A 57,671-nucleotide genomic window follows, 5' to 3' on the forward strand; every position below is an offset into this window, starting at 1 on the left:
CCGCCTAAGGCGAGAAGTATAAGGATAACGGGTTAACCAAACAGAATGAGGACTCGATAACAGCTTGATGAATAGGTAATAAAAATATTAGCTCGTTCGCTAAGGGCGGGTCATGTCTGCATAAAAGTCTCTTTGAAAATAAGACCTTCGCCAGTACACATTCTCAATCCGCTATTTGCATAATAAAGTGTCAACAACCAGCATCGGGCTTGTTCAACACTTGGGATAAGGTCGCGGCTACGCGCGGCCTATCCTTATTTGTTATACCTAATTTCTATTTACAACCTGCAAAGCGTCAGGCCATGTGGTGTTCTCCACGATATAATCTCTAATTAAAACCCTATTTGATGCAATAATTCCCGGCCAGCGCTGATTCCAAGAGTTATAAGCGTGCCATGAATAACCAATGTAAAGCTCTTTACGCATAGAGTTCATAGATCTGAGAGTAGCGTCTAAGAACACCTTTTCTATTGATGTTCCTCTGATCTCCAATATGCTCGCAATATATATTAACCATCGCGCCATATGTTCATACTGCTCCCACGCATTATACCCATTCGTCAAATCCGTTTTGAATTCAATAATTTGACCAAGTGCTTTAACCACTTTTTTATCATTTATACTTACGCCGACAGCCGCAATCGAAGATACGATTTCGTAAAATGCATTTTCAATACTTAAAAAACCTTTCGTGAATTGATGATTATTAAAAACCACTTTTTTAATATTTGCTACTGATGATTCTGCACACTTTTCTGCATTCGGGATTTCCGAATTTAGCTTTTTAAAAAAATCATGGCACTCTGTTTCATCAATCACTCGAATACCGTAACAGTGCGCATAGTAATCCTTAACCGGTTGATCGACTTTTGATCGCGACACCAAAAATATATTCGAGCCTATAACGTGGTTTTTAGAAAACCCTTTATAATCACTGATTATTGATTTTAGATTTGCATCTCCAAGAGAGTAGCCCAAGATAACCACGGTATTTTCATGTAACACCGTGCTTAGTTTCCTCGAAAAATACGATTCGCTATGAATAAACTTAAAGTAGTCATCTGACGTAACAACCATATTTTCTGGAGAGTCTATCGACCCATGAACATGATAGACTTTGACCCTGGCTGACGATCTAGGAATCGGCAGGCCAGGCGTCAAGGAGTGACATGCTTCAAATCCTACTAGCTCTTCGACAAGCTTGTCATAGTTGGTTGTAACAACACGACAAGAGCATTTTGATAGAAAATCTTCTATTGATGCATTGTTCCCCATCAACTTTATGGAACTGATTTCCTTTGCAATTTCTTCGTGGATGCTCTTACCTACTTTTTGCAGTTCAATAGAAATAACCTGAGCCGCCTCCTCTAATCCGAGTGTATTTTTACCGTCTTTTGGAAATAGGCTGGCCTTTAAATCATTTCCATTTGCAAGAAGTTCACACAGTGACTCCAAAAGTCCTTGCCAGCTAGGGGCTTGGTTATCTGATACAGATTTCGAAAATCCCGTTCCAGTGAATAAGCACAATCTACTTGATGTCGCTGCATACGCGATTTCGAAATACTCGCTCAACCTTCACCCCTTATTGGTATAACATTACTGCACATGGTTAACTGATTGTATTGCAGCGAAGTTATCGGCTTTGCTTCAAATACACCACCTAGAAAAACGCACATGCGCGTTTTTAAAACATATTATCTATGAACTGGTAAGTATAAGCGATTAATTTTAAAGATATTTATTTAAAAATTAGAAAGCACGCACAAATGCAGGATGAAAATCGTTCACAATCCTTATAATTTGAATACAACGGTATACTTATCCCGTTTTTTGATGGTTAGTAGTGAATTACATCACACGGGATATAACGATGAATATTACTAGGCCAGAAAGTCGTTCATTATTGTTCCACCGAAAACTTGTTAACTCGTTTTGGGGCAAAAGCTTTTCGCCAGATGAACAGTTGTTATCTTGTTTTAACGATTCAATGCAATGGCGGCTATTTTGGATTAGCCGCCATTATCTTATAAACCGATGAGTTTTGGCGTGAAATCAGCGCCTTTCACCCTATGTTGTATTTTACCCATCGCTTTAATTAATCAAGCCCATTAAAAAGCACACTATTTTGCGGCGGTTAACTCAATAAAAGCGGCGGTGTACATTTTCAGATTCAGCATAAACTGTTTATGGGTAATAAATTCTTTCTCGGTGTGGCCAGTGTATTCCACGCCCGGCATGGCGGGGCCAAAACTTAAAGCGTTGGGGAATAATTTACTGTTGGTTGAGCCGCCAATGGCCACGGGTTTGGGTGATGCTATGCCAGTAAAGTGAGCAAATACATCGAGTAAAGTCTGCTGATGCGGTGCATCCTTCATCACCATAGGCTCGCCCCAATAACTTTCCACGTCGATGAGTGTCACTTGATGCTCAGCTTGCCATTTGTTCAGCGCGTCCTTGGCTTGGGCTGAGAGTAACTCAGGCGTTTTGCCCACTGGGCGACGTAAATTAATGGTGACTTCCGTCCCTTTACTCGTTTGCGCAACAACAGTGGGGGCCAGCGTTAAAGCGCCCATAAAATCATCTTTATAGGCCAGTTCGCCAAACTGCTCGGCATAAATCCCCACCCCTACTAACTCATTCATGGCGGCGACCGTCAAAGCCGCAGTGGTTTTAGGCCAAGTGTATGGCTGAAGTAGCGAGGCCAAATGCGTCACGGCATTCACCCCATCTTCTGGTGTTGAGGAATGGGCCGCCTTACCGTCGGCAAAAATATGCAAGTCGCACACGGCCTGCTCGCAAGTACGCTCGAATCGATACTTCATCCCCTGCTGCTTTGCGGCGCTCGCCTGTAATTGTTCAAACAAGCTTGGGGTGATGGCATGAATTTGCGCCTCGGCTTGCTGTGGCACTTGGCTAGCAAAATAGCCGCCGGAAAATGCAGTTAGGCTCGGAACATTCGTTGCCGCGCCCTGCTCCTGCGTTGACTCGATATTCGGCACAGTAAAGCCAATCTTACTCCAACCCTTTTCGGCGGTGACGACTGGATACTCGGCATCTATAGTGATATTTATCTGCGCTAGGGTGTAATGGGCTAAAAAGGCTTTTAGTGGATCCCAATCGGACTCTTCGGCTAAATACACCAACAGCTCAATGCGTTTTTCCCGTTCGAGTTGTTTATCTTTGATGGCCTTCATCGCATACATGGCGGTGACAATCGCGCCTTTATCATCTTCAGTGCCGCGACCTATCAGCTTGCCAGGTTCAGACTCGGTATCCAGCACATAGGGGCTCTTGGCCCAGAGCGCGGGATTGGCGGGTTGCACATCGCCGTGGGTAACGATTCCTAATTTCTCAACCTGTGAGCGTTGGGCATCGACAACATTGGCATCGAGGCCAATCAATACAACATAACCGTGGTCGGCATAATCGAGCCCGAGTTCTTGGCTCAAGCTTTTTAAACTCGACTTAAAACCAATAAAAGCGGGGTTGGTATCGGGTGTTTGCCCCTCAACCGCTTGGGTATTAAAACTGATTAAATGCGCCAGACTCTTAACCATCTGCGTGTCATAGGTGGTCACCGCATAATCGGCCACCTTAAGCGCATCTTGGCTAAGGCTAGTGGATGACGCTGCTGCTTGCGATGTCCACAGCGCAGCGACTAATAGGGAATAAGAAAAACGACGACAGAGACTCGTACAGTTAAACCGAAGCAATTCCATAGAGGTCCTATTTATTATTTGTATGATGAGGGACTTACATAAAAACGCACCCAAGCAATGGCTTTATCCTTTGCCGAATATTGCTTTAGTGCGCGGCTCAGTTTGCCATAGTTCTTCCGTTAAAAACCGCAGGCTAACCATTTGTTACAAACAAAACACAAAATCGATGGAACCCTTAGGCGAATACATGCTAAACAGTCAGCTTAAAATAAGCTTAATGGTTGTTAACACCATTAATCCGACAGAATAATAATCACCTAACGGGGAATTGACATGAAGGGACTAAGCCTAAAATCACAGGCCCTTAACGCGCGAACACTCAAACCACACGCAATCACACTGACCTTTAGCGCTATCACGCTCGCCCTAGCCTTAAGCGGTTGCAGTGCGCAGCATAGCGATACTGCGGCGCAGGCGGCAGTCGCACCGAATGCCATGTCGGCACAGATCATCAGCCAAAATGCCAGCAACCCATTCTTTAAACCCTATGATACTTTTATGGAAATTCCGGCCTTCGATAAGATTAAGCCCGAGCACTTCCTCCCAGCATTTAAGGCGGGTATCGCTCAACAACACGAAGAAATCCAAGCGATTGTCGATAATAAAGACAAGCCGACCTTCGCCAACACCATTGAAGCGATGGAGTTTTCGGGCGGTCTCGTGACCCGCGTATCCAACGTCTTCTTTAACTTAACTGGCGCGGATACCACTCCAGAGCTGCAAGCGATTTCCAAAGAAGTCTCGCCAATGTTATCGTCGGCCGAAGACGATATCTTATTGAACGATAAGCTGTTTCAACGCGTTAAAGCCGTTTATAACAGCAAAGACAGCCTAAAGCTCAACACGGCTCAGGCCAAATTACTGGAAGACACCTATAAATCATTTACCCGTGGCGGTGCTAACCTCAGCGAGCAGGATAAAACCAAGCTGCGCGCCCTGAATGAAGAAATCGGCAAACTTAACTTAGCCTTTGGTGACAATCTGTTAGCCGAAACCAATGCCTTCGAGCTAGTGATTGATAAGCAAGCTGACTTATCAGGTTTACCGGCCGATGTGGTTGCCACCGCCGCCGAAACCGCGAAAAAACGTGGCCATGAAGGCAAATGGGTATTTACCACGTCACGCCCGTCTATCACGCCATTTTTAACTTATGCCGATAATCGCGAACTACGCGAAAAACTCTATAAGGGTTATATCGAGCGTGGTAATAACAATAATGCCAATGATAACAAAGTCATTCTGGCAAAAATTGCCGCACTGCGCGCCGAACGTGCGCAGCTCATGGGCTATAAAACCCATGCGGATTTTGTGTTAGAAGATCGCACCGCCAAGACGCCTGAAAATGTCTACGGCTTACTCAATAAAGTTTGGCCAGCAGCCCTTGCCCAAGCCAAGGCTGAGGTTGCAGATATGCAGGCCTTAATCGACAGCCAAGGCGGCAAGTTTAAGCTGCAAGCTTGGGATTGGGATTACTATGCCGACAAAATCCGTGTTGCGAAGTACAGCTTTAACGAGCAGCAAACTCGTCCTTACTTCTCCCTCGACAGCACCCTAAAAGGCGTGTTCTACACGGCCAATCGCCTCTATGGTTTAACCTTTAAAGAACGTACCGACTTACCCAAATACAACCCCGAAGTGCGTACCTGGGAAGTGTATGATAAAGACGGTAAGCTTATGGCCATCTTTATGGGTGACTATTTTACCCGTGATAGCAAACGCGGTGGCGCCTGGATGAACTCGTTCCGCAAGCAATACCATATGAATGGTGTCGATTCTAAACCCATTATAGTCAACGTGTTGAACTACCCTCGCCCAGCGGGTAATGAACCTGCGTTGCTCACCTTCGATGAAGCCAGCACCCTGTTCCATGAGTTTGGCCATGCGCTGCACGGCATGTTATCCAATGTTGAATATCGCTCACAGGGCGGAACGGCAGTACCTCGCGACTATGTGGAGTTCCCTTCACAGGTCAACGAAAACTGGATGACTCAGCCCGAAGTGCTCGCGCAATTTGCTAAGCACTACAAAACCGGTGAAGTGATCCCGCAGGAACTGGTGAAAAAAATCCAAGCCGCCAGCAAATTCAACCAAGGCTTTGCGACCGTTGAATATATGGCCGCCACAAAGCTCGATTTAGATTGGCACACCCTAACCGATACCTCGCCTAAGGATGCCGCCAAGTTTGAGGCCGACTCCTTAACTGCCATGGGATTGATTAATGAGATCAGCCCACGTTACCGCAGCACTTACTTCTCGCATATCTTCGCGGGCGGTTATTCAGCCGGTTACTACAGCTACCTCTGGTCGGATATTTTAGGTGCCGATGCCTTCGAAGCCTTTAAAGAAAATGGCATTTTCGATAAAGCAACCGCAGATGCCTTCCGTAACAACATCTTGTCTAAGGGTGGCAGTGACGACCCTATGTTGATGTATAAAAAATTTCGTGGAAAAGAGGCAGGAATCGAACCGTTGTTGCGTAGCCGCGGTTTACTTGCTGAGTAATCAACCACCCGCACAGTGAAAACAATGCGGGTATTGTATTTATGAACAAAAATAAGGTGCCATCGGCACCTTATTTTTTAGTTCTTATTTAACCACGATGGGAATATTAAGCACCTCAGATGCCGTCCCTACGAGTCCAACATCACTTAAGCCTGGCGTTGTAACTGTGACAATTAAATTACCAGAGTCGGGCTGATCGCCACCTTTTAAGCTTACAACAAACTGTCTACCACCATTATAATTTGTACTTGGCCAAGTATAACTACCTGAACTCGTGACAGTAGCGCCTGTAGCTTTAAAGTTAACCACTGTTCCAGCAGGCATTTGCTGATTATTAATATCAGCTATAGTAAACACAACAGATGCGCTACCTTTTAGTCCGATATCAATTTGGTTGTTACCTGCAACATTATCAGTAATCACAACATTTCCAAGACTGGTTGCGTAAGCCTCACTGCTTGACATTACAAGAACAAGCGAGCGCCGAACCGAAATTGAAGCTTGTGGGCTACATTTTACCCCTGGAACTGAAGCGTCACATAACACACCGCTGTACTCTCCATCCGCTAAGTTAAACTCACCTTGTCCTGTTGGATTCACGGGATCAATAAAGTCAGTGAAGGTTTCGCGAGCACCGGAGGTATCCGTAGTACTTGCTGTCATATACTTCGGCGTATAAATACCATCTTCGTTATGATCAACGTAGGCTTCGGTCAAGTCATAACAGTCTCCGCTGTTATCACGGCCACAATTTGTTGAGGTACCGACAAATAAATTAAATTCATTCGCGGTATCGAGAATATTGTTGCTATTTAGATCAGGGAAAGACTCTTCACCAATTGCTGTAGCAGTAATAGTGACTCGTCCACCATAGGGTTGGCCATAATAGTTCCCAAAATAGCTTCGACCAGCGAGATTGACCTCTTGCTTTAATAAAGCAGTAGGATCTTTAACGCGATTACCAATGCTATCGAAAAAAGGCCCATTAGCGGCAACACCAACTGGACGAGGTTGTTGACTAGTCCAAACTACAGAACACACTCCTTTTTTTGTTTGGCATGAACTCTCAATTGAACCACCTTCCGCAGTGAACACTACAGCAGTACCATCTGGCACAGGGTTGTTAAAAGCGTCAGCTAAACGGGCTGTTACAGTCACTTTAGCGCCATCATAATCCCAGCCTTCAACGTTTAAAACTGACGCGGAAAGTGAAAAGCTGTCTTGATCAGGCTTACCCGTTGAAACGACTAATACATTAGATTGGCTTGAAATGATTGCCCCATTGGACCCTTGAGTCGTTGCAGTCACACGCACCGTGGTTGCGACAGTACCAGAATTCACTACTGTTTGTACGTAGCCTTGATTATTCGATGTCACAGTTGCAGGTGTTAAGCTTAATCCAGCAGAATCATTGTTAAGCTTAAAATCGACCGATTTATTCGCTACAGCATTGCCATTTGTATCCAACACTCTAAAACGCAAAGTGGCAGATTCTGCAGTGCCTGTGCCTTTGATACCAATATTCTGAGGTGTTGCATCAACGAAAACGATACTACCTACACTTGCTGACAACACTTTAATAATACCTGTAGCGGAAAGGTTTTTACCCCCTACATCTGCAGTAACAGTAATATTATCATCACCGACACATCCTTTTGCGAGATAGGTACTCGTTGCTTGGCCGCCGACAGCGGTAACAGGAGTACTTAACACTGCTTCTGGTGTCGCCTTATTTGAACAAGTTGAAGCAAATTTAACATCCACAGGCTCGGTAAATGGATTACCGTTACTATCCTGAAGGAGGACAGAAATCGTTGCAGTTCCTCCTGCTGATAATGTGGTAGCACTTACATCTGCTTTGCCTGACACGAAGGGCGAGCCACTTCCCATTAATACATTGGTAGCGCCCACTACAAAGACTTGCTCACCAAACTCACCCGTGTTCAACGATGCTTTTGCAGTACCCGCACCAGGAAGACTTCCCGCATATAAATTAACGCTAGCTTTGCCATTGATATCTGTAATAGCAGTTTTTACTGGTAGATCGCCAATTGTTGTATCAAAAGTAACAATGGCTGCTTTTGATAATCCAGTTACTGTTGCAGTTAAAATGCCAGGTGTCGTAGATGTAATACTGTCAATTGCATTACCTGCCGTATTAGTGAGTTTTAAGGTAACTTGAGCCCCTCCCCCAACATTTCCCCCATCACCAGCCATGACAAAACCAATTTTACCGGACTCCCCAGTATCAATCTTTCCGGTAACAGTCCCTGCACCAGCAATCGTTGCCGTATTTAAAATAATAGAGGCAATCCCATCACTATTTGTTAATGCAGTGGCCGAAGTCGGGAAAAAAGATCCCATACTTGAATTGCTTAGGTTGAAAGTGACCAATTCCCCCGCTAAGGCACCCACTTTTGAATCCACTACCTTCGCGGTAACAGTAGCAGGAGTATTTGCTGAAATGTTGGTATTGGAGATCCCCATCGTAACGGTAATAACACCGGGAGTGGGAGGAGTGCCAGAGCCATCATCGGAGATACTGCCTCCGCCTCCACATGCAACCAAAAAAAGTGAACATAGTCCTGCGAGAAAAACCTTATACGCTGACTTCATTGTCAGGCTCCCTGTTATTCTAATGATAATACTAAGATTGACGCTTATAACTTATAGGCTAACATTACACAATTTTCACGTAACTTTTCCATTACTCTCTTATTTTATTTTGCATATTTTGAACTTAGTTTAACATTAGAACTCATTTAAACTTCTGCATTTTCTTGCTAGTCTTGTCGTCGCCAATATTAGAACGTATAAAAAACACACAGGAACCCCCATGGCAACCTCATCACAACATAAACTCGGCCTTACCAGTAAAATTTTAATCGGCATGGTTACGGGTATTGCAATTGGACTATTTCTACGTAATTACTTTCCGGATAGTGCATTTATTAAGGACTATATTACCAACGGCTTTTTACATGTTATCGGTACGATTTTCATCTCAAGTTTAAAAATGTTAGTCGTTCCACTTGTATTTATTTCCTTAGTCTGTGGGACATGTTCCTTAAGTGAACCCTCAAAATTAGGGCGATTAGGCGGCAAAACATTAGCCTTTTATTTATTCACAACCGCTATAGCCTTAGTACTAGCTATTATCAGTGCAGTGATAGTCCACCCGGGTAATGCTTCACTCGCGTCAGAGAAAATGCATTACGTTGCAAAAGAAGCGCCGAGTCTCGCTGATGTATTAATCAGCATAGTGCCGACCAATCCAATGCAAGCCATGAGCGAAGGCAATATGCTGCAAATCATTATTTTTGCAGTGATTTTTGGGTTTGCTATCGCTCATATTGGCGAGCGTGGTAAACGTATTGCTGTATTGTTTGAAGATTTAAACGAAGTGATTATGCGCGTAGTGACCCTGATTATGCAGCTTGCGCCTTACGGTGTTTTTGCTCTAATGGGTAAACTTGCATTAACTCTCGGCGTAGAAACTTTCAGCAGCGTGGTTCAGTATTTCTTTGTCGTACTCGTCGTATTGCTTATTCACGCTTTTATTGTATATCCCATTTTACTTAAGGTGTTTTCAGGTTTAAGTCCATTGATCTTTATTCGCAAAATGCGCGATGTACAGTTATTTGCCTTTTCCACCGCCAGCTCTAACGCTACCTTACCTATTACCATAGAAGCCTCAGAACACCGACTTGGTGTAGATAATAAAATCGCCTCTTTTACCCTGCCATTAGGTGCCACCATTAACATGGATGGCACGGCTATTATGCAAGGTGTCGCAACGGTATTTATCGCTCAAGTATTTGGCATTGAGTTAACCCTTACTGATTATGCTGCGGTGGTTGTAACCGCGACTCTGGCCTCGATTGGTACTGCAGGCGTTCCTGGTGTTGGCCTCATAATGCTCGCGATGGTGCTTAACCAAGTTGGCCTCCCCGTTGAAGGTATTGCGTTAATTATTGGTGTCGACCGACTACTGGATATGGTACGTACCGCAGTAAACGTCACTGGTGATTGTGTGGCCACAGTCGTGATCGCTAAATCAGAAGGCGAATTTAATGAAACCGTCTTTAATAATACTCAAGCTGGCAAAGTTGCCCCAAGCTTTGATGAGCAAGTCCATAAAATAGATTAAAAATATCCCTATAATTTATCGTTTATGTTGATCATCCCAAGCCCAACATTGTTGGGCTTGTTTATTCTGCAATCTCACCATTCTGTGAACAAGTAAATAGAATAGTCCTTTAAACATCGCTATATTAGCCTGCATCAATATTGGCGTTGGAGAAGATTATGTGGTGGAGAGTGAGTTGGATGATTGTCGCCTTTTGGCTGTTAAGCGCACATTTTTTACGGTATGACCAGCTTGTATTCACAAGCCTTTTTGCTATAGCACCTTTTTTCCTGCTTATTAAACAACCACTTGTGATTCGAATAGTTCAAGCTGCATTGTTTATCAGTGTTATCACCGTTTGGGGAACCACTGCAATCGATGCTGTACAGATACGGCTCGCTCATGGAGAGCCTTGGTTAAGACTGGCGATCATCATGGGCAGCGTAATGCTATTTAGTTTAGGAGCAGTGTGGAGCGGCAACGGCATCTGGAGTAAAGCGAAATAAAGGCAATAGCCATTAACAATACATTAAAGATAATGACTTTAAAGACAATGGATTAGTACTTATTTTCACCACTAACGAACCTTGGTCAGCCGAGGTTAAGTTCTTTGTGGGTAAGATAAGACAATATTTGGCTCCCACGTATAATTTGCGTACACTGAGTCCAGTCGACGTTAAGGCATGAGTATTATGAGAATTTTGGTTGTCGAAGATGATCTTATTTTATCCCATCATCTAAAAGTGCAGTTAAGCGATTTGGGCAACCAAGTTCAAGTGGCCCTCACTGCCAAAGAAGGTTTTTTCCAAGCAACCAATTACCCTATAGATGTTGCCATTGTGGATTTAGGTTTACCCGATCAAGATGGTATTAGTCTTATCCAACAATTACGTGAAGAAGGCGTTAAAGCCCCCATTCTTATCCTCACAGCGAGGGTGAATTGGCAAGATAAAGTTGAAGGCCTCAATGCGGGCGCTGACGATTATTTAGTTAAACCCTTCCAAAAAGAAGAACTTGTCGCAAGACTTGACGCCTTAGTCAGACGTAGCGCCGGCTTTGTCAAACCTGTCATTACCAGTGGTGAGTTAAAACTTGATCTTGCCGCTAAACAAGTAACGCTAGGCAATGACATTATGGAAGTCACCGCCTTCGAGTACCTTATCCTCGAATATTTAATGCGCCATTGTCATGAAGTCGTCGCAAAACAGCGGCTATTAGATGTCATTTATGGCGACAAAGAAGGCGATCCTAATACTATCGAAGTGATGGTGAGTCGCTTACGTAAAAAACTCACCCGCGATGGCATTGATAATCCGATAGCCACAATCCGTGGACAAGGATATAAATTTAATCTGCCATGCAACTAAGGCTCAAATTCAAGAAACGTCTGCTTACCCGGATGTTTCTCACCTCGTTATCTATCATCACCTTAGTAGGGTTTGGCCTCGCTTGGATGGTCAACATTCTGCATGCGCAAAATAGCTATAACGAAGAAACCGCCCAGCTTATCGCCGAAATTCCACAAGTTGCCGCCGAGCTTAGAGAACATGATCTTATTCCTGATACCAGTGCTTGGTTAGAGGAAAACAACAAGCAAGAGCGGTATGTAATCGCAAGTTGTGATGAGAAGTTTAAACAAGTATGGACCTCATCCCTCGCTGTTGACCGTGGCCTCTTCGATACCTGCGAACGTTTCAACGAAATCCGTAACGACTCTCCGCCCTATTACCTCACCATGGCCGATGACAGAGGTTACTTTGTGTATTTGCTCGCAGTAGAAATCGCTGGCGTACATTACAACCTGCTTGTAATGAAAGATGCAGCTAAGCTCGAGCAGGAATACAGCAAATTCAGTAAACGCACCTATATCCGTCTGGCCATGGTGCTCGCTCTCGCACTGATTCTGCTGGTCAGTGCGGCATATTGGGGGATGCGTCCACTCGTAAGGATGCAAAACGAGTTGCAGTCGATAAACCAAGGTAAGACTAAGTCACTTTCAGAAGGTTACCCCGTTGAGCTTGAAGGCGTAACTCAAGCGCTTAACCAACTATTACAGCAATCGAGCGCCCAACAACAACGCTATCAAAACGCGATGAACGATCTGGCGCACAGCTTAAAAACTCGTCTTGCAGCCGTTCACGCCATTACCGATGATACAAGTCTGACAAAGCAATCTGCCAATGAAAAAATCATGGAGCAGATCAGCCAAATGGATCAGCTGGTTAAATATCAACTAAAACGCGCCATGTTAGGTCGCCAGGGATTAAAGCAGGAACACACCGCTATTGCCCCACTTGTTGAGCAACTCGCGCAAATGCTATTTAAAATTTACCGTGACAAACAGGTGAAATTTAAGGCCAACATACCGACTAATTTATTGTTTCCCGGTAATAAAGGCGATTTAATGGAACTCTGCGGTAACTTAATGGAAAACGCCTTCAGGCTATGTATTAGCCAAGTACAGGTAACAGCACATTTTAATCAGCAGAGTGATTTTGAATTGATCGTCGAAGATGATGGCCCAGGCGTAGAAGAACAACTTAGGCAAAAAATTATTCAGCGCGGCGTAAGAGCCGACAGCCAATCGCCAGGACAAGGGATTGGCTTAGCCGTATGTGATGAAATTGTCAGTAGCTATGGCGGAAGTCTAAGTATTGAAGAAAGCAATCTTGAAGGCGCGCGATTCAGAATTACCATCCCAACCTAACTATCCTATGCATAAACAGCATAAAGCTGCTCGGCGCGATTAAACATCACCCAAGAGGTGGCAATGTACTTATCATTACTGATAGGCATATTGCCACGATGGGAATGAGTAAAACCTGCTGGCGCAATCACCATTGTGCCTTTTTTAGGTGCGATTTTACGCTGCTGATAATAAAACTCGGTCTCGCCGCCCTCTTCTACATCATTTAAATAAAACATGTAAAGCACCACACGGTGTAAGGCCTCGTTGTGGTTAAGCTGAGGAAATTGCTCTGAATGCCAGTGGGGATATCCACCTTTATTCTTTTGATATTTCTGAATATTAATACTACCACTGCGGTATAAATATTTGACCAATGCTTCGGCTCTCGGTTTACCAAGACGCTCAAAATTCGTTGGCGTTAGAGTCACAGCTTGACCTTGTTCATCACTAACAGAAACCGCCACAGCTCCCATCAACGCCATCGAATATTGAGTAAAATAATCAGCGGTCCCCTTAAGGGTATAAGATAACAACTCATTCTTAAGTGGCTGTAAATCTATGAAATTATCTAGTGTAAGATCTCGACTGATCTTTTTTTCAAGATCGACCCCATTACCGGTTTGCCCATCAACCACACCTGAGTGGTTTTCGAACGCAAGAATGAGACGATCACATAGGTCTTCAGGTATCGCATTAGGGTATACTTCGATAAAATCCATATAGGCTCAATGCTTCGGTTATTTTCCAATCTTACTATGCTGACATGTTAGTTAAGTAATTGTAAAGCTGCACCATTGATATAAAATAACGCCATTGGCTTCACGATAACAAAAATATGAAAAAAAGCTGTAAAGTATCAATTCATCAATTACAAGTGGGTAATTTTGTGCGTTTACCCGTTGCTTGGAAAGATCATCCTTTTTTATTCAGTAGCTTTCACATAAAACAGGCTGCGCAAATTGAATTAATTAAAAATCTCGGTATTGAACACGTAATTGTCGATTTAGAGCGCAGTGAAACCGCACCGCTAAATCCTGAGGCCATTAACCCTATCAAGCTGCCACCGAGTCCAGAACTGCACGATCTTAAAAATGATATGGATGTCTATAAGGCTGAGCAAATCGAAGTCCAGAAAAAACTCCGCCGAGATATTCATAAAACGGAACAAAACTTCACCCGTTCAGTGGCCATGATGCGCAGTATGATTTCTAAACTACGCAATCGACCATTGAATGCCGTTGATGATGCTAAGGTGTTAGTCCACAGTATGGTGGAACAGCTGTTAACTTCCGATAATCTAGTACTGCACTTAATGAGTGACGCCAAACAGGATGAGAGTATTTACTACCATTCATTAAACGTTGCCATACTCGCCATGCTGATTGCTAAAGAGATGGAATGGGACCGAAGTGAAATTGAATTAATCGGTTTAAGTGCGCTATTTCATGATGTGGGTAAACTCAAAGTGCCACCGCAGATTTTGAAAAAGACCACACCTTGGTCTGCGCCTGAGCTTAATTTTATTAAGCAACATCCCCTTCTTGGGATTGATTTACTCAAACTGGCTGAGAATTTCCCTGAGGCTGCCTTCCCTGCTATCACCAATCACCATGAGTTTCTTGATGGCACTGGTTACCCCAAGGGATTGCAGGAAACGGATCTTGATAAGATGTCCCAGCTATTAGCAGTAGTGAATGAATATGACTCCCTGTGCTACCCAGGTAATCAGGGTAAAGCTCGTATGCCATACGCCGCGTTGGGACACTTGTATAAACAATATAAAACAAAATTAAATCAGGAATATATTGGCAAAATGATCAAGATGCTTGGCATTTATCCCCCCGGAAGTGTGGTGGAATTGTCAAGCGGCCAATATGCGATGGTGATGTCGGTCAATCTGCAAAAGCTACTTTGCCCTAAAATCCTCGTTTACGATGCATTAGTGCCAAAAGATCAAGCGCCTATCGTTGATCTTGAAATCGAAGGGATCAGTATCGTCCGCTGCCTTCCTCCCGCGGCACTACCTGAAAAAGTTCACGAATATCTCAACCCTCGAGAACGCGTCAGTTATTACTTTGGTGGCGATAGCCGCAAATAATCCCCATAAAAAAGCCGGAGAAACTCCGGCTTTTTGCGAATACTTTGCGATTAAATCAAATTGGCCAATTACAGCCAATGCTTACGCTTAAAGAAAAAGTAAGTCCCCGCAGCGCTCGCAAGCATCATTAGAATCGCCATCGGATAACCATATTGCCATTCTAGCTCGGGCATACCATTAAAGTTCATTCCGTAGCTACTCGCGATCAGTGTCGGAGGCAGAAAGACAACGGCAGCGACCGAGAAAATTTTGATGATCTTATTCTGCTGTAATCCACTAAAACCCATCGCAGCATCCAGCAAGAAGTTTAACTTGTCGAAGATAAACTGGCTGTGAGGCATTAAAGACTCAATGTCCGAGAGCATTTCACGTAAGTCTTTTAAGTGTTCATCGGATAATTGCCCGCGGTAATATCGCTGCATATAACGTAGTGAGCGCTGGGTATCGAGCAAACTTAAGCGAATCTTACCATTGGAGTCTTCTTGCAATGTGATCAGCTTAAACACATCATCAAGCTCTTCACTGTCAAAAACCTGCTCACCGACATTTTCAAGCACGGTATACACGTCTTCGATCAAGTCAGAGAGATAATCCACTTTTAAATTAAATAGTTCGAGAAACAATTCCTGAGGGGTTGATACTTCAAGCCGACCTAACCGCAGATAGTTTCGTAATAGGCGGATAAGTCCGACATCCTCTTCACGGATAGTCAGTAGAAAATTAGTACGCAGGTTAAAGGAAACGTTCACCCCACGCACATCTTGCCCCACCCGTTGTGGGAATAAGGAATTGATATGCAGCCCGTCGCTGTTTTGATAAAAACGTGCCGACGCCTCAATCTCGTTGATATCTTCTTCGTCTGGCACTTCTTCAACTGAAAAATGACTTAACCACTCTCGCTCTGCATCATCAGGTTTATAAAGATCCAACCATATGGTCGACGCCGGAATACTGTCCTGAGTGTTAATCTCTGTCACCGTCAACTGACGGTTTTTATAGACGTAGGCAGTAATCATGTGTCCTCCTGAAAAAAACTTAAGCTAAAAAGTCCACTTAAGTGCAGGCTAAAAAATTGTCGCTAGTTTAACGCATAACTTCGCAATGAAAAGGCGGGAGAGATAAATTCGTAAAATAAATATGCCTTAGTCTTCGAGGATCTCTAGTCGCTCAGCATTTGAAAAACGAATATGTACCCCCTCAACCGTGACCATCTTTGCTTCTGAGATATCGCCTTTACGGGCATGATAAACACCGAAACTGTCACCCGATGGGGATATAATTGTCACGGTCACCACTTTATGCTGATCGTGCCAATACCACACACTGTAGCTTAAAACACAAAGCCCAAGCAGTAAAAATACCCCACTCATAGCGTAGCGCCGCAATAGACTCTGCAACACAGGCGTATTTTGTAATGACGCTTGAACCACACCAGGCTTACGTTTAGCGAGCAGCAAAATCGCCATAATGATGACGGCGAGGGTGAGCAGCAGTTTTGTTAACAAGGTACACTCCAGAGGAACTAACTCGCCGTAGTATAATCGACAAATAAAAGGGAAACTGTCATTAAGATCAAGCTTATGAAACTCTTACTCAGGGTCTTGGACATTAATTTTGAATCGAAGATAACACCAAAAGATGACAAACAAAGGAAAGTTAACAATCCTCAAATTGTTTTGCCATCCTGCGAATTTGAGTTAACAGCACACCGTGACGATTACGTTCAGCACACAGTTTTTGATGAACAGGATCTGATGGATTACCAACAAGTATAATTCGCACTTGATAGCCAAGGGCTTTGGCTGCGGCCTCGTAAGCCATGTACTCCCAGCGGCAGAGATTAGTATTATCACAAATCACCACAGGCTGGGCATTGCTGAGTGCTTGAATAAATGCAGTTAAATTACGTTGATGGTATTCGGAAAGTTTTTTCGCATCGAATCGATACACCTCTCCCTCGTAGAAAAAACTGTCGGTCGAGAAAATACCACCTTGACGGACGCGCAGCGCATATTCTAACGGCAGATTAGCGACAAACTGTTCAACCCAATAGGATTTACCGCAGCCCGGCAAGCCACGCATGATAATCGCCAGTTTTTGCGCCATGGGCTCGTTGCTCATTCTTTTAAATCAGACTCGGCTAAATCGGAGCCAATCACTTTGCCTGAGAGTATAGTATCGACTAATTTAGGCACCAACTCCCCTGCCTTACCGGTTAAATGATATTGAAACTGGCTGTGTCTATCGGGCGATTGTAAATTAACCTCGACAGTTTGCGCCCCATGATGATTGGCCGTGTCAACAAAACCCGCTGCGGGATATACCGTGCCCGAGGTACCAATGGCGATAAATAAATCACAATTATCGAGCGCATCGTGAATTCTATCCATGCCTAACGGCATTTCACCAAACCACACCACATGGGGACGTAACCTTTGTGCAGGAATACAACACGTACAACAGTTGTTTACCCCAAAGGGTTCTCTTAATAAAAAGGTCTGACGGGAGCGAGGACAGCGGCCTTTAGATAATTCCCCATGCATATGCAGTAAGCGACGCGATCCAGCCCGCTCATGTAAATTATCAATATTTTGGGTGACAACCAATAACTGTCCAGAAAACTCAGCCTCTAACTTGGCTAACGCTTCATGAGCCGCATTAGGCATCACAGTACCACTGTGTAACTGCTCCCAACGGCTGTTATAGAAACGTTCAACAAGCTCGGCATCTCGGGCATAACCTTCGGGGGTGGCTACATCTTCAATATGATGCTCCTCCCACAATCCATCTTGATCGCGAAAAGTTCGTAATCCCGACTCGGCAGAAATACCCGCGCCAGTTAATACCACAATATGTTTGTACATACTGTTTCCTTTTATTGTAATTATTCTATTTATTGTCCCGAATTTTTCGCATCCTGAACATTATTCCTTGGTATAACCTTACAAAAACTATGCTTGAATTGCCGCAATTTATTGCGATTTCACGCTCAGTAACACAATTTATCTGCATATAGCCCCATAAAGCTAGAACAAAGGTTTAAGTTTTTAATTTGAGCCTCTATAATGGCAATCACTATCCACGGATGAACCTATTGGTTCTGCAATCAAGAGATTAGCAATGACAGATGGAAATCAAGCGCTAAAAAAAGCCGGTTTGAAAATCACCCTGCCACGAGTCAAGATCCTAGAACTGATGCAAGGACCTGAAAACCAACATATCAGTGCAGAAGACTTATATAAGAAACTACTCGATTTAGGCGAAGAAATTGGTCTAGCGACAGTTTACCGTGTATTAAACCAGTTTGATGATGCCGGCATAGTCAGTCGTCACCACTTTGAAAGTGGTAAAGCCGTGTTCGAGTTATCGACTCAGCATCACCACGATCACTTAGTTTGCCTGTCTTGCGGTAAAGTAATTGAATTTTCAGATGAAGTGATCGAACGTCGTCAAGAAGAATTGGCTAGTAAACATAATATTAAGCTGACAAACCACAGTTTATATTTGTACGGCCATTGCACAAATGACACCTGTGATCATAACGACGAATAAGTTCGCTCGAAGGCATATTTCAATAGTGTCTTAGCTGTAAGCTATATCATAAAAAACCAGCCATCGGCTGGTTTTTTATTAAAATACAAATGGTTAGTTATAAAGTTTTTGCGTAGACGTTGACTTTATACCCCATAAACTCGCTAGGTTCACGCCAATGCATTCCTATGCGTTTAGCCACTGTTTCAGAACCTAAATTCCCCTCTAAGATCAAAGCGATGATTTGCGTAATACCAAACTGCGGGAACACGCTGATTGCTGCTTGAGCAGCTTCGGTACCGATGCCTTTGCCCCAATATTCAGGAAAATAACGATAGCCAATTTCGACTTCGTTAAACTCAGGAATAAATTTTGGCCCACAAAAACCAATCACCTTGCTATCAGCCTTATGCTCAACAGCCCAGCGGCCAAATCCCCGCTGTTGGTAATCCTGAAGGATCACATTGTGGAACAGTTCACGAGCTTGCTCACGCTCAGTAAAAGGCTCGGTTGGAATATATTTCAACATCGCAGAGTTACTGTTCATCAAATAGAGGGCATCGATATCCTGCTCGGTAAAAGGTCTAAGAATTAAACGCTCTGTCTGTATAATCATATTGGCTTCCTTCATATTGCCCTCTATATACTCACTCATGTCCAGCTAAGCGACTAACGATGAAAATCACCGTTACGCTCTGGCTGATAAACAATTTCTTCAATACGGACTTTGACCATTGAGCCCCCAGGGCCTGGCCACTCGATTTCATCACCTTGTGATAAGCCCAATAAGGCGCTGCCTACGGGAGCGAGTATGGAAATGGTGCCCTCACCCGTCGCATCCTTAGGATAAACTAAACGCAAACAAAAAGTGTCGTTACTGGATGACACACTAAATTTCACTTCAGAATTCATCGTCACCACATTAGCGGGCATCTGCGCTGCGGGCACAATGTCTGCTCGGTCGAGTTCCGCCTCCAATGCTGCACGTCCCGGAAATGCATTCGCAGGTAATGACTCCAGCAGACGCTCGAGTCTTTCTAAATCGATTTCTGAAATAATAATCTTTGGCGTTTTCACAGTCTTTCCCTCATGTAAATAGATGCCCCTTAGGGTTAGCCATCTGCTCTGGGCTTATCCTCCCCCAATGGGATAAGCCAATAAAAAATACGCTCGCAGCTTAATGCCGCAATCGTGTGATAATTAAGTACAAGATTTATAGCTGAACAGCCATGGTGCCATAAGCGTAAGGCTTAGGGTTGTGGCTCTACGGATACATTTGCACGTCAATCAGATTATGACGCCCAGTAGAGAACCCCAATCTAACCCTTTGCCAACTAAAATGCTAGCCTGCATGGTGTTAGCTTTGTCCATTCTCACACTTCCACCAGAGCACTGGCTAACAGATGCACAATAAAAAAGGCGCCTTAGGCGCCTTTTCGTGTGTTAACGGTTAGATTACCAACCGGTTTTAGCACGCAGCGCTTTGCCGATATCCGCTAACGAGCGGACAGTGGTCACGCCCGCTGCTTCTAATGCAGCAAATTTGTCAGCAGCAGTACCTTTACCGCCAGCGATAATTGCACCCGCGTGACCCATACGCTTACCCGCAGGAGCAGTAACACCCGCGATGTAAGAAACAACTGGTTTAGTCACGTTAGCTTTGATGTATGCCGCCGCTTCTTCTTCAGCAGTACCACCGATTTCACCAATCATTACGATGGCTTCAGTCTGTGGATCGTTTTGGAACATTTCCAATACGTCGATGAAGTTAGTGCCTGGGATTGGGTCACCACCAATACCTACGCAAGTAGATTGGCCGAAACCTTCGTCAGTGGTTTGCTTAACCGCTTCATAGGTCAGCGTACCAGAACGAGAAACGATACCCACTTTACCTTTTAAGTGGATGTGACCTGGCATAATACCAATCTTACATTCACCTGGGGTGATAACACCTGGGCAGTTTGGACCGATCATGCGAACGCCAGTTTCTTCTAGCTTCACTTTCACTTCCAGCATATCCAGTGTTGGGATACCTTCAGTGATACAAACGATAAGCTCAATACCACCGTCGATAGCTTCGAGGATAGCGTCTTTACAGAAAGGCGCTGGAACGTAGATAACAGAAGCCGTTGCGCCAGTCGCAGCCACAGCGTCTTTCACAGTGTTGAACACTGGCAGACCTAAGTGCTCGCTGCCGCCTTTACCTGGAGATACACCACCGACCATTTGCGTACCGTAATCGATAGCTTGTTGAGAGTGGAAAGTACCTTGACCACCGGTAAAGCCTTGGCAAATTACCTTGGTATCTTTGTTAATTAATACAGACATTATTTGCCCTCCGCAGCTTTAACTACTTGCTCAGCCGCATCAGTCAGACTGTTAGCTGCAATGATATCAAGACCTGATTTAGCTAATACTTCACGGCCTAATTCAGCGTTAGTACCTTCTAAACGCACTACAACTGGAACTTTAACGCCAACTTCTTTAACCGCGCCAATGATACCTTCTGCGATCATGTCACAACGTACGATACCACCGAAGATGTTAACCAGAACGGCTTTCACATTGCTATCAGACAGAATGATCTTGAATGCTTCAGCAACACGTTCTTTCGTCGCGCCACCACCTACGTCGAGGAAGTTAGCTGGCTTGCCACCGTGCAGGTTAACGATGTCCATCGTACCCATCGCCAGACCAGCACCGTTCACCATACAACCTACGTTTCCGTCCAACGCAACATAGTTCAGTTCGAACATTGCAGCGTGAGCTTCACGGGCGTCATCCTGTGATGGATCGTGCATTGCTTTGATTTTTGGTTGACGGAACAGTGCGTTGCCATCAATACCAATTTTGCCGTCTAAGCAGTGCAGGTTACCTTCAGTGGTGATAACCAGTGGGTTGATTTCCAGCAGTGCGAAATCGTGATCAACGAACATCGTTGCCAGACCCATGAAAATCTTGGTGAATTGCTTCATTTGAGTTGGGTTTAAGCCCAGTTTGAAGCCAAGATCACGCGCTTGGTATGGCTGAGGACCCGTCAGGGGATCGATGATCGCTTTGTGAATGAGTTCTGGCGTTTCTTCGGCCACTTTCTCAATCTCAACACCGCCTTCAGTTGATGCCATAAACACCACACGACGGGTGCTACGGTCAACTACTGCACCTAAGTACAGTTCGTTAGCGATGTCGGTGCAGCTTTCTACTAAAATTTTAGCAACTGGCTGACCTTTCTCATCTGTTTGATAAGTCACCAGATTTTTGCCTAACCAGTGTTCGGCAAAGGCTCTGATTTCTTCTTTATCGCCAGTGACTTTAACGCCACCCGCTTTACCGCGGCCGCCTGCGTGTACTTGACACTTAACAACCCATAAATTTCCGCCAATACGGCCAGCTGCTTCTACAGCTTCTTGGGCTGTATCACAAGCAAAACCTTCTGACACTGGTAAACCATATTCGGCAAATAAGGATTTTGCCTGATACTCATGCAAATTCATGATGATCTATCCGTATACTTCTAATCAAATCCAACTGGCCCGTTTGGACCAGTCACGAGGGTATGTCTTACTTTTGTCTTTAATAAACTCTTTAAACTGAATCGTTTATTGAGTTGGATTACAGATCAAGCAGCAGACGAGTTGGGTCTTCCAAGAAGTCTTTAATGGCGACTAAGAAGCCAACTGACTCACGGCCATCAATAATACGATGGTCATATGAGAGAGCTAGGTACATCATGGGCAGGATTTCAACCTGACCATTGACTGCCATTGGGCGATCTTTAATGGCGTGCATGCCTAAAATCGCGCTTTGTGGCAGGTTTAAAATTGGGGTAGACATTAACGAGCCAAATACACCACCGTTAGTCACAGTGAAGTTACCGCCAGTCATATCCGCCACAGTCAGCTTGCCATCACGGCCTTTAATCGCCAGATCGCGTACTGCTTTTTCGATATCAGCCAAGCTCATGGTATCGGTGTCACGCAGCACTGGTGTTACCAGACCACGTGGTGTAGATACTGCGATGCTCACATCAAAATAGTTGTGATAAACGATGTCGTCACCGTCGATTGACGCGTTCACTTCAGGGAAGCGTTTCAAGGCTTCAGTTACCGCTTTAACGTAGAAAGACATGAAACCTAAACGGATACCGTGGCGCTTTTCAAAGATATCTTGATACTGCTTACGGATATCCATGATGGGCTTCATGTTCACTTCGTTGAAGGTCGTGAGCATTGCGGTAGAGTTTTTCGCTTCTAATAAACGGTTAGCGATAGTCTTACGTAAACGTGTCATTGGTACACGTTTCTCGCTGCGACCCGCCGCTAAAGGTTGTACCGCAGGAGCCGCAGGTGCTACTGCCGCTTTAGGTGCAGACTTGATAAAGGCTTCAACGTCTTCTTTAGTGATACGTCCACCCACACCAGTGCCCTTCACTTTGCTAGCATCAACATTGTGTTCAGCCAGTAAACGGCGTACTGATGGGCTTAACGCATCGTTAGACTCTTCTGTCGCAGCAGCAGGTGCAGCAGCTTCAGCTTGCGCTTTAGTCACTTCTTGTCCAGAAACCGCGCCAGCAATGAACTTAGCAATCACTTGCTCGCCCAGAACGGTGTCGCCTTCGTGGAATAGAAATTCACCAATATGACCATCTTCTGGTGCAACCACTTCTAGCACCACTTTGTCAGTTTCAATATCAACCAGATTTTGATCACGAGAAACTTGTTCACCCACTTTTACGTGCCAAGTGGCGATAGTTGCGTCGGCAACAGATTCTGGCAGTACGGGTACCTTGATTTCGATACTCATGAAAAACGATCCTTTTTATAAAATGTCTATGACTACAGTCTTATCAATTAGAGCTTTAACGCACTGTTCACTAAAGATTCTTGTTGGTGAGCATGCAGCTCTGGGTAACCACAAGCTGGTGCAGCAGACGCTTCACGGCCAGCATAGGTCAGTTTTGCACCCGCAGGGATAGCAGCCCAGAAGTGATGTTGGCTAGAGTACCAAGCACCTTGGTTTTGCGGCTCTTCCTGACACCATACAAAATCCTTCACATGTTGGTAATCAGCTAAGGCTGCAACCATTTCTTCATGCGGGAACGGATATAACTGTTCGACACGGATTATTGCGACGTTATTGATATTTTCTTTACGGCGTTTTTCCAGCAGCTCGAAGTATACCTTACCGCTACAGAACACCACGCGATCGACCTTGCTCGCCTCTAACGTATCGATTTCACCGATCACGTTTTGGAAGCTGCCATTAGCCAATTCTTCCATGCTAGAAACCGCTAATGGGTGACGTAGCAATGATTTAGGTGACATAACCACCAGTGGACGACGCATTGGGCGCACCACTTGGCGACGCAGCATATGGTAAACCTGAGCTGGTGTTGATGGCACACACACTTGCATATTGTGGTTAGCACATAACTGCAAGAAACGCTCTAAACGGGCGCTTGAGTGTTCTGGACCTTGGCCTTCGTAGCCGTGAGGCAACAACATGGTAAGACCGCATAAACGGCCCCACTTCTGCTCACCAGAGGACAAGAACTGGTCGATAACCACTTGCGCACAGTTGGCAAAGTCACCGAATTGAGCTTCCCAAATCGCCAGACCGCCGGGTTCCGCTGTTGCATAACCGTATTCGAAGGCGAGTACTGACGCTTCAGACAATACTGAGTCAGTGATGTCGATTGGGCCTTGGTTTTCGGCAATATTACGCAGTGGTAAATACGTAGTCGCATCGTTTTGGTTGTGCAGAACCGCATGACGGTGGAAGAAGGTTCCACGACCAGAGTCTTGACCAGTAATACGAACACGTTGTTTATCTTCAAGAATCGTTGCGTAAGCTAAGGTTTCAGCAAAGCCCCAGTCGAGTAACTTCTCACCTTTTGCCATCGCGACGCGGTCACTATAAATCTTAGCAACACGGGATTGCAGTGAATGGCTTTCAGGCACGTAGCTCAATTTATCGGCTAGTTTCTGCAAACGTTCGATAGGCAGTGAAGCGTCATAGGCTTCATCCCATTCGCGACCAATGTAAGGAGTCCAATCCACGGTGTGCAGTGTCATTGGACGCCATTCTTTCACTACGCAATCACCTTGATCTAAGGCATCACGATAAGTGTTGATCATGCTAGTCACATCATCGGCAGCAATGGTGTTTTCTGCGATCAGTTTGTCAGCGTAAATCTTACGTGGCGTTGGGTGTTTCTTGATCTTGGCATACATCAGTGGCTGAGTTGCACTTGGCTCATCAGCTTCGTTGTGGCCATGACGGCGGTAACACACTAAATCAATCACCACATCACGTTTAAATTCGTTACGGTAATCAACGGCCAACTGCGCAACGAAGGCAACCGCTTCTGGATCGTCTGAATTTACGTGGAAAATCGGCGCCTGTACCATCTTAGCGATGTCAGTACAGTATTCAGTTGAACGCACATCGTGGTGATTTGAAGTGGTAAAGCCCACTTGATTGTTGACAACGATGCGGATACTACCACCCACTTTAAAGCCACGGGTCTGAGACATGTTGAATGTCTCTTGTACGATACCTTGACCAGTAATGGCAGAGTCACCGTGGATAGTGATTGGCATCACCTGTAAACCATCTTTACAACCGCGGCGGTCTTGACGAGCACGTACAGACCCCATAACCACAGGGTTAACGATTTCAAGGTGAGACGGGTTAAAGGCCAGCGCTAAATGCACATTGCCACCCGGTGTTTCAAAGTCAGATGAAAAACCTTGGTGGTATTTCACGTCACCAGAACCATGAGTATCAGCATGCTTACCCGCAAACTCATCAAACAGTTCAGCAGGACGCTTACCTAATACGTTCACAAGGACGTTCAAACGACCACGGTGAGCCATACCGACGACGATTTCTTTAGTGCCCGCTTCACCTGCACGATAAATAATTTCGCGCATCATAGGTACTAGTGCATCACCGCCTTCTAACGAGAAACGTTTCGCACCAGGGAATTTAGCACCTAAGTATTTTTCAATGCCTTCAGCAGCATTTAGGCCTTCAAGAATGCGGGTCTTAACGTTTTTATCGTAGTTAGCTTTACCTAAGGACGGTTCGAGACGTTGTTGGATCCAACGCTTTTCATCGGTGTCGGTAATATGCATGTATTCGGCGCCGATAGAACCACAGTAAGTGGCTTTTAGCGCTTTGACTAAATCAGCCAACTTCATGGTTTCGCCGCCATGGGCGAATGAGCCAGTATTGAACTCACGCTCCATGTCTTCTTTGGTTAGACCGTGGAATGCGGGATCTAAATCTGCGACAGGTTCACGTTTCCACAAACCTAATGGATCAAGGTTAGCACCTTGGTGACCACGGAAACGGTGGGCGTTGATTAGCTGTAGCACTTTAACTTGCTTAGCATCCAACTCAGGATCGGTCACACGAGCTGCGCTCTTATGACGTCCTTCCATCGCTAAACTGCGAAAATAATCACGTACTTTTGAGTGGGCCGCTTCTGGCGCGTCTTTAGAGGCACCGTTCACCGGAGGGAGATTATCAAAAACCGCACGCCAATCGTCAGAAACTGACTGAGGGTCTTCTTGATAGGCTTCATACATCTCTTCTACGTAGGTCGAATTTGCACCACTTAAGTGAGATGATTCGAGCCAGGCTTTCATGATGCCTTGGTGCATTTCTATTCCTTTCAAACTTTATACACGTGCTTAGCCATAGTTTTTTTATGTGATCTCAGGTCAGGACCTTTGATACATAATTTCTGCCGCCCCTAGAATATCCAGATTTCACGGCGCGTTGTCTTCCATTACATACACAAAAGAGCCACCTTCTATGCCCAGAAAGTGACTCTTTGAGAGCTATATTATTATTGGTTTCAGCTCAGGTTCTCGCATTACACCGCTCGCTTAAGCAGCATTGACTTAATATGACCGATTGCTTTGGTCGGATTAAGTCCTTTTGGACAAACGTCAACGCAGTTCATGATGCCGTGGCAACGGAACACGCTGTAGGCGTCGTCCAGCTCAGAAAGACGTTCTTCTGTTGCTGTATCGCGACTGTCGATCAAGAAACGGTAAGCATGCAGCAGACCGCTAGGACCGATAAACTTATCAGGATTCCACCAGAATGATGGACAAGCCGTTGAACAACAGGCACACATGATACATTCATAAAGACCATCTAAATGGGCACGTTGTTCAGGTGACTGTAAATGTTCACGAGCAGGCTGCTTATCATCGTTGATAAGGAAGGGTTTAATCTTCTCGTATTGCTTGTAGAACTGAGTTAAATCAACTACTAAATCACGTACAACTGGCATACCTGGCAGTGGACGGATTTCCAACTTCTTACCTTTAAAAGTAGAGATTGGGGTAATACAAGCCAGACCGTTTTTACCGTTCATGTTCAGGCCATCGCTGCCACAAACACCTTCGCGGCAAGAGCGACGGAACACTAAGGTTGGGTCTTGTTCTTTTAACTTGATCAGTGCATCGAGCACCATCATGTCAGTGCCAGCAGCCACTTCAAGGCTGTAATCCTGCATGTAAGGTTTTGTATCTACATCAGGATTGTAGCGATAAACTGCAAATTCCAATTTCATCTTTGCAACTCCTACTAGTAGGTACGTTTCTTCGGCGGGAAAGCTTCACGCAACTTAGGCGCCATATTCACAGCACGACGGTCCATGGTTTCAGTCACAGGGTCAAACAAACTGTGGCATAGCCAGTTTTCATCGTCACGCTCTAAATAGTCTTCACGTGAGTGAGCACCACGGCTCTCTGTACGGAAGTTAGCAGCATAAGCGGTAGCAATCGCCGTCGCCATCAAGTTGTCTAATTCTAAACACTCGATACGTTGGGTGTTAAACTCACGAGAGTTATCAGACAATTTAGCATTTTCTAAACGCTTACGGATGGCTTTTAACTGCTCTAAACCTTCGGCCATTGCATCGCCACGGCGGAATACAGAGAAGTTTAATTGCATGCAAAGTTGTAAATCCTTACGAATTTGCACTGGATCTTCGCCTTCTTTATTGCTTTCCCAGCGTTGTAAACGTGCCAGAGAGGCTTGGATATCGGCATCAGTCGCATCCTTAGGATCCACAGTCTCATCGAGCGCTTTGCCTAAGTGTTGACCTGCTGCACGGCCAAAGACCACTAAATCTAGCAATGAGTTACCGCCTAAGCGGTTCGCGCCATGTACAGACACACAGGCAATCTCACCCACAGCAAACAGACCCACTACGTCTTGCTCAGTGCCGTCAGCATTCTTACGAATAACCTGACCGCTCACCTTAGTTGGCAGCCCCCCCATCATATAATGACAAGTTGGCAGAACAGGGATCGGACCATCAGCCGGATCGATGTGAGCGAAGGTACGAGATAATTCACACACGCCAGGTAGACGGGCTTCTAAAGTCTCTTTACCTAAGTGATCGAGTTTCAGTAAGCAGTGTGGGCCTAATGGACCATCTAAACCACGGCCTTCACGGATTTCGGTCATCATAGAACGTGCAACTACGTCACGAGATGCCAAATCCTTCGCGTTTGGTGCATAACGCTCCATAAAACGCTCACCGTCTTTGTTTAGCAGGTAACCACCTTCACCACGACAACCTTCTGTCACAAGTACACCCGCACCAGCGATACCAGTTGGGTGGAATTGCCACATTTCCATATCTTGCATCTGAACGCCAGCACGCATTGCCATACCGACACCGTCACCAGTGTTAATGTGAGCGTTAGTGGTAGAAGCGTAGATACGACCAGCACCGCCTGTAGCTAATACAGTGGCTTTGGCTTTGAAGTAAACGATTTCACCAGTTTCGATTTCAATCGCAGTACAACCTACGATGGCACCGTCTTGGTTCTTCACTAAATCGAGGGCATACCATTCAGAGAACACTTGGGTTTTGTGTTTTACGTTCTGTTGGTATAAGCAGTGAAGCAGTGCGTGACCGGTACGGTCTGCCGCTGCTGCGGTACGTGCAGCTTGTTCACCACCGAAGTTTTTAGATTGACCACCAAAAGGACGTTGGTAAATCTTACCATTTTCGAAACGAGAGAATGGTAAGCCCATGTGCTCAAGTTCAATAATGGCTTCTGGGCCGGTTTGACACATAAATTCGATAGCGTCTTGGTCACCGATAAAGTCGGAACCTTTTACGGTATCGTACATGTGTTGTTCCCAATGATCTTCATGGGCGTTACCCAGCGCAACGGTGATACCACCCTGCGCAGACACAGTATGAGAACGGGTTGGGAATACTTTAGATAAAAGCGCACAGCTCTTACCTTCTTTAGAAATCTGTAGTGCTGCACGCATACCTGCACCACCGGCGCCGATCACAACAGCATCAAATTCGCGTACTGGAATACTCACTTAGACACCCCACACAATAACAATGCCGGCCGCTAAATAGCAGAAAACGGTAACGACAAAGGTGAACTGTAAAACACCGCGTAACGATGTGCACTTGACGTAATCCGTCAATACTTGCCATACACCAATCCAGGCGTGAACAAGCAATGCAACTAACGCGAGCAGTGTAAACACTTTCATTGGCAGAGCACTGAAGAGGCCATGCCACACGTCATAGGTGAGAGGGGAACTACATGCAATAAAGCCAACCATGAAAATGGTGTAACAGGCGAGGATTACTGCACTAGCGCGTAGTAGAATAAAGTCATGAACACCACTGCGTCCAAAACTTGCTGCATTGGTTACCATACCCATAACCCCGCTAAAATTGAAAAGGCTACCGTTAACACAAATACAGCTTTCGCTGAGGCGGTGCCCGAAGCCAACTCTTCCCAACGACCAGTATCCATCACTAAGTGGCGCAGGCCACCGAATAAATGGAAGGTCAAAGCAGTCAAAATGCCCCAAATGATGAACTTCACAACAAAGTTATCAAACAGAGATTGAACGCCTGCGAAACTTTCAGCGGAGGCTAAAGATGAATTTAGCAACCAAATAAGAATGCCAACAGCGAACAGCATGATGACACCGGATACACGGTGAAGAATTGACACAATCGCTGTTGCAGGAAAGCGAATGGTCTGCAGATCTAAATGGACAGGTCTTTGCTTTTTCACGTTCTGCTCACTCAGCTCCATTGAGCATTTTTTTTGTTATGTGAACCGCTTTTGTACAAACTTTAAACTGAGTGATTAATCACAGCAAAAGTAAACACAAAAGCAAAGTTTAAACAAACAGATAACTATTTGAACACTCACTCATTTAACATGTAAACAAAGGGTGCTTTAACATCATCGTTTGCAGCCATTATTAGGCGGAGGCAAGTATACTCGCGGGAAATGTCAAATACAAACATCACAGAATGCAAATTTTGTTTTTTTAGGAAAATTTTCGCGTAAGTGCCAGCTGTAGCAAGGAAAGTAAAGCGTTTTATACCATGGTCTAACAAATTTAAACGCTTATTTAAATTGAAATGTGATCTACAATGGCTGTAAAGTAATGGCGGTTTGACATGCCGCACTCACAGATAAGAACGAAGTAAGGAGAACGGGGTATGGCTGATTTAAAAGCCAAATTAGAATTACCAGGGAATGACTCGATAGAGTTGCCAGTAAAGCAAGGATCCGCTGGTTTTGACGTAATCGACATCAGTAAACTTGGCAGCAAAGGTTACTTCACCTTTGATCCGGGTTTTCTTGCGACAGCCTCCTGCGAATCTGCAATTACCTATATTGATGGCGATCAAGGTATATTGTTACACCGCGGCTATCCAATCGAGCAACTTGCCGTTGACTCCGATTACCTAGACCTGTGTTATCTGCTGCTTTACGGTGAACTGCCGACAAAAGAGCAATATGCTGAATTTGTACACACAGTCAAAACCCACACTATGGTGCATGAGCAAATCGCCTTCTTCTTTAGAGGCTTCCGTCGTGATGCTCATCCTATGGCGATGTTGTGTGGTGTTACTGGTGCATTGTCTGCATTTTATCAAGACTCACTCGATGTCAACGATCCTCGCCACCGCGAAATCGCCGCTTATCGCCTAGTCTCCAAAATGCCAACGATTGCTGCTATGTGCTACAAGTACTCTTCAGGCCAGCCATTCGTTTATCCACGTAATGACTTAAGCTATGCAGGCAACTTCTTAAGCATGATGTTTGCAGTTCCTTGTGAAGAGTACAAGGTAAACCCAATTGTTGAACGTGCTATGGACCGTATCTTCATTCTACATGCGGATCACGAACAAAACGCGTCAACGTCAACCGTACGTTTAGCCGGTTCTTCAGGCGCGAATCCATTCGCGTGTATCGCTGCGGGTATTGCTTCTCTATGGGGCCCTGCACACGGCGGCGCGAACGAAGCTTGTCTACAAATGTTAGAGGAAATCGGTTCAGTAGACCGTATTCCTGAATTCATCGCCCGTGCGAAAGACAAGAACGACCCATTCCGTCTGATGGGCTTTGGTCACCGTGTTTACAAAAACTTTGACCCACGTGCCAAAGTGATGCGTGAAACCTGTCACGAAGTGTTAAAAGAGCTAAAAGTACAAGATCCATTATTAGATGTCGCCATGGAACTTGAGCGTATTGCGCTGGAAGATGAGTACTTCATTTCGAAGAAACTCTATCCAAACGTCGACTTCTACTCAGGCATCATCATGAAAGCCATTGGTATTCCTACCAGTATGTTCACTGTACTGTTCGCATTAGCGCGTACTGTGGGTTGGATTGCTCACTGGAAAGAAATGTTGGATCAACCTGGTCACAAGATCAGCCGTCCACGTCAGCTTTATACTGGCGAGACTGCGCGTGACTTCGTCGACCTAGATAAACGCTAAGCACTGCGGTTTATTGATTCAAAGCGCCCTCAAGGGCGCTTTTTTATTGCCATTTATCTCACTCTAACTCTAAGCATGTTCTACTAAGACAGTAGCCCCTCACCCGATGACATGCTTCTTGCCCCACGATGAAAACTTATTTAGCATTTTTCATCACTTTTTAAACTTTTTAGCTACATATGGCGTATTCATCTTAGCGCAAAATCGTCAAAAATAATAATTAACAAGTAAAAACAGCAACTTAACAAGTGGCACGTTTTATGCTGTTTAGCATCATTATATTCAAACAATAGGTAACAGTTCTTATGGAAAAGTCTAAAATGATTAAGTTCGCCCTACCCGTTTTATTAGTATCAATGTTGGCGGCTTGTGGTGAAGAGGAAGTAGCTAAAAAAGAAGAAAAATATGCTATTCCCGTTGAAACGACGACCGTGATTCAGGGTAATGTCTCTTCTTTTTACAGTACTACGGCCACCCTTGAAGCCCCACAGGAGGCGAATGTTGTCAGTCGAATCGCTGGCCTAATCGAAGCCATTAATGTGGAAGAAGGCGACCGCGTTAAAAAAGGACAAATACTAGCGGTTATTGATGCCAAACGTCAGCAATATGATTTAGATCGTTCCGAAGCAGAAGTTAAAATCATTGAGCAAGAGTTAAACCGCTTAAAGAAAATGAATAATAAAGAATTTGTTAGCGCTGACTCTATGGCCAAGCTTGAATACAACTTGCAAGCAGCTATTGCTAGACGGGATCTTGCCGAACTACAAGTGAAGGAAAGCCATGTGGTTTCGCCGATTGATGGCATTATTGCCAAGCGATATGTAAAAGCGGGCAATATGGCTAAAGAGTATGGCGAATTGTTTTATATCGTTAACCAAGATGAATTGCACGGCATTGTGCATCTACCAGAGCAGCAATTAACCAGTTTGCGCTTAGGCCAAGAGGCTCAAGTATTTAGCAATCAACAAAGTAAAAATGCTATCCATGCAACTGTGCTACGTATCAGCCCTGTGGTGGATCCACAAAGCGGCACATTTAAAGTCACTTTGGCCGTACCAAATCAAGACGCCCGCCTAAAAGCGGGGATGTTCACTCGGGTCGAATTAAAATATGACACCCATGAAAATGTGATTACCGTGCCCTACAGCGCCTTAATCAATCAAGATAATAAGCAAGCCTTGTACGTCATTGACGGCACCAATGCTAACCGTCGCGAAGTTCAAATCGGATACCGCGAAGGTGATTTAATTGAAATTGTTTCTGGTATCAAGCCTGGCGAACTCGTCGTTACCCGTGGTCAGCAAAATTTGAAAGACCAGTCCTTAGTTGAAGTCATTACCCCACTCGATTTGGCCTCAACGAAGAACTGATAGGAGTCTTTCATGTCAATCATCAGCACCTCAGTTAAACGGCCAGTCACGGTATGGATGTTCATGCTGGCCATTATGTTATTTGGTATGGTCGGGTTTTCGCGCTTAGCGGTAAAACTCCTGCCCGATTTAAGCTACCCCACCTTAACCATTCGAACCATGTACGACGGTGCTGCGCCCGTTGAAGTGGAGCAACTGGTCTCAAAACCCATTGAAGAAGCCGTCGGTGTGGTGAAAGGCTTACGTAAGATCAGCTCTATTTCTCGCTCAGGCATGTCCGATGTAGTACTTGAGTTTGAATGGGGCACCACAATGGATATGGCAAGTCTCGATGTGCGTGAAAAACTCGACACTATCGCCCTGCCGCTCGATGTTAAAAAGCCATTACTACTTCGCTTTAACCCCAACCTTGATCCTATCATGCGCCTAGCGCTGTCTGTACCAAATGCCACTGAGACAGAGCTCAAACAGATGCGTACCTACGCAGAAGAAGAGCTTAAGCGCCGCCTAGAGGCTCTTTCTGGGGTTGCCGCTGTGCGTTTATCCGGCGGTTTAGAACAGGAAGTGCATATTCAGCTCAATCAGGAAAAATTATCCCAACTCAATTTGAATGCCGATGACATTAAGCGTCGTATCAACGAGGAAAACATCAACTTATCTGCGGGCAAAGTGATCCAAGGCGACCGCGAATATCTGGTACGAACCCTTAACCAATTCAATTCATTGGAAGAACTAGGGCAAGTGATCGTCTATCGCGACGCACAAACCTTAGTACGTCTATTTGAAGTCGCTACGATTACCGATGCCTTTAAAGAGCGCAGCGATATCACCCGTATCGGTAGCCAAGAATCGATAGAACTAGCTATTTATAAGGAAGGTGATGCAAACACGGTCGCCGTTGCCAAAAAATTGCGCGATGAGCTGTTGAAGATCAACAAAGATCCTCAGCAGAACAAACTGGAAGTGATTTACGATCAATCCGAGTTTATCGAAAGTGCCGTCAGTGAAGTGACCTCTTCAGCGTTAATAGGCAGCATTTTGTCCATGCTGGTGATTTATCTGTTCCTGCGCAATATTATCCCGACGCTGATTATCTCTATCTCAATCCCCTTCTCGGTGATCGCTACCTTTAACATGATGTACTTTGCCGATATCAGCTTAAACATCATGTCATTAGGTGGTATTGCGCTGGCGATAGGTCTGTTGGTTGACAACGCGATTGTGGTACTCGAAAACATCGACCGCTGTCGCAGTGAAGGCATGAGTAAATTGGATGCTGCGGTAACGGGCACAAAGGAGGTTGCTGGCGCGATTTTCGCCTCGACAATGACGACGCTCGCGGTGTTTGTTCCCTTAGTTTTTGTCGATGGTATTGCTGGCGCCCTCTTTTCAGATCAAGCCTTAACGGTGACCTTTGCGCTCTTGGCCTCCTTGCTGGTTGCCTTAACCTCGATTCCTATGCTGGCCTCACGGGAAGGATTTAAAGCTTTGCCGGAGCTCATGAATAAAACGCCGAAGGAAAAACCGACCACTAAACTTGGCAAATTAAAACACTATAGTGCGACGGTGTTCTCCTTCCCGATTGTGTTGCTATTTAGTTACTTGCCGAGTGCCTTACTCACCTTAGTGTTGATTATTGGCCGCTTCTTTTCTTGGTTGTTTGGCTTAGTGATGCGCCCGCTGAGCAATGGCTTTAATGTTGTGTACCACAGTATCGAGTCTATTTACCATAAGCTACTGGCTTTGGCGCTGCGTAAGCAAATCATGACGTTACTACTGACGATTGGGATCACGGGTGCCTGTATTAGCTTGCTTCCCCGTTTAGGAATGGAATTAATTCCACCGATGAACCAAGGGGAATTCTATGTTGAAATACTGCTACCACCTGGCACAGCTGTGGGTGAAACCGATAGGGTCTTGCAACAACTGGCGATGTCGATTAAAGACAGACCAGAAGTGAAACATGCCTACAGCCAAGCGGGCAGCGGAGGGTTAATGACCTCAGATACCGCTCGTGGCGGCGAAAACTGGGGCAGATTACAGGTCGTACTTGGAGATCACAACGCCTATCATCAGGTGACGCAAGTGCTACGAGACACGGCGCGCCGCATCCCCGAGCTTGAGGCAAAAATCGAGCAACCTGAACTCTTTAGCTTTAAGACGCCATTGGAGATTGAGCTAACAGGCTACGATTTAACCTTACTAAAACGCAGTGCCGATAACCTTGTTAAGGCGTTGTCAGCATCTGATCGCTTTGCCGATGTAAATACTAGCCTGCGTGATGGTCAGCCAGAATTGAGCATCCGTTTCGATCATGCTCGTTTAGCCGCATTAGGAATGGATGCCCCGACGGTTGCCAATCGCATTGCCCAACGTGTTGGTGGCACTGTCGCCAGTCAATATACGGTTCGTGATCGCAAGATTGATATTCTCGTTCGGAGTCAACTGGATGAGCGGGATCAAATTAGCGACATCGATACCTTAATTATCAACCCTGACAGCTCCCAACCCATAGCCCTTAGTGCAGTAGCAGAAGTATCACTGCAATTAGGCCCATCGGCGATTAACCGTATCAGTCAACAACGGGTGGCCTTGGTATCGGCAAACCTTGCCTACGGCGACTTAAGTGATGCCGTAGCCCAGGCGCAGCAGATCCTGTCTACGCAGGTATTGCCAGCGTCGGTGCAAGCCCGTTTCGGTGGCCAGAATGAGGAAATGGAGCATTCATTCCAATCACTAAAAATTGCATTGATCCTAGCGGTGTTCCTAGTGTACTTAGTGATGGCGAGTCAGTTCGAATCACTGCTGCATCCATTGCTCATTTTATTCGCTGTGCCAATGGCACTGGCTGGAAGTGTGCTTGGTCTTTATATCACCCAAACCCATCTAAGCGTGGTGGTCTTTATTGGTCTTATCATGCTGGCGGGGATCGTCGTCAATAATGCCATTGTATTAGTGGATAGAATAAATCAACTACGTGCAGAGGGCGTGCAGAAGCTTGAAGCCATTAAAGTCGCAGCTAAATCCCGTCTTCGCCCGATTATGATGACAACGCTCACCACTGTACTAGGTCTGCTCCCTATGGCATTAGGGCTAGGCGATGGCTCAGAAGTTCGCGCACCAATGGCGATTACCGTGATATTTGGCTTGAGCTTATCGACGTTATTAACCTTGATTGTGATCCCAGTGCTCTATGCCCTGTTTGACCGTAAAGAGTTTACGCATACCGCCACTGAGCAAGACAACACGGCAGAAACTGCGGAGGCTCGCCTATGAACCTCACCCATCTAGCGATAAAGCGCCCTGTCACCACCAGCATGTTTTTCTTTGCTATCTTGCTGTTTGGTCTGGCTTCTAGCCGTCTATTACCGCTCGAAATGTTCCCCGGTATCGATATTCCGCAGATTGTCGTGCAAGTGCCTTACAAAGGCTCTACTCCTGCAGAAGTGGAACGCGATATCACTAAGGTGCTCGAAGAGTCGCTCGCCACCATGGGCGGTATCGATGAACTTGAATCAGAGTCCTCCCAAGAGGGCGCTGAAATTGAAATCAATATGAAATGGGGCGAAAACGTTGCCACAAAAAGCTTAGAAGCACGCGAAAAAATCGATGCCGTACGGCATTTATTACCCAAGGATGTTGAGCGGGTATTTATCCGCCAATTTTCCACTGCCGATATGCCTGTACTCACTATACGCATTTCGAGCGACCGCGAGCTCTCTGGCGCATTTGATTTACTCGATAAGCAGCTAAAACGACCATTAGAGCGGGTGGAGGGCGTCTCTAAGGTGAGTCTCTATGGGGTTGAACAAAAGCAGATTGAAGTGCGGATCAATGCAAATAGACTCGCCGCCAGCGGTTTTTCAGCGACTGAATTACAAGCTCGTCTCGGGCGCGAAAACTTCGTGTTAAGTGCTGGCACCTTGAGAGAAAGTAACCTCGTTTATCAAGTCTCCCCTAAGGGGGAATTTAGAAACCTTGAGGATATTAAGGCGCTGGTGTTAATCCCTGGACTGACCTTAGGCGATGTTGCCGATGTGCAATTTTCCCTGCCTGAGCGCAGTGAAGGTCGTCATTTAGATCAACACTATGCGGTGGGTTTAGATGTATTTAAAGCCTCCGGCGCCAATTTGGTGGATGTGTCCGACCGCGTACTTAAAGTCATTGAGCAGGCTAAACAAGACCAACAATTTCAAGGTATCCGTTTGTTTATTATGGAAGATCAAGCCTCAGGCGTGAAATCCTCTTTATCGGATCTACTGCTGTCGGGATTGATCGGTGCGTTGTTATCATTTGTCGTGCTTTATCTGTTCCTAAGAAACCTCAAGATGACCCTAATTGTGGTGTCCTCAGTACCAATTTCTATCGGTATGACGTTAGCCGCCATGTATCTGCTCGGTTACAGCTTGAATATTCTATCGATGATGGGCTTGTTATTGGCTGTAGGTATGCTTATCGATAACGCCGTTGTGGTCACCGAAAGTGTACTGCAAGAAAAACAAGGTAACTCACTCAAAACCAGCACCCAAGACAATGAAAACGCTGTTATGACGGGGGTCGATAAGGTGAGTCTTGCGGTACTGGCAGGTACTATGACTACAGCGATTGTGTTTTTACCCAATATTTTTGGGGTAAAAGTTCAGCTGACTATTTTCCTTGAGCATGTGGCAATTGCGATTTGTATTTCGCTGGCAGCATCACTTTTGGTGGCTAAAACATTAATTCCATTGATGTTAACTAAGTTCCACTTTGAGATTGCACCAGAGAAATCTGCGGGTAAATTGCAAAGTTTCTACAATCGCAGTCTTAATTGGGTGCTTCTCAGACCTTGGCGTTCAGGGCTGATCGCCATCGCGATTCTCGCATCTACCGCCCTGCCCTTGTCAATGGTCAAGCAGGACCAAGAGGACAGTCAAAGTAAAGAGCGAATTTACATCAACTACCAAGTTGAAGGGCGCCATAATCTCAACGTGACCGAAGCGATGGTGGGTCAAATGGAGGAGTATCTTTATAAAAATAAAGAAAAATTCCATATTGACTCTGTGTATAGCTACTATGCTCCCGACGAAGCCTCATCGGTCATCTTATTGAAAAAAGATCTGCCCATGTCCCTTGATGAACTGAAGAAGAATATTCGCAGTGGCTTTCCTAAGTACTCCATCGCTAAACCTCAGTTTGGCTGGGGTGACGATAACTCGGGTGTACGCGTCACCCTCACTGGACGTTCCACCTCAGAGCTTATCTATTTGAGTGATCAAGTGTTGCCATTACTCTCGACGATCAAAGGCTTAGTGGATGTACGTTCTGAAGTCAACGGTGCTCAACAGGAAGTGGTTATCCGTATTAATCGGCAAATGGCGGCAAGACTGGATTTAAAACTGAACGAAGTAGCTTCCAGCATTTCAATGGCACTAAGAGGGACACCACTGCGCTCATTTAGGCACGATCCAAACGGGGAACTGCGTATCGAAATGGCCTATGAGAAGGAATGGCAAAAATCCCTCGATAAGCTTAAGCAATTGCCGGTAGTGCGAATCGATCAACGTCTTTACACACTTGATAACCTTGCCAGTATCGAAATCCAACCTAGATTCGATACCATCAAGCACTATAATCGCCAAACTTCGCTGTCTATCGGAGCGAACTTGGATAATCTCACCACAGAGGAAGCCCAAACTAAGATCAAACAAGTGATGGAGAATGTGCGTTTTCCTGATGGCTATAACTATTCGCTACGGGGCGGTTTTGAACGCCAAGATGAAGATCAAAGTATCATGGCAATCAATATGTTACTTGCTATCGCCATGATTTACATCGTGATGGCGGCACTATTTGAGTCCTTGTTATTACCGACGGCCATTATTACCTCAATCCTCTTCTCGATAACGGGTGTGTTTTGGGCGTTGCTGCTCACAGGCACGCCTATGTCGGTCATGGCGATGATCGGTATCCTGATTTTAATGGGCATCGTGGTAAATAACGGTATCGTCTTGGTAGATCAAATCAACCAAATGACACCCGATCTCGATAAGCTGTCGGACACCATTCGCGAAGTGTGTATTACCCGTTTGCGCCCGGTACTGATGACAGTAGGAACAACCGTACTAGGTTTAGTGCCACTGGCGATGGGCGATACCCAAATTGGTGGCGGCGGCCCGCCATATTATCCGATGGCAATTGCCATTATTGGCGGCTTGTCTTTCTCAACCGTAACTAGCCTATATTTGGTGCCATTGTGTTATCAACTCCTCTATAGAATGCGTTACCGCGCCGCAGTCCGACTTGGCGAATCGAATCGTATCGCCCAAAAACTCTTACCGTGGACAGCCAAAGCATGATATGACGGGATAGCTTGACATCACTCATTAAAAAGGCTGCATCGCAGCCTTTATTATTTTGTTAGCACCTTAAAACGGATCATATATAACTGTTCAAGGCCGGGATAAATCTCGGCAATCACCTGGTGCAGTTCGGGTAAGGTCATATTTTCTTGTTGGGCGTGCAGTGTTGTGAGTCCAGACAATGTTATTGGCATTACCTCCAACACTTGGATGTCACAAAACCAACGATGAGTTTCAAAGGTAGACACTGGGAGGATTTGCCCTGGTATCACATGGGATTCGGCTTCATTACGTAACGTAATCGTTTTCTTGCCCATCAAAATATCGTGTTCAAAGCGTTCAAAAAAAGTGATGTCAGTTAACAAGATTAATCCCTCTATTTATCCAGTCAAAATGCCGATAGTACGGCACAAAATACAGCAAAACATGGTCAGTTTGCGCGATTTAAGTTAGAATTCGACCTCAATTGAGCCATTGGCCTCATATTCCTGCGCTTAGCGGGTGCGAACGACATTAGAGACTTTATGAACAAGAAACAAAAGATCATCAAAAAAATTGCGAAACGTGCTAAAGCCAGACTGAATAAAGTCGATCCAGCCACCATTGGCGCACCCGCAAAATCTGGCTATATCTCTAAGGCTGAACGCGCCAAGATCGCAGCACTTGCTGCGGCTGCAGAAATAGAATCAGCAGCAAGTGAGCCACAAGAGGCAACAACTGAGCAATAATATTGTTTAATAAAAACAAACTTATGCGCTAATAAGACCAATATGTAATGCCACACCAGACTGTGGCATTTTTATTTTAAATAGTCAGTTATTAGGGCCTGTTGACGTTTCAGGGTTATTTTTGCAGCAATGTGGCTGGCTTTTATGCAAGGCAAAGTCCGTGCAGTGTAGTTATTCTACATAAACGGACGATAACGCGGCAGAAAAGCCAGCCAAATGCTGCCCGAAGGGTTCGTCTGGCAAGCCCTTGCTCTTTGTCACTCGTCATTTGAGTAGAATAACTACACATCATTCCTCGTTTCGCGAGCACGTGCTTGCCAGAACGAACAAAATCTAATCTCGAAACGTCAACACGCCCTAGTCACTACATACATTAACGCTTAGCATTATCCTGTTGCTCAATAAAGGGTATAACAGGCTCCATTTCTTGCTCTTCCGTCAATTGTGCCATCTGCGCGCAGGAGGATGAAAGAGGGCTAGTTGCACTCGGTAGATTCTGTGCCACCTTATTCGTCATCAATTCGTCCACATCGGCTGCTAAGCCAGCAACACGATGTCCGGTCGATGTCAACGCGACCTTATCAACTAAACGATAGGCAACCCAAACCCCTAAAATACCAAAAAGAATTGAGCCTATGACTTGGCCAATAAGTACCCCATAAACCCCGCCCCACTGCGCGCCCATATACACAAAGGGAACGGTACCTAAAGTCGCCTTGCCCACATTAAATAAGGTGGAATATTTGGCCTTACCCAAATTATTAAAGGAGGCGTTTGCGACAAATAAAATCCCAGAGAAGATAAAAAACACCGCAATATAGCTGCAGAAAAATTCAATAAGTGCCGCACTATCGCCCTTCATATCAAACAAACTGACGATCTGCGCTTTAAGTAAAAACAAAAGTAACGACATCACCACCACATACAAGGTACAAAATTGAATCGCCTTCGTTAAACTTTCGCGCACCCGGTCGAATCGTCCTGCTCCAAAGTTTTGCCCAACAATAGGCCCAATAGCGCCGGATAAGGCAAAAATCATCCCAAAAGTGACAGGCACTAACCTGCCGAGTACCGCCCAACCGGCAACATAAGCATCACCAAAATCCGCAATTGCCCGGGTCACAAACGCATTACCAATTGGTGTGGCAATGTTGGTCAGTATGGCTGGTCCTGCAATGGCGAAAATCGGTTTAAGATCGGCTTTAAAATAGTGAAGATTAAACCTGCCAAGGAGTTGATGTTTGACCACAACACCACGCCCCGCGATGATAAATACCGCAATACGAGCCAATACAGATGCCAGTGCAGCCCCTTCAATCCCCATCGCAAACAGGAAAATAAAAATAGGATCCAGCACAGCATTCACGCCGCCACCCGCTAAGGTCGACATCATCGAAAGTTTTGCATCTCCCACGGCACGCAGCGCACCACCAAGGGCCATTGCGAGACAGATGAACGGCAGCGACGGCACCAAAATATACAGATAACTCTCTGCAAGCTCGGCAGTATGACCGCTGGCCCCCACAAGCGTGACTAACTCAGGAATAAAAGTCGTGACCACAATGCTGACCAACACACTAATGATCGTGGTCACCACCGCACTGTTAAGTAATAGGCGTTTCGCTAATTCGATATCCTTAGCGCCGATAGAGCGAGACACCAAGGCCCCGAGCGCAATGGAGAGACCTATGCCAATTGATGTGGTAAAAAATGAAATACTGCCCGCATAACCTACAGCCGCGGCTAATTCATGTTCGCCCAATAAGCTTAAGAAAAATATATCCAGTAAATCGACTACAAATAACGCAGAAATCCCCACCGCAGCGGTTGAACTCATCACGAGAATATGGCGAAGAATTGAACCTTCAACAAACTTAGCTTGGGTCATGGGGGTGTTTTACCTTATTAATTGCAAAAGCAAAGGCCAACACTGAATTGTTGGCCTTTGCTTTTATAGTCATCTATGGGTATTTAGGTCAAGCACTAAAGCAGCTTATGCCGCAATTGGGCTCATCTTCGTTTGGTGATAACGCAGACGACTGATTGACAATGCAATTAACGCAAGCAGCGTTAACGACCCCATCACCACCCCTTGCCATTCGGCTTTATGCCAAAATAACATCAAGTAAGGTCCGCCCAAAGCGGCGCCTAAGTAATAGCAACACAGATACAGCGAAGTGGCCTTGGCGCGATCGCGGCTTGCGCGCATCGCCACAAAAGAGTTGCAACAACTGTGGGTTAAGAAGAATCCACATGCCGTCATCAAAAAGCCCATGCAAATGGTGGCGGTGGTATCAAACAGGGTCAATAAACTGCCCAACAGCATCAAACACCAAGACCATTGATATAACTTGTGCTGACCAAATTTTGCCAGCCACTTAGCGGTAAAATAGGAGGCCACAGTACCACTGGAGTAACACAAAAAAATCAAGGTCGCTTGAAAGCGGCTCCACTCGTAGGGCGAGGCCATCAAATGCAGTTGAATAAAGCTAAATTGATTCACCATCATCATAAAAGTGATCCCACCGATGGCATAGGCTAACCGCATTTGTGGATCGGTTAGATGGTGACTAAAGCCGTAAAAATCTTGAAGTAACCGAGCCCGTTTTGAGACTGAAGGCGCCGAGGTTTGCCCGCCAGATATCGCCTTAGCATCCGCGCCAGATGGCAATAAAAAACTGGTCAAGGCAACACCTGCTAGGGTCACTAAAAACAGCAGCCACATGGACTCCTGCCAAGATAAAAACTGCGACATCAACCCGCCCAGCAGACGCCCAACAATCCCGCCGATACTATTGGCCATAATGTAAATGCCCGCGGCTTTGAGCATAGTGCTTGGCGAGAGTTGCTCCTTAAAATAAGCCATGGCAATGGCAGGCACCGCAGCGAGCAATACGCCTTGTAAAAAACGCACATACACAAGCGCATTAAAGTCCCCAGCCCAAATCAGCAGCAGGTTCGACAATGCCAATAACCAAAGACTCACCACAATCGGCGTATGCCGGCCAATTCTGTCGGACACAACCGCATAAATTAACAGCGAAAACGCCAATGAAAAACTGGTCACAGAGAGAATGAGCGTAGCCTGCGAGCCAGGCACAGAAAAATGCTCGGCGATCAGCGGTAACATGCCCTGCATCAAATACAGATTGATATATACCACCACGGAAGCCACACACAGGGCCCACATCAGTCGGGTATCACGTTGTTTATTGTCGATAATAGTGTCTAACACGGCTTGCACTTTTAGCCTCTATAACGCCTCACTCTAAGAATAGACAAAGGTTAGCACTGGGCATAACATAACAATAATAGATAATTTATATCGACATTATTGATTTTTGTTATGGTAAATTTTTATAACTGACATGGTTATCGCAAATTGTCGCGCGTAAGCGTGCATCACAAGCAAAAGGCTCACACCATGGATATACGCCAACTTAAACACTTAGATGCACTTGCTAATACTGGCAGTTTTACCGCTGCAGCCAAGAAGCTCAATATGGCGCAGCCTGCCCTGAGCCAAAGTATTAAACGGCTTGAACAGTCACTTGGAGTGACACTGATTAATCGCACCAGTAATAAGAATGACAAGCACCTCGCACTCACCGCCGAAGGCTTAGTACTGCACCAACATGCCACGTTAATCCTAAAACAAATCAAGCAGGCCGAAGCGCAAATCCGCGCCATGGCAAATTTGACCTCAGGGGAAGTGCGGATTGCGGTGCCGGGTATGTTGGGCTCCTTCTATCTGCCCTCACGCCTTATGGCGTTTCGCCATCAATATCCCGAGTTAAAGCTGTCACTGTTCGAAGGCGGTACCCGTGACGCGCTGCGGATGTTACAACAGGAAGAAGTGGATATTGCTATCATTACTGCCCAAGATTTACAGAGTGATTTTGATAGCCAATTACTGATCCGTGAGCAGATGGTGATCGCCATGGGCGCCGAGCATCCACTTGCTGATCATCCTGCCGTGAGCTTAAACGACTTCTTTGACCATGAACTGGTGATGTTCAAAACTGGCTATTTTCACCGCGAGTGGATCCTCTCTCAGGCAAAAGACTTGGGTAAAAAGCCCAATATTGCCTTTGAGACCAATCTGATTAACTTGATCAAACAAATTGTGTCGCAGGGATTTGGTATCACCAGCGTGCTCGAAATGGCCATCAGTCCAAAAGACGACATTCTCGCCAAACCCTTTGACCCACCAGTGTTTTTAAATCTGCATATCGCGTGGAAAAAGCAGCGCCCCGTCAGCCAAGCAGACCGCGCCTTTGTGGAGTTTTTAATGAAAAACCGCTAACACAAGCAATGAAAAGGGCCGATTGCTCGGCCCTTTTTATACGTCACCTAATAATTAAGGTGAAATAGCTTAACTCATAATAAGTTAGCGCTGTTTACGGCGACCAAAGGCAAATGGCAGCAGTAATAAACTAAGCCAGCCTAAAGCACCACCGTCATCCTTCTTCGGCGGAGTATCGGTAATCGATACCGACACTAAGCTCGAATCGCTGTTGCCGTGGTTATCGGATACCGTCAGTTGGAATGAAACAGTTTGTGCCGCGCCATCCACACTTGGCGCCACTAAGTTTAATTTGGCTGCGGCGGGGTCAAAGTTAAAGCTCGCGCCGCCCAACTGAGTCCATTTGTAGGTCAGCGGATCATTGTTCGCATCCGATGATTTACTAGCATCGATAAACAGCGGCTTACCTTCTTGGACTGCGGTTGGCGCTTCAACCTTAGCCACAGGCGCCACTTCCGCAACATCAAACTGATAGCGCTGAGTCAAGGTTTCTGACGACGCGTTATTGACCTTGTTCGACAGGCTTAACTCATTATCAACACCTGCCTTACGTGGAACCAGCTCAAAACTGATGTCTTTCGCTTCAGCGCCCGATGGCATCTCGATCGTCCAAGTGATCTTATTGCCATCTTGCTTACCGTCATGGCTGATGTTAGCCACTTCATGGCCTTCAGGCAGCATAGCTTCTAAGTTATAAACACGTGTTACTTGGGTTTTATTGGCTTCGATACGGGTTTTCATCATCTTAGCCACGCCCGGTGTTAACTGACCGCTCAGCGTATTGCCCAGAGGCGACAGCACATCATCACCGACACGTTCAAAGACGACGGGGAGCTTCACTGGTGCCACTTTGTCATCACCAGTGGTGAAGGTCAGCATAGCTAAACCATCGTCACCGACTTTGAGCGCATCCTTCCACGTCAGCTTAACGTCAAAGTCATTGGTATCGCCAGAAAGCGTCGCAGTGAGGTTATCCTCAGCCGTGTCATAGAGGGTCAATTGTTTTAAACCAAACACATCATCAGCCGTGGCTGTTGAAGCAGTATAGTTTTGTACAATGACGTAATAAGTGCCCTTAACCGGATTATTGAGTAAGACACTTTCCTGTGAACCATCTCTGGCTGATGAGCCCGCTCGCGCAAGTTTGCTGCCATCGTTTTTATCGAGTAGCACATACATATCAAGATCGGGCGATGTGGTGTAGCTAATTGAGGTTCGGAAATACAGTGCATTTTCATTAACGTCAAACTTAAACACTTTGACGCCATCTTCAAGATCATCTGTATATGAAGCATTATTCGAGTCTTGCTTCACGCTTGACTCCATGATTTGGCTTAGCTTGAGGCCTGTCACTTCGGCGCCAACGCTAGCAAAATCCACCGCCTTTAAGCCTTCAAGAGTGATCTCATCCGCATTACGAGTCGCTTGAATGCTCACCAAGTTTGGCAGGTTACGCTTACCAATCTTAGCCGCAATCGGCATAGTCGCCGTAGGGTAGTTAGCTGACTCGAGCACTAAGTTGCCAAAGCCCCAATCTGCGCCCACTTGCGTTACATCGGCGGTGACAGTAATGGTTTGGCTCGCACCTTTTTTCAGGGTAAAGCTTTCAGGCGATACCGTTAGTGCCAGCTTATCGGTCACCGCTTGGCCCTTCGCCGTCCAGCTACCATCTTGGGTTGCGGTTACGGTACGGGTCCAAGTACAGGTATTGACACAACGAGAATCAGCCATACTAGGCACGTTGAGCTTACGAGGATCGCCGTTCAATAAGGGATTTGCAATTTCATAGTTCAGTGCGCTTTCATCCATCACTAAACCCGCTTTAGCGGCTAAATCCACACGAATACGGCCAGCACCCACGTCAAACGGATCAGCAACGGTTTTAGCATCGGCTTTTTTCATCGCCTGAGCGGTCGTTGCAGTCAGCATTAATGCGGAGCGGATATTGTCCGGCGTCCAATCTTTATGCAGCGACTTTAACAGCGTGCCAGCACCCGCAACATGGGGACTTGCCATTGAAGTGCCCGACATGAGGGTAAAGTCGGCAGGATTTGTACCCGTTTTATCATGACCAAATTGTTGGTCAGAATAAGCGGCGTAAATATCCGAACCAGGCGCGGCCACCGAAGGCACAATCACATCATTGGTCGCATTTGGGCCAATCAGTGAGCCAGCCGATAACACATCGGCCTCACGGCTAATCGCTTGCGGTGTCGGGGTTAAAGTTAACTCTACAGCAGGATTGGCGGCCATGGCCTCGATTAAGGCAACGCCATCGGTATTACCAATAAATACCGCTGGTATATTTAATGTCTCGAGGGAAGCCATTTTTAAACGATCATTGCCTTCGCCATCTCGGTTATAGACGATCACCGCTTTAGCACCCGCAGCTAATGCACCCGATACTTTAGTTGTAAAATCGCATGTTCCCCGTTTAATGACCGCTATTTTGTCTTTAAAGGCATCGGCGGGGAAGACTTTACAACCTTCCACATTGGTCGCATCGACAGAGCCAGCAAACACAGGAAGTCCTTTAATCACTTCGGTTTGCACAGGGCCAGAGCCAGGGGTGAATTCAAATGTCTTACCATTAAATTCCAGCTCACGTACCACTTCACGATTGTGAGTCGAGTTAGCCACCGAGGTATACCATGGGGCATTTTTGGGAGTCGAATAAGGTGACTGGGTGATTGCAGCACTGGTTGCGGTTGCTGGGCGCGTATTCCCTGCTGCAACGGCAGCAAAAATACCCGCATTACGCGCCGCTAAAAAACCCTGTTCAGTTGCACTATTCCATGGATTACCGCCACCACTGATGGAGAAGTTAATCACATCCACGCCATCTTTAATCGCATCATCTATGGCTTTCAGAATCGGTACTGTCGGGCAACCAGAATACTTGTCACCCGCATCCCCAGGTCTACAGATTTGATATGCAATAATGTTTGCATGGGGAGCCGACACCAGAGATTTGCGCAAACTTTAAGCCAGTTGCGATACCATCACCTTCTAGCTTACCAACCTCTCCATCAACATAAGGCACATCAAGCAAGATATTCCCTGCCGCGGTGCTGGCCACATGCGAGCCATGACCACCGTAGTCTTCACCATTTTTAGCGGGAGGCGTCGCACCAAAAATCTTTTCGTCGTCATAGATATCGGTGATTTCGGGGTAACTACGCACACCAATCAGCTTATCGTTACACATGCTGGCAAAATCGGTTTTACAATCACCAATATAAATCCCTTGGCCTAAGGGGTTTGTATGGTCATAACCATCCCCGCCAATATCGGCAAACGAGGCATGATCAGAGTTAATCCCTGAGTCGATGATCGCCACAACCACGCCCTCACCCATTGCCTTGGTACCAGTAGCACTACCGTCCCACACCTTTGGGGAGCCGATCAGTGCCTGACTCACATCGGTCTCAAGCTGCTCAATACGCTCACGTTCGATATAAATCACCTCTGGTAGTTCAGCCATTTTTATCGCTTGCGCCTGCGTCATACGCACAGCGATACCATTGAGTGCATATTGGTAGGTGGTTAATGGCTCTAGCGGTATACCAATCGCTGCGCTGGCACTCGTCAAAAAGCGCTCTTGCTTAACCTTAAGGAAACTAACGTAGTTTTTCACCTCAGGAGCCGCGGCGTTAAGTTTAACATTGCCAGTCTTTCCTGTGCCTTTTGCCTGTGAGGTCGACTGTATATGTTGTGGGCTAGTTGCTTTGAAGCCAGGAATCTCCCCTTGATAATTCGCGACAGCACTGTCACGTAAGCGAACAATATAAGTATGCTCACCTTCGGCAAATTCTGGTTCAGGAATAAATTTTACATCTTGGTTATTAACTGCGGTTAATCTGCCTCGAGTTGAGTCATTTGATAATTCGGCTGGAATATCTAACTGTATTGTTTCACCCGTTGGAGATAATACTGTCTGTGCATTTGCTGCAGATGACAGCAGAGCCATAGACACTGCTAATGCAATTTTTGTTTTCATTGTCGCTTCCTTCGCTATATCGATTTATTTCTATAAAGTTCAATTTTTAATATTTATTCAGTACAGGAATCGATTAAATTTCTGTTACCAATAGAACTTCAGCTCAGCGTTTTAACACGGAGTGATACATATTGAAACACCTTATTAACGGAACAATTACCCATAAAAACAGTTAATAAGCATGCCATACTCAATAAAAAATCGATTTTTAAAACATAATCGAATGGCAAACTGTTTACTTAAACAAAAGGAATTTTAGCAACTACTTAAAAATAAAAGACAAGTTATCTATCGCCATTAAGTAGCATAGAGAATCAAGAGAGAATTAACAGTTATGCATTCTGATTAAAAGATAAGAAAACAACTTAAATTTATAGATGAAATAATTTCAAATAGCTAAAAATCACATATGATAAACGCAATAAATAATCGCATTATGCCATCAACGTTACCGAATACCCCTACACCAAACAAGATGAATGATATTAAGCTCGAGATAGGAAATAAAAAATAATCGCGATTTACAAAAAAAAGCCCTTACGAAAAGGGCTTTTAAAATAACACATGCTTTACTGATTAATCATCACCGCCTTCATCAATACTTCAGTGGTGTATTTACCATTATTAATCACGGGGAAACGATCATAGGTCTGGAAAATCACCTTGTCCTGGTACTTGATCATAGCCACTACGCCATAATTAATACGTTTATCGATTGATTGCGCGGGTAATAAGAACTTAAATGGCACAGGCGCTCGGGCGATATTAAAGCTTTTTTGAGCAATAATGGCCCCCGGAGTATTCAAATCGATAATGGCAATAGTAATTTCACTGCCTTGTGGCAAGATAATTTTCTCTAAATAACCCGCCGCACCATTGATGATAATGGGTGGTTCAGGTTGTACCGTTACGCAACCAGCCATCGTCAATGAGCTTAAACAGAATAGAATAAATATTTTTAATTTCAGTAACATATTAGCTTCCTTTTACCATACGGATCAGCCCCTCTTGGGTCGTCGATGCGACAAGCTCGCCCTGCTGATTAAAAAATTGTCCTCGGACATACCCACGCCCACCACTGGCATTTGGGCTATCGATACTATAGAGCAACCATTCTCCCATATTAATGGGTCGGTGGAACCACATCGCATGATCTATGGTTGCCATGCGGATGCCCGGGGTTAAAAACGACACGCCATGGGGCTGAGCCGCCGTGACTAAAAAATTAAAGTCAGAGGCATAGGCTAGTAAATATTCATGGATATGACTATCTGTTGGCATTGCACCATTCGCCCTTAGCCACACATAGCGATATGGCTCGGTTTCTTTAGGTGCGAAGGGATGCAGAGGGTTGACTAAGCGCATCTCAATTGGCGCGTCTTCCATAAACTTTTCAAGGATCCTTGCTGGGACTTTATCCCTTAAGGTCATAGCCAACTCATTTTGATTTAATAAACCTTCAGGGCCAGGCACCTGCGGCATCTGTGCTTGATGTTCAAAACCCACCTCGGGTTCTTGGAAGGAACAGGTCATATGAAAAATCGGCCGGCCCTTTTGTATTGCACTCACCCGCCTAGCACTAAAGCTGCCTCCATCGCGCATATTTTCAACTTCATACACTATGGGTAACTTCTCATCTCCTGCGCGTAAAAAATAAGAGTGAAGCGAATGCACTTGCCGCTCTGCTGGTACGGTTTGCTTAGCCGCGCTCAAGGCCTGTCCCATGACTTGCCCACCAAACACATGCCCAAATCCTAGGTCTTGACTTTGACCGCGAAACAGCCCGATTTCGATTTGCTCAAGGGATAATAATGATAAGAGATCGTCTAATACCTGACTCATGGGATCCTACGGAAAATTAGCAATGAATACCCAAGGGTAACCCAGTTCGACTAGGGCTGACCAGTAGGGAGTCACTTGGCATGGTGTTTGTTAACGATTTAACAAAACGCACGCCGAACTACTCAATTTTTATATGATGCTCAAGAGCGCTCTGCTTTGACCAAGCCAACACTTTATCCTCACCACAGGAATGTAAATTAACCGGAAAGGCATTGTGAAGTTCTGACCAATATTTCACGAGTTTATCGGGCGTACATTGTCCCTCACTAAAGTAGATAGACTGAAACTCAGCGAATCTGCCGTGGCTGACACTGCCAGCGCCCGCCAATAAATGCTGACCATTAGGGGCCTTTGGACTCACTAAAAACGCCACGGTCGCAGTCAGCGTATCAAAGCAAAATAGCGGTTGAATCGCAGGAGCTAAATGCTTTCGAGTCATAGCCGTTAATGCCTGAGGGCATAAGCTATTGATATAAATGTTATATTGCTCGCCCTCTATCGATAGGCTGTTTACCATTCCCACTAAAGCCATCTTGGCGGCACTGAATGCAACTTGGTGTAAATCACCAAAGAGTGCCGAAACCCCCGTTGTCATCAAAATCCGACCATAGCCCTGTGCTTTCATCGCTGGCCATATTGCTTGAGTCAGATAAAAACTGCCATTAACATCAACATCAAACTGCCGCTGCCACTCAGCTTGTTGAATATGCTCAAAAGGACGAGCACCATAAACACCGGCATTATTGATTAATATATCCACGCCCTGCCAACATTGAAGCAAGCTATTCACCATAGTCTTAACATCCATCTGTTGACTGACATCCACCTCAAAGCAAAGGCACTCGGCCCCGAGTTTTAAAATCGTCTCATGGGTTTGGCGCAATTCATCATTGCTATAGTCAGCATCTGGGTGTTTTGGGCGTTTAGAGGACACCTTAGGTTGGTCGACAAGCACCACTTTGGCGCCCCGCTCTGCCAACATAATGGCATAGGCTCTCCCTAGCCCAGCGCCAGCTCCGGTGATCAACGCCACTTGGTTATCGAAACGCATCCTATCGAATCCTTATCATTGACATAAAGGTGACGTGCTCATTCTCCGGCAGCTAAGCCCGATGACTTGCCTTACACTCAAGGCTCAATCAGCGTTAAGTTACTGGCTTTACCAATGACATACGGGTAAACGGCATAAACTATAAAAGCACAGACAATGTGGATTTTCTTTGACATTGGCGGCAAATCTTTTCCCTAACCGCGAAACATCTGTGCGCCAATTCAAACTCTATTACATGCGTGTATTAGATAGTACTCACTTTAGGGTAATTTCTTGTTATGCTATGGCGCTGTTCACTACTCATTCCTTTTTAGATAACGACTAGACATCATGAATCCTTGGATTTTAGCCATCAGACCTCGCACCTTACCCGCGGCAATCGGTCCCCTGTTAATTGGTAATATTCTGGCGCTGCACCTTGAGCGTTTCAGTTGGTTAATTGCCGTGACATCGATGTTGTGCGCGATTTTATTGCAGATCGCTGTCAACCTCGCCAATGACTATTTTGATTTTAAAAATGGTATCGATACTGCCGAACGTATTGGCCCAGTTCGCGTGACACAAAGCGGGATGATCCCAGCCTATAAAGTACGTAATGCGATGATCTTCTGCTTATTACTCGCGTTAACAGTAGGTTCCTATTTGATTTGGCACGGTGGTTGGCCAATAGCGATTTTAGCGGCGGCGGCGATTTTAGGCGCCCTCGGCTACAGCGGCGGTCCTTATCCTTTAGCCTCACACGGGCTAGGCGAAGTTGCCGCCTTTGTGTTTTTTGGCTTAGTGGCTGTGGTCGGCAGTTATTATTTGCAGGCAGGTGATACTAATTTGAATGCGTGGCTACTTGGCTGTGCGATTGGCTTATTTAACGCCGCCATTATGTTAGTTAACAACACCCGCGATATTCGCACCGACACCCAAGCGGGCAAACATACCCTAGCCGTGAGGATTGGCGAGGCACAGGCCAAAGTCTTGTATCAAGCCTTAATTTACTTACCCTTTGGTTTAGTGATCGCGGGATTCTTACTGGGCATTCTGCCTGGATTACCGGTATTGTTGGCGGGTTTATCTCTGCTTATCGCCCGTAAACTCAGTAGCGATTTCTATGCTGTATCGGGTGAGGCGCTTAATCCACTATTGGGACGCACAGCAAAACTTACTATGATTTTCAGTACCCTATTCAGTGTGGGACTGGTGTTTACCGCTTAAGCTGGAATACCAACATCTCAGAGTTGTCCCCATTACTGAGTAAGAGCCAGCCACCAATTGGCTAGATTAAAATAGACAAGGCTAAAAATACAAAAAAGGTTCGTCATGATGCGCCAAACGCACAACATGATGAACCTTTTGCTTTTAGGGACAAATTAAGACCAGAGATAAGCCGAGATTGCCGTGTTAAATAACACGCCACTAAATTGATGCGTGGCTTTTGGCGTCTGTAAATGCGCCGCCCCAAAACACACATGTAAAGGAATTAAATGCTCTTCCCTTGGGTGACTAAAACGCGCCTCTGGCGCTGATTGCCAATCGATTAATTGTGCCTTGGCGTGGTTATCGCCTGATGTCACTACATCGGTTAACCAAGTATCAAACGCTTGGCTGCGAGGCAACACCTTAGGATCGCCGGAGAAAAACGCGCGCATATTGTGAAACGACATGCCAGACCCCACAATCAGCACCCCTTGGGTACGTAATGATGCCAATGCTTCACCGATAGCAATATGGGCACTCGGATCCAGATGCTGCACTAAGGACATTTGCACCACAGGAATGTTGGCCTCAGGATACATCAACTTAAGTGGCACAAAGGTGCCGTGATCGAAGGCGCGTTGATTATCCAACCGTACCTCAATGCCGCTTGCCTTAAGTAAACTGGCAATGGTTTCCGCAAGCTGCGGCTCACCGGGTGCAGGATAAGAAAGCGTATAAGCCTCAGGGGGAAAACCATAGTAATCGAACAGCATACCAGGATGAGAATGGCTCGACAGTGTCACCTGCGCCTCTTCCCAATGGGCGGTAACTAATACAATCGCCTTGGGCGTGGGAATAGTCTCTGCCACCTTGGATAAATATGACCGTAATTCCCGATGATTTGCATCATTAAGTAATGGTAAAGGCCCGCCACCATGGGGAACAAACAGCACTGGCATTTGAGCCGAGTTCGCGTACGTCATAGTAAATGTCTCTTGATTAAACCGTGAGTTGTCACTTGTAAATTGAAACTTGTCTGCGCGGCGGCCAAAATCAGAAAACCGCTTTTATGTCCACCAGCTGACGTTGAAAACGCACTAATCTATCGACGGTTTCATCTAACTTGATGATTAAAAAAAGCAAGGCAGATAATAACAATGCGGGTAGCGCGCTCAGGGTGGTTTCGTAATTAAAGTGGTAGTAAATGGCCCCCATCATCACCGACAGTAATGCTGTTGCCGACAGGACTCGAGATTCACGCCAGCCAATGCCAATGGCACCCAGCACTTCAATCACACCGATAAAGTAGCCAAAACCCGTTGGTAAATTCATCACGCTAAAGGGCGCATGGAAAAACGGCACGCTGAGTAACTTACCCATGCCCGAGAATAAAAACACTATGCTCATGGCGAGCGTTACCAAAGCCGCCGCACGATTTAAGGTATTGGCACAGACAAAGAGTTTTTGAGGGTCAGCCTCAGCCGCGGTTTTATTTTCACCTTTGGCAAAACATAATTGATTGATTGACATAACGACCTCATTACTCATCACTTTTAGACCTAATTCCGTATAAACTCTTACTAAACAGTATCCTAAACGCAAAGTAGTGGGCTCGTATTTTGTGCCCACTACTGTCATATGGCGAGATTATGCGCCCACAAAAAATAAATAAATATGGAATAATATCTAACATCTTCTAAAATAATTCTTTATTTGTTTAAGGGTGTTGCCATGACCTTAGAACAACTGCTGATGTTCAATACCGTCGCCCTCGCTGGCTCGCTAAAGGCCGCCAGTGACAAACTCCATAAGACCCAGCCGGCGATCAGTCAGAGCATTAAACAATTGGAATCCCAGCTAGATGTAGTGCTGTTCGACCGCCAAGGTTATCGGTTAGCACTGACCCAAGAGGGACGAAAGCTATTGCAATACGCCCAGCGCGTACTGAATGAAGCGCAGGAAATGCGCCAAGTGGCCAAGCATTTAGCCAAAGGTAACGAGGCCAGTATCACCTTAGCCTTTGAGGCATCCTTTAATCTTGCTCGAATCTTGCCGATGTTAGAGCGCACACAAAATGAGTTTCCACATACACAAATTATTCTTAAACAAGAGTATTTAACCGGGGCACTTGAAGCCCTAAATCAAGGCAAAGCCGATATTGCGATTTCAGCTGGCGGTATTGAGCTGCTTCGCTCAAGCCATTATGAGCTTGGTTATTTATTTTCAGGGAGTTTATTGGATGTTGCTTCCCCCCGTTTACTGAGCCGTTATCCCCACCTAAGTCATGTAAGGCAATTGGTGAACGAGTACCAAATTGTGATCCAAGATACTGGCACTGGCACCGCCAATATCGAATTTGGGGTGCAAGCTGGGCAGCGCCGTTGGTATGTGAATGATTTTTATACGAAGAAAATGCTTATTCAAGGAGGGATGGGATGGGGAAAACTTCCCTATTATATGGTCGAAGAAGCCATCGCAGAAGGAAGCTTACAACAGCTTGAACTACAAGAAAGACAAAACCTGATCCAACTTGATTACTATGTGATGCGGCCGCCCCACTCGCCACTAGGCCCTGTGGCACAGGCGCTATGGGACAATTTAGTGCAACTAGCCGTTAAGCCAAGCTAATAATTGACCTCTTTTGATATCACACTATCTGTATATGTAATCTGTATATGTAATCTGAATATGACATTCGTTAATCAGTCATATTTTGAAGGCTGGCTGCCTTGATAGAAGCTAACAGTTCAGCCTAAAGGAGCACTTAAATAAATGCGCGTGACACTCTCATACGGTTTTCATCATGCTTATTCAGTAAAAGCCTATTGTTGTTTTATCGCGTAATTTGCAGCCGCGATGACGCAATTTGCTTCACATATTACTCAGTCATGCAATCCAACAAGCAATTAACTCAGCGCCGATAATAAATAATTGACCAAAAATCAAACTGCTCGCCTTTAGCGGCGCACCAATCCGGAAACGACTCAGCCACAGTATGAGTGGAATACTCCTCCCAGCAATTTATCATTGACTGGTAATAATCATGCCTGTTTTGCAGCCTTGATTTACTCTCCTGCGTTTGTAATCGCTCGATTAATGTGTGTGCTGACGCTAGTGAGTCTTTTGCTCGCACTATATCGCCCAACAATACAGATTCAGATAAATGGTGGGTCTGAAAATCGACACTGTTTAAATGGGCCAACGCAACTTGAGTAAGACAAATTTCATCGTTAGGCTCAAGCGCCAACGCCCTTTCATAGGAGGCGATATCCTCACCAATATAGCCTAACCATTTGTGGGGAATGGGATTATTGGGCTCATCTACTGCCCATTGGGTTAGCACACCTTTAAGCAGTACGATAAGAGGATAAGCGAGTTGCTGGTGTGTTTCACGCTGCCAATAACCTAAGGATGATAGTTCTTCAGCTATTTGCCTTTGCTTAGTCAAAGATTGGCTCTTACAGTGCGACACAAATGTGTTCACCGTCGCAATCGCTTGCTTCTTTAGTCCTTGCTCTTTTTGCAGACAATATTGGCCAAAAAGTTCATACCCCTTCAGAGCCGAATACTGAGTCCCTATCGACTTTAATCCTTCAAAGTTATCGCTATTCCAGTAGTTCATATTGAGACTTGAGTTGGTGAGACCTTCGGGCTGAACAATGCAACCACTCGTATGGAAAAAGTACATGGAATAATGCAAATATGGTCCATGGTAATCATGCGCTAAAACCGAGTGAAGCACGGCCCCAAGGCATAAAAGCAGATTGTAATCTGTAAACCCATCGTGAACCAGATAGTTTAGCGCTAAGCGGTTATATTATTGGTCGTTTTACGATAAAGCCTCTGATATTAATAGGCTCATATTAATAATTAACTCATAATAAAGGGCCTTGCGGCCCTTTATTCACCTTTTAACTTCGCTAAATGGCTTACTGAATTTCTTGCTTGGCGAGTGCGCGATCTAACTTAGCACGCTCCACTTCAGGCGAGGCTTTAACCGCTTGAATTAAGCCAATTAAATCAGTACCTTCTTCGGCGGCAAGCAGCAATAAGTTATTGTCATTCTGCCAATCAACTTTTAAACCGTGAGTCTTAGCAAAATCATCGGCTGATACACCTGGTTTTAGCTTAACCACTAACTTTCCGGTCATTTCGGCAAAGGGTTTACCCGATTGAGTCACCACTTTCTGCCCTTTAACCAATTGCTTAGCCTGTTTAATCCCTGTCTCAGTTTTAACAAAGTAGGGTGTATCTAAACCGAGAAACTCGGCACGGCTCACTTGAACACCTTTAGACTCAGCTTGAGGTTCAGTGAGTTCGATCTTGTCATGTGCCATTGCTTGAACTGACAGTGAAAGTGCAACAGCTACTAATGATAAATTTAACGCTTTCATTGGTTACTCCTTAAGATGCAGACTTGGCGGCATGGCCATGGAAACGAATTGACCAACCTTTCAGTTTGCCATCGGCTTCGTTAGGGATTGAGATATAGCCTTGATCGTATTTAACAAATCGATAGCTACCGCTATTCACATCAATTAGCTTGATTGTCCATTCACCTTTTGATGATTCGCCATAGAAGGCATTTGATAACATAGGTGTTGCATCATAGCCTTTAACAAGATCATCCGGATCATTCTTATCCATCACCCCTTGGTAAACTAAACCGTTATAAGGTGTCATCAACACACTCTTAGTACCTGCAGGCGAAATCAGCTCTACCGCTAAATCCGGTAGACGCAGGTGATCGGCAGTCAGCTCAATTTGCACGGCTTCAATCACTAAATCGTCAGCGACTACTTGGGTATCCGTCACGCCATTAATATCGGCATCGGGAATCGCTTTGGTGAGCGCTGCGCTTGCTTGCCACTCGGTTACGACATAGTCACCTAAGTCCTGTGCATAGGATTTGGCGAGCTTAACGGCTTCAGTTAAATTCACTCGACCAAAACCATAGAGGTTATGGAATGAAAAACCCGCCGCGTTTTGTAACCAACTAGGGATAGCCGCATACACTGGCGCACCTTCACCCTCACCAATGGTCACGGTTTTAGGCGCAATATCCGCATCAACTTTGGTAGCTGTCTTTGCCAAAATATAGCGAATATCACGCCAAGTGAGATCTGGATTAGCACTCATAATGACAGCGACAGCTCCCGAAGTGTTAGGTGCCGCAGACGAGGTACCGTTCATTGTCGATGTGTAATCACAATTGGGGTTTAACGGGTTTAAACCACCGTGGAATGGCGTGCTTGGTCTATCTTCTGCGATTGCAGAGCCCTTCACACATCCCATAAAGTCGGTAGTAACTATCGCAGGATCATTATCACCATACTCACCACCAGGTGCTGTGACAAAAATAT

46 protein-coding genes (1 of these 46 running past the window's edge) are annotated in these 57,671 nt (G+C 45.5%); 15 read left to right on the top strand and 31 right to left on the bottom strand.

Features of this window, described 5'->3' with window-relative positions:
* Window positions 1-267: 267 nt before the first annotated feature.
* Both SHEWPOL2_RS02065 and SHEWPOL2_RS02070 read right to left on the bottom strand, forming a co-directional pair.
* A complete protein-coding gene (locus SHEWPOL2_RS02065; RefSeq protein ID WP_037425586.1) occupies window positions 268-1,572 on the bottom strand; it encodes an SIR2 family protein in 1,305 nt (434 codons plus the stop codon).
* A 548-nt stretch (window positions 1,573-2,120) separates the two neighbouring features.
* Entirely contained in the window at window positions 2,121-3,719 is a 1,599-nt protein-coding gene (locus SHEWPOL2_RS02070) for a dipeptidase (protein ID WP_037425589.1), read from the bottom strand.
* 273 nt (window positions 3,720-3,992) lie between these two features.
* Here SHEWPOL2_RS02070 and SHEWPOL2_RS02075 point away from each other — a divergent pair, with 273 nt between their 5' ends.
* Window positions 3,993-6,221: a M3 family metallopeptidase gene (locus SHEWPOL2_RS02075; RefSeq protein WP_037425591.1), complete on the top strand. Its 2,229-nt coding sequence runs from the start codon at window positions 3,993-3,995 to the stop codon at window positions 6,219-6,221.
* 84 nt (window positions 6,222-6,305) lie between these two features.
* On the opposite strand, the gene SHEWPOL2_RS02080 is transcribed toward SHEWPOL2_RS02075, so the two are convergent.
* Complete coding sequence (locus SHEWPOL2_RS02080; RefSeq protein WP_037425594.1) at window positions 6,306-8,837, bottom strand: hypothetical protein; 2,532 nt, start codon at window positions 8,835-8,837, stop codon at window positions 6,306-6,308.
* Between the two features lie 220 nt (window positions 8,838-9,057).
* Between SHEWPOL2_RS02080 and SHEWPOL2_RS02085 the strand changes: the two genes are divergently transcribed.
* The 4 genes from SHEWPOL2_RS02085 to SHEWPOL2_RS02100 all read left to right on the top strand — a co-directional run bounded on the left by SHEWPOL2_RS02085 (window position 9,058) and on the right by SHEWPOL2_RS02100 (window position 13,057).
* On the top strand, window positions 9,058-10,371 hold the full coding sequence (locus tag SHEWPOL2_RS02085; protein ID WP_037417427.1) for a dicarboxylate/amino acid:cation symporter: 1,314 nt from the start codon (window positions 9,058-9,060) through the stop codon (window positions 10,369-10,371).
* Window positions 10,372-10,529: 158 nt separating this feature from the next.
* A complete protein-coding gene (locus SHEWPOL2_RS02090; RefSeq protein ID WP_037425597.1) occupies window positions 10,530-10,856 on the top strand; it encodes a hypothetical protein in 327 nt (108 codons plus the stop codon).
* A gap of 186 nt (window positions 10,857-11,042) precedes the next feature.
* A complete protein-coding gene (locus tag SHEWPOL2_RS02095; RefSeq protein ID WP_011072043.1) occupies window positions 11,043-11,717 on the top strand; it encodes a response regulator in 675 nt (224 codons plus the stop codon).
* On the top strand, window positions 11,708-13,057 hold the full coding sequence (locus SHEWPOL2_RS02100) for a sensor histidine kinase (protein ID WP_037425600.1): 1,350 nt from the start codon (window positions 11,708-11,710) through the stop codon (window positions 13,055-13,057). Before SHEWPOL2_RS02095 ends, SHEWPOL2_RS02100 begins: the two co-directional genes overlap by 10 nt.
* Before the next feature lie 5 nt (window positions 13,058-13,062).
* Here SHEWPOL2_RS02100 and SHEWPOL2_RS02105 read toward each other — a convergent pair whose 3' ends face one another.
* A complete protein-coding gene (locus tag SHEWPOL2_RS02105; RefSeq protein WP_037417437.1) occupies window positions 13,063-13,758 on the bottom strand; it encodes a 2OG-Fe(II) oxygenase in 696 nt (231 codons plus the stop codon).
* 116 nt (window positions 13,759-13,874) lie between these two features.
* Here SHEWPOL2_RS02105 and SHEWPOL2_RS02110 point away from each other — a divergent pair, with 116 nt between their 5' ends.
* The gene (locus tag SHEWPOL2_RS02110) at window positions 13,875-15,137 is read left to right on the top strand and encodes a DUF3391 domain-containing protein (protein WP_037417439.1); all 1,263 of its coding nucleotides are present in this window, start codon (window positions 13,875-13,877) and stop codon (window positions 15,135-15,137) included.
* 68 nt (window positions 15,138-15,205) lie between these two features.
* Here SHEWPOL2_RS02110 and corA read toward each other — a convergent pair whose 3' ends face one another.
* The 4 genes from corA to cobB all read right to left on the bottom strand — a co-directional run bounded on the left by corA (window position 15,206) and on the right by cobB (window position 18,001).
* Window positions 15,206-16,153, bottom strand: a complete 948-nt coding sequence (gene corA, locus SHEWPOL2_RS02115; RefSeq protein WP_037417441.1) for a magnesium/cobalt transporter CorA — start codon at window positions 16,151-16,153, stop codon at window positions 15,206-15,208.
* Window positions 16,154-16,279: 126 nt separating this feature from the next.
* A complete protein-coding gene (locus SHEWPOL2_RS02120) occupies window positions 16,280-16,642 on the bottom strand; it encodes a hypothetical protein (RefSeq protein ID WP_037425603.1) in 363 nt (120 codons plus the stop codon).
* Window positions 16,643-16,793: 151 nt separating this feature from the next.
* Complete coding sequence (locus SHEWPOL2_RS02125; RefSeq protein ID WP_037425713.1) at window positions 16,794-17,243, bottom strand: ATP-binding protein; 450 nt, start codon at window positions 17,241-17,243, stop codon at window positions 16,794-16,796.
* Window positions 17,244-17,254: 11 nt separating this feature from the next.
* On the bottom strand, window positions 17,255-18,001 hold the full coding sequence (gene cobB / locus SHEWPOL2_RS02130) for a Sir2 family NAD+-dependent deacetylase (protein ID WP_037425606.1): 747 nt from the start codon (window positions 17,999-18,001) through the stop codon (window positions 17,255-17,257).
* Between the two features lie 256 nt (window positions 18,002-18,257).
* Here cobB and fur point away from each other — a divergent pair, with 256 nt between their 5' ends.
* Window positions 18,258-18,689 carry a ferric iron uptake transcriptional regulator gene (gene fur / locus SHEWPOL2_RS02135; RefSeq protein ID WP_037417447.1) on the top strand — a complete coding sequence of 144 codons (432 nt, stop codon included), beginning with the start codon at window positions 18,258-18,260 and terminating at the stop codon, window positions 18,687-18,689.
* A 97-nt stretch (window positions 18,690-18,786) separates the two neighbouring features.
* Here fur and SHEWPOL2_RS02140 read toward each other — a convergent pair whose 3' ends face one another.
* The 10 genes from SHEWPOL2_RS02140 to sdhC form a co-directional block, all read right to left on the bottom strand.
* Entirely contained in the window at window positions 18,787-19,284 is a 498-nt protein-coding gene (locus SHEWPOL2_RS02140; protein ID WP_037425716.1) for a GNAT family N-acetyltransferase, read from the bottom strand.
* Between the two features lie 53 nt (window positions 19,285-19,337).
* Window positions 19,338-19,745: a nucleoside diphosphate kinase regulator gene (gene rnk / locus SHEWPOL2_RS02145; protein WP_037425608.1), complete on the bottom strand. Its 408-nt coding sequence runs from the start codon at window positions 19,743-19,745 to the stop codon at window positions 19,338-19,340.
* Between the two features lie 378 nt (window positions 19,746-20,123).
* Window positions 20,124-20,996 carry a succinate--CoA ligase subunit alpha gene (sucD, locus tag SHEWPOL2_RS02150; RefSeq protein WP_037417452.1) on the bottom strand — a complete coding sequence of 291 codons (873 nt, stop codon included), beginning with the start codon at window positions 20,994-20,996 and terminating at the stop codon, window positions 20,124-20,126.
* Complete coding sequence (gene sucC / locus SHEWPOL2_RS02155; protein ID WP_037417455.1) at window positions 20,996-22,162, bottom strand: ADP-forming succinate--CoA ligase subunit beta; 1,167 nt, start codon at window positions 22,160-22,162, stop codon at window positions 20,996-20,998. Before sucC ends, sucD begins: the two co-directional genes overlap by 1 nt.
* 118 nt (window positions 22,163-22,280) lie before the next feature.
* Entirely contained in the window at window positions 22,281-23,471 is a 1,191-nt protein-coding gene (gene odhB / locus SHEWPOL2_RS02160) for a 2-oxoglutarate dehydrogenase complex dihydrolipoyllysine-residue succinyltransferase (protein ID WP_037425611.1), read from the bottom strand.
* Window positions 23,472-23,518: 47 nt separating this feature from the next.
* Window positions 23,519-26,338 (bottom strand): 2-oxoglutarate dehydrogenase E1 component, encoded by a 2,820-nt coding sequence (gene sucA, locus SHEWPOL2_RS02165; protein ID WP_037417459.1) that lies wholly within the window; start codon window positions 26,336-26,338, stop codon window positions 23,519-23,521.
* Between the two features lie 215 nt (window positions 26,339-26,553).
* Entirely contained in the window at window positions 26,554-27,261 is a 708-nt protein-coding gene (locus SHEWPOL2_RS02170) for a succinate dehydrogenase iron-sulfur subunit (RefSeq protein ID WP_037417461.1), read from the bottom strand.
* Between the two features lie 14 nt (window positions 27,262-27,275).
* Entirely contained in the window at window positions 27,276-29,042 is a 1,767-nt protein-coding gene (gene sdhA / locus SHEWPOL2_RS02175) for a succinate dehydrogenase flavoprotein subunit (RefSeq protein ID WP_037425614.1), read from the bottom strand.
* Window positions 29,043-29,390 (bottom strand): succinate dehydrogenase, hydrophobic membrane anchor protein, encoded by a 348-nt coding sequence (gene sdhD / locus SHEWPOL2_RS02180; protein ID WP_011622411.1) that lies wholly within the window; start codon window positions 29,388-29,390, stop codon window positions 29,043-29,045.
* Window positions 29,384-29,779: a succinate dehydrogenase, cytochrome b556 subunit gene (gene sdhC / locus SHEWPOL2_RS02185; RefSeq protein ID WP_037417467.1), complete on the bottom strand. Its 396-nt coding sequence runs from the start codon at window positions 29,777-29,779 to the stop codon at window positions 29,384-29,386. Before sdhC ends, sdhD begins: the two co-directional genes overlap by 7 nt.
* A 416-nt stretch (window positions 29,780-30,195) precedes the next feature.
* On the opposite strand from sdhC, the gene SHEWPOL2_RS02190 reads away from it, so the two are divergent.
* From SHEWPOL2_RS02190 to SHEWPOL2_RS02205, 4 genes are all read left to right on the top strand, one after another.
* Entirely contained in the window at window positions 30,196-31,482 is a 1,287-nt protein-coding gene (locus SHEWPOL2_RS02190; protein WP_037425617.1) for a citrate synthase, read from the top strand.
* 305 nt (window positions 31,483-31,787) lie between these two features.
* Window positions 31,788-32,852, top strand: coding sequence for an efflux RND transporter periplasmic adaptor subunit (locus tag SHEWPOL2_RS02195; protein ID WP_037425620.1), 1,065 nt, complete (start codon window positions 31,788-31,790; stop codon window positions 32,850-32,852).
* Window positions 32,853-32,864: 12 nt separating this feature from the next.
* Window positions 32,865-36,128, top strand: a complete 3,264-nt coding sequence (locus SHEWPOL2_RS02200) for an efflux RND transporter permease subunit (RefSeq protein WP_037425622.1) — start codon at window positions 32,865-32,867, stop codon at window positions 36,126-36,128.
* Window positions 36,125-39,190, top strand: a complete 3,066-nt coding sequence (locus SHEWPOL2_RS02205) for an efflux RND transporter permease subunit (RefSeq protein WP_037425623.1) — start codon at window positions 36,125-36,127, stop codon at window positions 39,188-39,190. Before SHEWPOL2_RS02200 ends, SHEWPOL2_RS02205 begins: the two co-directional genes overlap by 4 nt.
* A 53-nt stretch (window positions 39,191-39,243) precedes the next feature.
* On the opposite strand, the gene yqfB is transcribed toward SHEWPOL2_RS02205, so the two are convergent.
* Window positions 39,244-39,561: a N(4)-acetylcytidine aminohydrolase gene (gene yqfB, locus SHEWPOL2_RS02210; protein ID WP_037425625.1), complete on the bottom strand. Its 318-nt coding sequence runs from the start codon at window positions 39,559-39,561 to the stop codon at window positions 39,244-39,246.
* Window positions 39,562-39,717: 156 nt separating this feature from the next.
* Between yqfB and SHEWPOL2_RS02215 the strand changes: the two genes are divergently transcribed.
* Window positions 39,718-39,921 carry a DUF2986 domain-containing protein gene (locus SHEWPOL2_RS02215; protein ID WP_037425629.1) on the top strand — a complete coding sequence of 68 codons (204 nt, stop codon included), beginning with the start codon at window positions 39,718-39,720 and terminating at the stop codon, window positions 39,919-39,921.
* Between the two features lie 373 nt (window positions 39,922-40,294).
* On the opposite strand, the gene SHEWPOL2_RS02220 is transcribed toward SHEWPOL2_RS02215, so the two are convergent.
* Window positions 40,295-41,809, bottom strand: a complete 1,515-nt coding sequence (locus tag SHEWPOL2_RS02220) for an MATE family efflux transporter (RefSeq protein WP_037425632.1) — start codon at window positions 41,807-41,809, stop codon at window positions 40,295-40,297.
* Between the two features lie 105 nt (window positions 41,810-41,914).
* Window positions 41,915-43,165: an MFS transporter gene (locus SHEWPOL2_RS02225; RefSeq protein ID WP_037425635.1), complete on the bottom strand. Its 1,251-nt coding sequence runs from the start codon at window positions 43,163-43,165 to the stop codon at window positions 41,915-41,917.
* A 180-nt stretch (window positions 43,166-43,345) separates the two neighbouring features.
* Here SHEWPOL2_RS02225 and SHEWPOL2_RS02230 point away from each other — a divergent pair, with 180 nt between their 5' ends.
* Complete coding sequence (locus SHEWPOL2_RS02230; RefSeq protein ID WP_037425637.1) at window positions 43,346-44,227, top strand: LysR family transcriptional regulator; 882 nt, start codon at window positions 43,346-43,348, stop codon at window positions 44,225-44,227.
* Between the two features lie 84 nt (window positions 44,228-44,311).
* On the opposite strand, the gene SHEWPOL2_RS23315 is transcribed toward SHEWPOL2_RS02230, so the two are convergent.
* The 5 genes from SHEWPOL2_RS23315 to SHEWPOL2_RS02250 all read right to left on the bottom strand — a co-directional run bounded on the left by SHEWPOL2_RS23315 (window position 44,312) and on the right by SHEWPOL2_RS02250 (window position 51,120).
* Window positions 44,312-47,206, bottom strand: coding sequence for a S8 family serine peptidase (locus tag SHEWPOL2_RS23315; RefSeq protein ID WP_275574628.1), 2,895 nt, complete (start codon window positions 47,204-47,206; stop codon window positions 44,312-44,314).
* Entirely contained in the window at window positions 47,148-48,227 is a 1,080-nt protein-coding gene (locus SHEWPOL2_RS23320; protein ID WP_275574629.1) for a S8 family serine peptidase, read from the bottom strand. Before SHEWPOL2_RS23320 ends, SHEWPOL2_RS23315 begins: the two co-directional genes overlap by 59 nt.
* 569 nt (window positions 48,228-48,796) lie before the next feature.
* Entirely contained in the window at window positions 48,797-49,201 is a 405-nt protein-coding gene (locus tag SHEWPOL2_RS02240) for a YbaY family lipoprotein (RefSeq protein WP_037425639.1), read from the bottom strand.
* 1 nt (window position 49,202) lies between these two features.
* Window positions 49,203-50,069 carry an acyl-CoA thioesterase II gene (gene tesB / locus SHEWPOL2_RS02245; RefSeq protein WP_037417495.1) on the bottom strand — a complete coding sequence of 289 codons (867 nt, stop codon included), beginning with the start codon at window positions 50,067-50,069 and terminating at the stop codon, window positions 49,203-49,205.
* A 118-nt stretch (window positions 50,070-50,187) separates the two neighbouring features.
* Window positions 50,188-51,120, bottom strand: coding sequence for an SDR family NAD(P)-dependent oxidoreductase (locus SHEWPOL2_RS02250; protein ID WP_037425642.1), 933 nt, complete (start codon window positions 51,118-51,120; stop codon window positions 50,188-50,190).
* 330 nt (window positions 51,121-51,450) lie between these two features.
* On the opposite strand from SHEWPOL2_RS02250, the gene SHEWPOL2_RS02255 reads away from it, so the two are divergent.
* Window positions 51,451-52,326 carry a 1,4-dihydroxy-2-naphthoate polyprenyltransferase gene (locus SHEWPOL2_RS02255; RefSeq protein ID WP_037425645.1) on the top strand — a complete coding sequence of 292 codons (876 nt, stop codon included), beginning with the start codon at window positions 51,451-51,453 and terminating at the stop codon, window positions 52,324-52,326.
* A 155-nt stretch (window positions 52,327-52,481) separates the two neighbouring features.
* Here the strand turns inward: SHEWPOL2_RS02255 and SHEWPOL2_RS02260 are convergent, their stop codons facing one another.
* Window positions 52,482-53,291 carry a class III extradiol ring-cleavage dioxygenase gene (locus tag SHEWPOL2_RS02260; RefSeq protein ID WP_037417503.1) on the bottom strand — a complete coding sequence of 270 codons (810 nt, stop codon included), beginning with the start codon at window positions 53,289-53,291 and terminating at the stop codon, window positions 52,482-52,484.
* A 70-nt stretch (window positions 53,292-53,361) separates the two neighbouring features.
* On the bottom strand, window positions 53,362-53,838 hold the full coding sequence (locus tag SHEWPOL2_RS02265) for a DoxX family protein (protein ID WP_037425648.1): 477 nt from the start codon (window positions 53,836-53,838) through the stop codon (window positions 53,362-53,364).
* Between the two features lie 201 nt (window positions 53,839-54,039).
* Between SHEWPOL2_RS02265 and SHEWPOL2_RS02270 the strand changes: the two genes are divergently transcribed.
* Window positions 54,040-54,936, top strand: coding sequence for a LysR substrate-binding domain-containing protein (locus SHEWPOL2_RS02270; protein WP_037417509.1), 897 nt, complete (start codon window positions 54,040-54,042; stop codon window positions 54,934-54,936).
* A gap of 283 nt (window positions 54,937-55,219) precedes the next feature.
* Here SHEWPOL2_RS02270 and SHEWPOL2_RS02275 read toward each other — a convergent pair whose 3' ends face one another.
* The 3 genes from SHEWPOL2_RS02275 to SHEWPOL2_RS02285 all read right to left on the bottom strand — a co-directional run.
* Window positions 55,220-55,930: a hypothetical protein gene (locus SHEWPOL2_RS02275; protein WP_037425719.1), complete on the bottom strand. Its 711-nt coding sequence runs from the start codon at window positions 55,928-55,930 to the stop codon at window positions 55,220-55,222.
* A 307-nt stretch (window positions 55,931-56,237) separates the two neighbouring features.
* Window positions 56,238-56,702 (bottom strand): hypothetical protein, encoded by a 465-nt coding sequence (locus tag SHEWPOL2_RS02280; protein WP_037425650.1) that lies wholly within the window; start codon window positions 56,700-56,702, stop codon window positions 56,238-56,240.
* 10 nt (window positions 56,703-56,712) lie between these two features.
* Window positions 56,713-57,671: the final stretch of a S8 family serine peptidase gene (locus tag SHEWPOL2_RS02285; protein WP_037425653.1), read on the bottom strand. It continues 1,165 nt past the right edge of the window; the window shows 959 of its 2,124 coding nt (coding positions 1,166-2,124); its start codon lies off the right edge, out of view; it ends in the stop codon at window positions 56,713-56,715.

Source organism: Shewanella sp. POL2 (assembly GCF_000282755.1).
GTDB classification, from domain to species: Bacteria; Pseudomonadota; Gammaproteobacteria; order Enterobacterales; family Shewanellaceae; genus Shewanella; species Shewanella xiamenensis.

Bases quoted from the DNA above. Each gene is read 5' to 3' on its own strand.
- SHEWPOL2_RS02070 (WP_037425589.1), bottom strand. From the start codon at position 3,719: ATGGAATTGCTTCGGTTTAACTGTACGAGTCTCTGTCGTCGTTTTTCT.
- SHEWPOL2_RS02075 (WP_037425591.1), top strand. From the start codon at position 3,993: ATGAAGGGACTAAGCCTAAAATCACAGGCCCTTAACGCGCGAACACTC.
- SHEWPOL2_RS02080 (WP_037425594.1), bottom strand. From the start codon at position 8,837: ATGAAGTCAGCGTATAAGGTTTTTCTCGCAGGACTATGTTCACTTTTT.
- SHEWPOL2_RS02085 (WP_037417427.1), top strand. From the start codon at position 9,058: ATGGCAACCTCATCACAACATAAACTCGGCCTTACCAGTAAAATTTTA.
- SHEWPOL2_RS02090 (WP_037425597.1), top strand. From the start codon at position 10,530: ATGTGGTGGAGAGTGAGTTGGATGATTGTCGCCTTTTGGCTGTTAAGC.
- SHEWPOL2_RS02095 (WP_011072043.1), top strand. From the start codon at position 11,043: ATGAGAATTTTGGTTGTCGAAGATGATCTTATTTTATCCCATCATCTA.
- SHEWPOL2_RS02100 (WP_037425600.1), top strand. From the start codon at position 11,708: ATGCAACTAAGGCTCAAATTCAAGAAACGTCTGCTTACCCGGATGTTT.
- SHEWPOL2_RS02105 (WP_037417437.1), bottom strand. From the start codon at position 13,758: ATGGATTTTATCGAAGTATACCCTAATGCGATACCTGAAGACCTATGT.
- SHEWPOL2_RS02110 (WP_037417439.1), top strand. From the start codon at position 13,875: ATGAAAAAAAGCTGTAAAGTATCAATTCATCAATTACAAGTGGGTAAT.
- corA (WP_037417441.1), bottom strand. From the start codon at position 16,153: ATGATTACTGCCTACGTCTATAAAAACCGTCAGTTGACGGTGACAGAG.
- SHEWPOL2_RS02125 (WP_037425713.1), bottom strand. From the start codon at position 17,243: ATGGCGCAAAAACTGGCGATTATCATGCGTGGCTTGCCGGGCTGCGGT.
- cobB (WP_037425606.1), bottom strand. From the start codon at position 18,001: ATGTACAAACATATTGTGGTATTAACTGGCGCGGGTATTTCTGCCGAG.
- fur (WP_037417447.1), top strand. From the start codon at position 18,258: ATGACAGATGGAAATCAAGCGCTAAAAAAAGCCGGTTTGAAAATCACC.
- SHEWPOL2_RS02140 (WP_037425716.1), bottom strand. From the start codon at position 19,284: ATGATTATACAGACAGAGCGTTTAATTCTTAGACCTTTTACCGAGCAG.
- sucD (WP_037417452.1), bottom strand. From the start codon at position 20,996: ATGTCTGTATTAATTAACAAAGATACCAAGGTAATTTGCCAAGGCTTT.
- sucC (WP_037417455.1), bottom strand. From the start codon at position 22,162: ATGAATTTGCATGAGTATCAGGCAAAATCCTTATTTGCCGAATATGGT.
- odhB (WP_037425611.1), bottom strand. From the start codon at position 23,471: ATGAGTATCGAAATCAAGGTACCCGTACTGCCAGAATCTGTTGCCGAC.
- sucA (WP_037417459.1), bottom strand. From the start codon at position 26,338: ATGCACCAAGGCATCATGAAAGCCTGGCTCGAATCATCTCACTTAAGT.
- SHEWPOL2_RS02170 (WP_037417461.1), bottom strand. From the start codon at position 27,261: ATGAAATTGGAATTTGCAGTTTATCGCTACAATCCTGATGTAGATACA.
- sdhD (WP_011622411.1), bottom strand. From the start codon at position 29,390: ATGGTAACCAATGCAGCAAGTTTTGGACGCAGTGGTGTTCATGACTTT.
- sdhC (WP_037417467.1), bottom strand. From the start codon at position 29,779: ATGGAGCTGAGTGAGCAGAACGTGAAAAAGCAAAGACCTGTCCATTTA.
- SHEWPOL2_RS02190 (WP_037425617.1), top strand. From the start codon at position 30,196: ATGGCTGATTTAAAAGCCAAATTAGAATTACCAGGGAATGACTCGATA.
- SHEWPOL2_RS02195 (WP_037425620.1), top strand. From the start codon at position 31,788: ATGGAAAAGTCTAAAATGATTAAGTTCGCCCTACCCGTTTTATTAGTA.
- SHEWPOL2_RS02200 (WP_037425622.1), top strand. From the start codon at position 32,865: ATGTCAATCATCAGCACCTCAGTTAAACGGCCAGTCACGGTATGGATG.
- SHEWPOL2_RS02205 (WP_037425623.1), top strand. From the start codon at position 36,125: ATGAACCTCACCCATCTAGCGATAAAGCGCCCTGTCACCACCAGCATG.
- SHEWPOL2_RS02215 (WP_037425629.1), top strand. From the start codon at position 39,718: ATGAACAAGAAACAAAAGATCATCAAAAAAATTGCGAAACGTGCTAAA.
- SHEWPOL2_RS02220 (WP_037425632.1), bottom strand. From the start codon at position 41,809: ATGACCCAAGCTAAGTTTGTTGAAGGTTCAATTCTTCGCCATATTCTC.
- SHEWPOL2_RS02230 (WP_037425637.1), top strand. From the start codon at position 43,346: ATGGATATACGCCAACTTAAACACTTAGATGCACTTGCTAATACTGGC.
- SHEWPOL2_RS23320 (WP_275574629.1), bottom strand. From the start codon at position 48,227: ATGAAAACAAAAATTGCATTAGCAGTGTCTATGGCTCTGCTGTCATCT.
- SHEWPOL2_RS02240 (WP_037425639.1), bottom strand. From the start codon at position 49,201: ATGTTACTGAAATTAAAAATATTTATTCTATTCTGTTTAAGCTCATTG.
- tesB (WP_037417495.1), bottom strand. From the start codon at position 50,069: ATGAGTCAGGTATTAGACGATCTCTTATCATTATTATCCCTTGAGCAA.
- SHEWPOL2_RS02250 (WP_037425642.1), bottom strand. From the start codon at position 51,120: ATGCGTTTCGATAACCAAGTGGCGTTGATCACCGGAGCTGGCGCTGGG.
- SHEWPOL2_RS02255 (WP_037425645.1), top strand. From the start codon at position 51,451: ATGAATCCTTGGATTTTAGCCATCAGACCTCGCACCTTACCCGCGGCA.
- SHEWPOL2_RS02260 (WP_037417503.1), bottom strand. From the start codon at position 53,291: ATGACGTACGCGAACTCGGCTCAAATGCCAGTGCTGTTTGTTCCCCAT.
- SHEWPOL2_RS02265 (WP_037425648.1), bottom strand. From the start codon at position 53,838: ATGTCAATCAATCAATTATGTTTTGCCAAAGGTGAAAATAAAACCGCG.
- SHEWPOL2_RS02270 (WP_037417509.1), top strand. From the start codon at position 54,040: ATGACCTTAGAACAACTGCTGATGTTCAATACCGTCGCCCTCGCTGGC.
- SHEWPOL2_RS02275 (WP_037425719.1), bottom strand. From the start codon at position 55,930: ATGAACTACTGGAATAGCGATAACTTTGAAGGATTAAAGTCGATAGGG.
- SHEWPOL2_RS02280 (WP_037425650.1), bottom strand. From the start codon at position 56,702: ATGAAAGCGTTAAATTTATCATTAGTAGCTGTTGCACTTTCACTGTCA.